Raw genomic sequence first — 56,697 nt, forward strand, 5'->3', positions numbered from 1 at the left:
GCGGTGCAAGAGGAGGAGGCACGCCTGCGCTGCCACCGTGACCCGGATCTCGTCGGTGATCTCCAGGCCGCCGCACCCCTCGAACGGCTTCTCGGCCAGGAAGACCTGGACATGCCCGAGGAGCTCCTCCTGGTCCTCGGCCGGGAGGCGGCCGATGCAGGGCACGTTCCGGCCGAGGATCGCGCGCCACGCAGGCGGAAAAGGCGCGCGGCGGACGGCGGCGCGCCGCCGCCCCCTGAGAAAGGCAAGCAACGACGCCCCCTACCCGCTCGCGGGGCCCTGCCGGAAGACGGCAGCGGGGGGCCGCGTCGCGCGCTGCCATGTCACAGATCGTCCTCCTCGGCCGAGGAGGGGTCATGAGCTCACGCTTCTGGACAGTCGTCGCCGCGGTCCCCCTCCTGGCCTGTAGCTCGCCGGAGCTCGCTCCCCGCGAGCTCCGCGTCGCGCCGGCCCCTGCGCCTGCGTTCGTGCCGACCCCCGTGCCCGCGGCGAAGCCCGCGCCCGGGCGGACCGCCGCGCACGCGCCTGCTCCAGCGCCCCTCGCCGGGCCCGCCCCCGCGGCGGCGTCCTCCAACGCCATCGTCGCCCGCGCGCGCCTCGAGGTCGCCCGCGGCGTCACCTACGACCCCGCCTGGGTCGCCATCGGCTACCCGGGCGGCGATCCGGCCCCCGATCGCGGCGTCTGCACCGATGTCGTCATCCGCGCCGTCCGCGCCACGGGCGTCGATCTCCAGAAGATGATTCACGAAGACGTCCTCGCGCGCCGCGCCGCCTACACGACGGTCGAGCGCCCCGATCGCAACATCGATCATCGCCGCGTCGGACCGATGCTCACCTACCTGCGCGCCCACGCCACGCCGCTCCCGAAGACGTTCGAGGAGGCCGCGCTGAGCACATGGAAGCCTGGCGATATCGTCGTGTGGGCCTTGAAGTCGTGCCCTCCGTGCTCGCCGGATCACGTCGGCATCGTCAGCGACCGCAAGGGCCCGCGCGGCCTCCCGCTCGTCCTCCACAACATCGGCCCGAGGCCGAGCGAGGACGACGCGCTCGACGCCTGGACCGTGCTCGGCCACTTCAGGGTTCAGCCGGAGGGGGCCGAGGAAGCTCGAAGCGGCTCCGGCCCGTGAGGGCCCCCGGCGCCGTCCGGCGTGACCGAGGGCGGGCCGCCGCAACCTCGGTCGGGCCGCCAGTCTTCACATCGCGACCTCTCCCGTCTTCAGATCCAGCTTCAGATCCCGCACAACCTCCGGCTCGGCGCTGTGGGCGACTCGCCGACGCGAGCACGCCCGCGTACTTGACGGTGCATCCGACATGAGCGGCGTCAAACATCACCGGGCTCCTTCCGGAAGAAGTGACCGTGCAGAAACTCCCCGTTCGCCGGATCTCGGTGATGGTTGTACTTGAAGCAGCGGTTGGGGCAACTCACAACAAACTGGCCTGGCAACCAGCAGAGGGCGCCAGAGCGACGGCGGAGCCCGGCGCCACGGCTCGGATCGAGGGTGTCCGTCGTGCTTCGTCACGTCGGCGGCGCGCTCAAGCGCCGCCGTGGGCGACAGGGCGGTGCGGGTCCGCGTACGAGCACCCGCGCTACAGATCGTAAACGTGCACGGACAGTCCGGCAGCGCAGAGCGTTCTCTGGATGATGGCCTCGACCTCTGGCCACTTCCCGCCCGCGAGGCCGCAACCGATCCTCGGCATATGGATGGATGCGCTGACCCCCTGCGCGTGCTCCGCGAGGCTGCCAAGACACTGCGCGAGCGCATCATATCGGATCGGGGGAACGTCGCGCTGCGGACGCACGCCGTGCTGGGCAATCATGTTCGCGACCGAGAGGCCGTCGTCCACATCGACGAGCAGCACGTAACGCAGCAGCGCCTCCCTCGCCGCGGCATGGTGCGCACCGGCGCGCGTCGCTGCGCGCAAGGTGAAGCCATCCGAGCGCGTCGGCGCGCGGCGCGCTCTTCGTAGAACCGCTCCACGCTCTCGTCGAAGAGGCGGGTCAGCACGCCGAACAACGCCCCGCCCTGGGCGAGCCTGCGCCGCCACGGAAACGTCAACACCCACGGACGGTGCGCCACCTCGGGCAGGACGTCCTCGATCAGGTTCGCCGCCGTGGCACACAGGCGTCGGCCCAGACACGACGGGAAGAAACCGCGTCCTACTTGTAGAAGACAACAAAGTGATCTATTACGGAATGGCTGAGCGTGGCGCACGCAAAGCACAATTAACGAATCAAGGCTATGAAAATTTTCAGCGCAGCACCTAATGGCAATCAATCAGCAGACCTGGAGCCCGCACGTTACTTTAATTTAGCAATCGAACAAATCAATAAAATCACAGAGTGGATGAAAACAGCTGACAGGGCAGCTCAGCCGCTGCTGGTGCACCTGGACATATTCCTCTACCTTGCCAAGAAGTACCCAGACATGGCAGAGCTTCGCGTACCCAGCTTAAACATACCCGATATCAAAACTACTTTTTACGATTGGTACGAACGCTGCCACAAGAAAATTCCCAAGCAATTCAGGGAAGAGATCAAACTCTCCGCAGACGATCTTTTCAAGAACCTTGAACGCCTCGCAGCCTAACGATGTGGGGCAACAATCCCTGGGAGAACGACAGAGCATCAGATTGGTTCGCCAATCTGATGCATCTCACGCACTTTCCCGACCAAATAAGAGCAACCCTGCTTCTTTGTGAACAGGAAGACGCCTGCGGCGAAAACACTGCCTTGCCAAGGGCTGCAGTTTACTGCGCCTTGCAGGTTTGCCGCGTCTATATTTGGCCCATTGAACATCTTGATGGCGATCTGGAGTTGGCTATAAAGGCTACTCACAAGTACTATCAGACGAAAACTATTGCTACTTTGAAAAGATCACTGCCCAGATCCAAGCAGAGCTTAGAGAGTTAGATCTTCGAAGAAATATAGCACATTTGTATGGCGAGCCCCTCTTCAATCTGGCCCGGGAGGCGCGTCGCGAGACGCTCTACGGCGTCACCGAGCGCCTTGCGGCGCACAACGGTGCTTTTCCACTACGGTGGTCTCCGGTTGGGAGAGCGTGCTGGAACATCGGTCGGCTCGCCGAGCGCGCAGAGGAAGCGGGCGATGTTCCGGGGTTCAGTGACCATGCCGACGAGCTTCATCCGCCCCTTGCAAGTTGGGCACTCGAGGACATCGATCGCACATGTGCGGCGCAAGAGCGCGGCGCGGTGTCGACCGTTCGATAGCCGCCACGCTTGCGTTCCGGAGCGGCGTCATCGTCCGCCTTCCTGGGCTCTTCTGGCTTCGCAGGGCGCGGTCCGATGCGCTTGCGCGCCAACGTGGGCGACTCGCCGACGCGAGCACGCCCGCGTACTTGACGGTGTGAAAGCGCGGCGGCGGAACGCTGGCCGCGAGGCGGCACAAGAGCGAGAGCGGGAGCGCCGCATCCGAGCGAACCGGCGCCCGAGCGCCGCGGGGGCGAGCGCGGCCGGGTGACCTGCTCGCTACGTCAACGTCAACGCGCCCCCGCCCCGCGTGTCGGGCACCTGCGTCGGCACGTAGATGGCGCTCCCGTCCGGGGCCCACGCGCTGAAGACTGCACCGTATCCCTGCTTCCTGGCGCGGCTCGCTACTGGCCACAGCCGGAGTGCGTCCATGCATGCAGGCAAAAATCTCAGATCATGTCAAGGACTCAATCATGACCACAACGTGAAGAACGTGTTTCCAGCCAACGTACGAAATCTCGAGAATCTGGGCCCTGGACTTCCAGTCCCTGCGGCTCTCCACCCGAACAAGCCCGTTGAACTCGGGTCCCGGATGGCGACCCGCAACCGAGCCACATCGATAGCATTCTGTATGAAAGCTCGAAAATCCGACTGCATTCGATCATTGTCATTATTCGCGATATTAACCATCTGCTGCAGCCGACGACGAACCCCCTGATCGTAGCTCGGATAATCGGAGAACCCATCAAATTGATCGGCGGCGCGAATGATGTCGATCAAATCTCTCGCCCCGCGCGCCCCGAACTGAGAAGAACCGCTCGCCAATCGATTCTCCAGAACCCGTTGCATCCACCCCATACTCTCCAATGTGTCTGCTGCCAGGTAGTCTGCGTGGGAAGGACCGCGGGCCTCCGACATCAACAGTCTGGCGACAGCTCCAGCTTCAGTAGCAGGATCCGGCAACTCTATCGCAGCGTCAACCACGACCCTCAGCGTCGCCTGGGTTCCGGACCGTGTCGCCGCAGTCACCGTTACAGCGCCACCACCTGATGTGGTAGCAAGCGCGCTGAGGTAAAACAAGAAATTGCCAACGGCGCGTATGCGAGGTGTGCCATCGACGCTAACCACATCAGGATCACTGCTCGTTATATTGGGAACGCCATCCGGTCGTGGAACATCGGCGAGCCCGATGCCGGCCGAAGAGTTCCCTTCGGTGCTCGATATGTGAATGGTCACATCCGTAACATCTGTGCCATGTCGCCGAAAACGCATATATCACCTTCATATAGCGCAAGGCCCAAATCAATACCTAGGACAGGCGGGATCCGGGTCGATAAGCAGGTAGGGCATGCAATCAGATCTGTTGCCTCACTTGCGAGCCTATCGTAGGACAGCGGCAGGGGGAAGGCAGGAGCTCCGACAGTCTCGATGCTGGCGGGTCATCGGAAACATGACCGTCCGTAGCGCAAGCGCCCGACCCACGCCAGCGTGATCGTCGGCGCAGCGCCGGTTACCTGTCACCCTTCGCGACGAAGGAGGAAGCGATGGCAACGAGGGTGGAGGGGGTCGAGCGATGGGAGCGCAGCGGCTTCGAGATCGCGCTGTCCAAGGGGCGGGTGGTTCGCGTTCAGCCGGGCTTCGATCGCGCCACGCGCGAGCGCCGCGTCGGAGACGTCGTGCTGACGCTGCCGCCGTCGATGCGCGTCTACATCGCGGCCGAGCCGGCTGACCTGAGGGAGCGCTTCGATGCCGACCCGCGCTGCGCACATCTGTTGGTGTGCAGGAGACGGCGAGGGAACCAGATCCGCGTCTTGTTCTGGGACCGCGCTGGATAGCGCCATCTTCGCCGAGAAACGCGCTCATGGTCGCTTCCAGCTCTCGAGTCGAAGCCGGTCACCTCATGCATTCCGGAGGCAGTGATGCTTATCTCATCTTATGACTTCTCGTCATCTCGTCATCAATGCGGAACAAAGTAGTTTAAATTAAATTTTTGCCCGTTCGAGGTTGATCGCCCCGTTCAAGGCAGGACTCTCCCTGGCGCTGCGCGACCGCCAAGGCGAGCCCCAGTGGGCCGAGGGGCGCATTCGGCGTGCAGCTCAGGACAGGCGGAGTCGCGGCGCGGGCGCTACAGGTTCCGATCCTCGTACGCCACCAGCTCCGCCACCTGGCGCGCCTGCTCGGCGGTGAGCGGCCCCTTCTCCATGGCCCGCGCGTTCTCCACGGCCTGGGCCGCGCTCTTGAAGCCGGGGATGGGGATTGTGTTCGGGCTTTTGGCCCAGATCCACGCCAGCGCGCCCTGCACCAGGGTCCGGCCGTTGCTGGTCAGGATCTCGCGGGCGGCCTCCAGGCGACGGGCGTAGTTGGGGTTCACCTTGCCGTCCTTGAACCAGGTGATCCACGCGAAGTTGCTGGTCCGCACGTCGCCGCGGGGCAAGGTCTCGCCCTTCGTGTACCTGCCCGAGAGCATGCCCATCGCCAGCGGGCTCCGGCACAGCAGCGCCAGCCCCTTGCCCTCGCCGTAGGCGATCAGCCGGTCGTTCCCCTCGAACACGTTGAGGAGGATCTGGGCCGCGCCGCAGCGCGGGCCGCGGGAGAAGGTCTCGACCGACGCCTTCACGTCGGTGCTCCAGCCATAAGTGCGGATCTTTCCCTCCTCCACGAGCTGCTCGAGCACCTCCACCACCTCGCCCGCCTTCTCCGGCGGGTGCTCCCAGATGTGGAGCTGGTAGAGGTCGATCCGATCGGTCCCCAGCCGCCGCAGACTCCCCTCCACGGCGCGCCGGATGTACGCCGGGCTGGCGTCGGTCCTGCCCAGGTTCGCGTGCTTCTCCTCGTCGAAGACGTGACCGAACTTGGTGGCCAGCGTGACGCGATCGCGGATCCCCTGGATGGCCTTCCCGACAAGGACCTCGCTGCGCCCCGACCCGTACACGTCGGCGGTGTCGAGCAGCGTGACGCCCGCGTCGATGCCGGCGCGGACGGCCCGGATGGACTCCGCATCGCTGGTGCCGTGCCATTCCCAGCTCGCGCCCGGGTCGTTCCACTTCCCCGCGATGGCCCAGCACCCCAGGCCCAGCGCGCTCGTCTCGAACCCCGCTCTCTCCCATCGTCGCTTCATGGCGTCCTCCTCGTGGACCGGATGTCCGAGGCCATGTATGAGGCCGCAGGCGCGCGGGAACGAGGACCGCCGCTGCGGCTCCGGCGTGGACCACCGGGACAGCGACGGTCGGAGGCGGCCGCCGCGGGCCGCGCTCCCTGGAGGGGCCCATGAGCCGGCTCGTGGAGGCGCGTGCACAGGCAACCGCGCTCGTCCCCGGCGCCGCGCTCACGGGACGAAGGCGATGTCGTCGACGAACATGTCGAACACTGTCGACTTGGCTGTATGAAACTCCACCGAATAGACGTGCGCGGCGTCGAACGCTGCGGGCGCCGGCACGCCCCAGCCGTCCGTGCTGAGGATGGAGAACATCACCGTGTACTGCGCCCACTCGGTCGTTAGGTCGAGCCCCTCACCGAAGTGATCGCCGCAGCCCGAGCCCTCGCACACGCCGCCCTCGCGATCGGTGTTGCGGTCGGGGAAGTTCACGTAGATGTGCGTCGGCGCCGCCGCCTTGGCCCAGAAGGTCAGGCCCGCGTAGGCGGAAGCGTCGTAGCTCAACTTCGCTCCTCCCGGGGCGAGGTTCAGGTCGAACCCCATCCCAGCCCCCCGGGTGATGAAGCCGCTGCCCGCGACGTGGGCGGCGTGCTTGCTCGAGCCGTGCCCGGGCGAGACAGGTACGAACGGCCGGCCGGGAAGAGGCGTTTGCGTGCCGCTCCGGGTGCCGTCGTTGTACGTGTACCAGCTCCCGACGCGGCCCTCACACAGGAGGATCGCGCCGTCGCCGTCCTCCAGGTCGTCCAGGAGCGCCGTGCAGGGAGGCGGCTCGTCCCCCGCGTCCGGCGCGCCGGCGCCGCCGGCGCCCCCGGCACCGCCGCCGGCGCCCCCGGCACCGCCGCCGAGGCCGAACGGATCGGGGTCGTACTCGCCGGGCGAGATGCCGAAGACGAGGCCACATCCGCTCGCGAGCGCCGACGCGCAGAGTCCGACGACGAGCACCTGGAGACGCATCAGAAGCTGCCTCGCACGAGCGCGCCGCCCACAGCGGGGGCCAGCCCGATCGACGCGCCCTTCGCCGGGCTCTTCGCGGTGAGCCACAGCACGCCGCCGCCGGCGATGGCCGCGAGGCCGACGCCGAAGACCACCGTCGCGACGTTCGCGCGCGCCACGGCGCTGTCGCGGATGTCCATGCCGCGCCTGTCGCAGCGGTCGCCGTTGCAGAACGCGCTCGACTCGTCGAACGTCGACCTCGCCGCGAAGGCGAGCGCCGTCCCGACGCCCACGGCCACGACCCCCGCGCCGCCCGTGACGAGCGCGAGCGTCCGGCGCGGCGCGCCCGCGCCGCCCGCGTCCCCCGACGCGGGGTCGTCCTCCAGCGGGCCGACGACGAGGGTCGAGGTCGCGCCGCCCGGCGCGACCTCGACCCGCGCCGTCCACGTTCGCTTGCCCGGCGCGCTCGCCTCGATGACGTGAATCCCCGCGTCGACAGGCATGGGCACGCCCCACTGGCCGGCGCCGACAGGCGTGCCGTCGCGCTTCACCTCGAGGCCCGGCGCGCTCGCGGCCCCGACGACCACCGTGAGACGGGAGACCTTGGGCAGGACGGCCGCCGCGCGCTCGCGCGCCTTCGCCTCCTTTGCCCGGTCGCCGCTCGCGCGCACCCGGGCGGCGACCTCGAGGAAGTGCGCCCACGCGGAGGCCATCTTGCCGATGCGCTCGTAGCAATCGGCGAGGAAGTAGCGCGTGTTGCTGCTGTCATAGAGGCGAAGGCTCTCTTCGTACCTGGGGCAAGCGCGCGCCGGCTGGCCAGCATCGATGAGCGCCCCCGCCTCCCGGAACAGCGCCACGGCGCCCGCCTTGTCCTCGGCCCTCGCCGCGCTCCCTCCCGCGATCGCCGCCGTCAGGCCGGCGCCGATCGCGCAGAGACGCGCCATCCCCCCGCGTCCGCGCCGGACTCGGCTCCTCTCGTGCAGCGGCGTCATCGTCTCTGCGAGGGTATCAGAAGACATCGCGATCGAAGGGGTCGGCGCTGGCCGGTCGCTTCACCGGCGGCGCGCTGCGTCTGGGGGGAGCCGAGCCGGTCGGCTTCGCGCGCGCCGGCGCCGCGGTGGCCGTGGCGCGCGCCCCCGGCGGCGGCACCCCGGCCGACGCGCTGGCGGCGGCGCTGGACGGCGGCGGCACGGCGCTCGCGGAAGGCTCGACGGCCGCGGGCGGCGCGGCGCTCGGCGGCGCGGCGCTCGGCGGCGCGGCGCGGGGCTCCGCGGCGGCGCCCCGAGGGCCGTCTGCCGGCGCGGCCTCGCGCTCGACCGGGTGCGGTGCTCGGGGCGACAGGCGCCAGAGGAACAGGCCGCCGCTCACGACCACCAGGCCGATCCCGAGCGCGACGGGGAGGGTATGCCTCCGCGCCGCTGGCTTGCGGTGCGTCGTGCCGAGCGGCGCGATCGTGAGCGCTCCCCCGTCGACGGGGTAGGCCGCCGCGGACGTGGCCGCCCCCGCCGCCGAGGCAGCGAGCGGCGCGCCGCCCTGCAGGGCCGGGACCGGGAGCGTCTCGCGCAGGGCGCCGAAGAGGCGCCCGGCGGCCGCTCGCAGGTGCGGCGGAGCGAACGGCACGAGCGCGAGCGCGAGATCCGCGACGGTCGGGAAGCGGCGATCGCGATCGCGCGCGAGCGCCGCGAGGATCACCTGCTCCAGGGGCTCCGGGATGTCGGGGCGCAGCGCGCGCGGCCTCTGCGGCTCACCCTGCGTGACCAGGTAGACGAGCTGCGCGAGCTCCTGCGCGACGAACGGTGTTCGCCCCGTGAGGAGCTGGAAGAGCACGACGCCCAGCGAATAGATGTCGGCGCGGCCGTCAACGTCGCTCGCGGAGCGGAGCTGCTCGGGCGACATGTAGAGAGGCGAGCCGAGCACGCCCCCCGCCCGCGTGAGCGCGTGGTCCTCTGCGTGCGTCATCTTCGAGATACCGAAGTCGAGCACCTTGACGCACGGCGAGCCGTCCGCGTTCCGCGTGAGGAACAGATTGCTCGGCTTCACGTCCCGGTGGACGATGCCTTGCGCGTGCGCCTCGGCGAGCGCCTCGCACACCTGCAGCACGAGCTCGATGGCCAGCGGCACAGCGAGGGGCCCGCTCTCCGCGAGCACGGCGGCGAGGTCCTTCCCCTCGAGGTGATCCATCACCATGTACGGCGCGCCGTTCTCCAGCGTGCCGACGTCGGCGACACGCACGACGTGCTGGCTGCGAATGCGCACCGCGGCGCGCGCCTCCCTCAGAAAGCGCTGGAGAATGTCTGCGTCCTGCACGTATTTCGGCAGGAGCACCTTGATCGCGACGCGATCGTCGAGCGCGAGGTGGCGCGCAGCGACGACGAGCCCCATGGCGCCCCGCCCGAGGACGTTCTCCACGCGGTACTTGCCGAGGAGGATGTCTCCGGGGGCAATCGCGTACTCGATCGCGGACTCGTCGGTGGCGGACGGGATGGACATGGCCCAGGCATCGTTGCGGAGAGCCACCAATATGCCACGGTCAGAAGTTTTTGCAATTGCACCGCATCGGCCTCTCGACCAATGCGGTGGGGGCGTCTCGCGCGCTGCGATCATCACGATATCATGTCGGCGCGACAGCTCCCTTCGCTCGACGCCGTGCGCGTGCGGCTGGACGGGAGCGGCCCTCCCTTCGACGCGGACGCGCCCGCCGGGAGGGCCGATCGCCGTGGCCGGGCCGCGGCGCGTTCGTGCTAGCGTGCGGGCATGACGGTCGAAGTCGCGAAGCCGCGGCCGGAACGGGAAGAGACCGACGAGAGCCTGCGCCTCGAGCGGGACGCGACCGATCGAGCGCTGGCCGAGCGGCGGGCGATCATCGAAGCGCGGTCCGACGCGGCTGTCGTCCAGGCCCGGGAGCGCTCCGACGCGGTGCTGAGCGCCGCGCGCGAGGAGGCGGACCAGCGATCGCAGGAGTCCGATCGCGCCGCCCAGGCGGGCAGGGCCGTCGCCGAAGCACGGACGGTGGAAGACGTCATCGTCCGAGGCGAGCGGGCGGTCGCGGACGACAACCTTCGCCGCGAGCGCGCCGAGCATGCCCGGATACTCTCCAGGCTGTTGCCGCTGGAGAGAGAGAAGACCGACAGGCACCTCTTGACCGAGCGCACCCGCTCCGACGACGCCATCGCGCACCGGGACGACTTCCTGGGCATGGTCAGCCACGACCTGAGAAACCTGCTCAGCGGGATCGTCTTGAGCGCGGAGCTGCTCTCCGAGGATGCCTCCGCCGAGGACAAGGAGAGCCAGCCCGCCGTGGCAGCGAAGCGGATCCGACGCTACGCCGCCCGGATGAGCAGGCTCATCAACGACCTGGTGGACGTCGCGAGCATCGAATCCGGCCAGCTCGCCACCGCCGCGGCTGGAGGCGATGCGTTCGCGCTGATCGTCGATACGGTGGAGATGTTCCGGCCCGCCGCGTTGGAGAGGGGGATCACCATCGAGCCGGTGATCGCCGAGAGCTCCCTGCCGGCGCACTTCGACCAGGAGCGGATGTTCCAGGTGCTCTCCAATCTCGTGATGAACGCGATCAAGTTCACCGCGCCGGGCGGGAGGATCTCCGTTCGCGGCGAGCGCGCTGGAAGCGAGCTCCTCGTCTCGGTGAGCGACACCGGCCCTGGCATACCCAGCGACATGCTGGAGCTCGTCTTCGAGCGGTTCTGGCAGGTCGGCAAGAAGGACCGGAGAGGCCTGGGCCTCGGCCTGTACATCTGCAAGAGCATCGTCGAGGCGCACGGCGGCAGCATCTGGGCCGAGAGCAAGGTCGGCGAGGGCAGCACGTTCTATTTCACGATTCCAGGTGCGCTCGGCGCGTCGGACCGGCGCGAGACGGCGGTCTGAGCGGATCTCCCGGATCCTGCTGAATCCGAGGGCGCTGCCGCCATCAGGCCCAGTTGCAGAACTCGAGGGGGTCGATGTCGGAGGTGACCTGGAGGCGGGGAGATGGGGAGACCGGGAGACGCGAAGAGGAATCCTCAAAGACTCCCTGCCTCTCCGCCTCCCTGTTCAACCTCCCTGCTGAAGAGGGCTGCACCATGAGGGGACTCCCTGGCTCCACGGCATGAGCGCCCTCTCTCACGCTCCGTCGGACAGCGCCGCCGCCATCGTCGCGTCGAGCCCGGCGGCCCGCCCCTCGGCGAGGCGCGCCTCGTGCGCGGCGTCGCCCAGGGCGGAGCGCGCGGCCTCGACGCAGGCGGCGAGCGCCGGCCGCTCGATGGGCGGCACCGGCGTGCCGATGGCCTCGCGCAGCGCCGCCGCGCCGCCGAGCAGGCGGGCGCCGCGCGACGCCCTCCCCGCCCCCACCGCCGCGCGCGCGAGCGCCTCGAGGACGCTCGCGGAGCGCCAGAGATCGCCGAGCTCCCGGTGCAGCCGGAGGCTCGCCCGCAGGCGCCGCCCGGCCAGCGCGAGGTCGCCGCGCTCGATCGCGACGAGGCCCTGGATGTTGCTCGTCCAGGCGATCCCCTCCTTGAACTTCACCTGCTGCGACAGGCCCTCGCTCTCCTCGCAGAGGCGGGCGGCCTCGCCCAGATCCCCCCGGTAGAGCGCCGCGCAGCCGAGGTTGAGCAGCGCCGTCGCGCTGCCCTCGCGATCCCCCGCGCGGCGGAGCTCCGCGAGCGCGAGCCGGCACGCGCTCTCCGCGCGGGCGACGTCGCCCGAGAGCCACGCGGCGAAGCCCGTGTAGCCGAGCGCGTGCGCCGCCTCGAGCGTGTCGCCGCGGCGCGTGGCCAGCGCGAGGCTCTCGCCGTGCAGCGACAGCGCGCGCTCGTAGTCGCCCTGCTCGCGCGCGACGCTGCCGAGGATCTGGATCACCGAGGCGAGCCCGCGCTCGTCGCCGAGCCCGCGGTAGAGCGCCGCGCCCCGCTCGAGCAGCGCGCGCGCCTCGCGGTAGTCGCACTGGAGCAGCGCGAGCTTGCCGGCCCCCCGGAGCGCCGCGGCCACGTGCTCGGGCGCGACGCCGGCCGCCCCCGCGAGCGCCCGGCCGAGCCAGGCGCGTCCCTCCTGGTAGTGGCCGTGGATGTACCAGAACCACGCCAGCGCGGCGGCGAGGCGGACCGCGGCGGCCGCGTCGCCTGCCTCGCCCTCGCCCCGGAGCGCGAGCTCGAGGGCGAGGCGGAGGTTGTCGTGCTCCAGATCGAGCACCGCGAGCCACGCGGCCTGCTCGGGCCCGCGGAGCGCCTCGGCCGCGTGCTCGGCGAGCTCCAGCGAGAGCTCCACGAAGCGGCGGTCGCACGCGGCGGCGGCGCCCTCCTGCTCGAGCCGCTCGAGGCCGTACTCGCGGAGGATCGCGAGCATCTGGAACCGGGGCTCCTCGCCCGCGACAGGGAGCAAGAGGCTCTTGTCGACGAGCGATTCGAGGATCCCGAGCGTGTCGAGCGCCGGATCGCGGAAGGCGCACATCCGGTCCCCGGTGGCCAGCGAGAAGCCGCCCGGGAACACGGCGAGCGTGCGGAACACGAGCTGCTCCTCGGGCTCGAGCAGGCCGTAGCTCCAGTCGATGGCGGCGCGCATCGTCTGCTGGCGCTCGGGCAGGTCGCGCGCGCCGCCCGTGAGCAGGCGGAACGAGCCCGCTGTCGCGCCGCCGCCGCGCCCGGCGGCCCCGCGGTCGCGCAGGCGCGCGAGCAGCGCCGCGGGCGTGAGGACGCGCAGGCGCGACGCGGCGAGCTCGATGGCGAGCGGCAGGCCGTCGAGGCGCGCGCAGATCTCCACGACCTCGGCGACGTTGCCCGGGCCGAGCTGGAAGCCGGGCTTGATCACCGACGCGCGGCGGCAGAACAGGCTCACCGCCGAGCTCGCCAGCGCGACGTCGACCGTGACCTCGCGCGGCTCCGGCAGCTCCATCGGCGGCACCACGAAGCGCCGCTCGCCCGAGAGGTTCAGGGCCGCGCGGCTCGTCACGAGCAGCGAGAGGCGCGGGCAGCTCGCGGCAAGGTGCGCGACGACCGGCGCCGCGGCCGTCAGGTGCTCGAGGTTGTCCAGCAACAGCAGAAAACGACGGTCGCGAAGGAACTGGACCACGCGCTCCAGGTCCGGTCGCGCGCCGCCCTCGCCGAGGCAGAGCGCCTGCACGATCGCGGAGGGCACGAGCGCCGGGTCGCGCAGCGACGCGAGCGGGACGAAGCAGACGCCGCCGGTGAACACGGGGACGAGGTCCTCGGCGACCTGAAGCGCGAGCCGGGTCTTGCCGGTGCCGCCGACGCCGGTGAGCGTGAGCAGGCCGGCGCTCGGATCGAGCACGAGCGACGCGATCTCGGCGCGCTCGCGGGCGCGGCCCACGAACGCCGTGCGCTGGACCGGGAGGTTGTGCCGCGGCCGCTCGGGCTCCGGCGACGCGTCCGCGGCGAGCGGCGGCGACGCGCTCAGGCCGGGCGGCGGCGGCGCGGCGGGCCCCGACGAGCCGCCGGCGGGATCGCGGCCGGCGGCGCCCGCGGCGGCCCGGGAAGCGGCCTGCGCGAGGCGCTGCGAGGGGGCCTCGACCGTGCCGGCGACCTCCATGGTCTCGGTGCTGAGCATGTCCGCCGGCGCGCCGCCCGCTGTCGACCCGGGCCCCTCGGCGTCGGCCAGCTCGGCGGGCGCGCAGTACCCCTCGAGCGCGGCGCGCAGCGCGACGCTCTGCTGGCGGACCGAGGGGAAGCGCAGGGCCGGATCGCGGTCGCACGACCGCAGGAACCACGCGTCGAACGCGGGCGGGAGCCACCGCCAGCGCGTCGACGGCGGGTAGAGCCGCATGACAAGGAGCGCCGCCATCAGCTCGGCCATGCTGTTCGCGGTCCAGTAGATGTCGCCGGTCAGCAGGCGTACGGCGATGAGCCCGATCGCCCACACGTCCGCCGCGGGGCCGATCTGGCCCGCGCGCCCGCGCGCCTGCTCGGGCGCCATGTAGATGGGCGTGCCGACGGCCGTGCCGGTGGCGGTGATGCCGCCCGAGGCGCCGAGCGCGCCGGGGTCGAGCTCCTTGACCAGCCCGAGGTCGAGGATCTTCACGCGCTCCCGCCCGTCGTCGCCGGTCGCGAGGAAGAGGTTCGCGGGCTTGAGATCGCGGTGGAAGAGGCTCCGCGCGTGGGCGACCTCGAGCGCCTCGGCGACCTCGCCGAGCCAGCGCAGCACCTCGCCGGGCGGGCGCTTGCCCTCGGTGGCGACGAGGTGCTCGAGGTCGTGGCCCCGGAGCAGCTCCATCACCAGGAACGGCGCGTCGTCGAGCTCGGGCGCGACGCCGGCGTCGAGCATGCGCACGAACCCGGGCGCCTCGAGGAGCCTCATCGCCCGGATCTCGCGCTCGAAGCGGGCCTGCGTCGGGCCCCCCCGGTGCACCCGGAGCAGGACCTTCACGGCGACCTGGACGCCGCCCTCGAGGTCGTCGGCCCTGTAGACCACGCCCGCCCCGCCGCGGCCGATCTCGCTCAGGAGACGGTAACGGCCGCCGAGGACGATCGGGCGCTCTTGGTGCAGCATGGGACGATCGCGGTAGGGACCACCTCGTGAAGGCCGCGGCGGCGCAGCTTACCACAGGGCGCCCGCGCGCCGGCCTCGGCAGCGCCGTCCAGGGCGAGGTGTCCGCGGGAGGCGGGAGCGCGTCCGTTCGATCGCGTCACTCCCTGCGTTCGAGGACGTCCCCGGTGCGCCCCGCGAGGCTGCGGATGGTGGCCGCCAGCTCTCGCGGCTCGATCGGCTTGGCGAGGTGCACCTGGTAGCCCGCGAGCATCGCCTTGGTCCGATCCTCGGAGCGCGCGAACGCCGTGAGGGCGATCGCCGGGACCCGCCCGCCCTCGGACGGCGGCAGGCTGCGGACCTCCCGCATGAACTGATAGCCGTCCTTCTGCGGCATCCCGATGTCGCTGACCACCACGTCGGGGCGCTCGGTCCTCAGGAGCTCGAAGCCCTCCATCGCCGACGACGCCGTGATGACCTCTGCCTTGCTCCGGGCGAGCACGTGCCTCATCAGCTCTCGCGCGTCCGCCTCGTCCTCGACAACGAGGACCTTGATCCCCGCGAGGGCGATCTCGCCCCGCGGCGCCGGGGCGGCCTTCGCGCTGGTCGGGTGCTCGCGATCGGGCGCCTCGCGGACGACCTGCAGCGGCAGGCACACGACGAACGTGGAGCCCTGCCCCGCCCCCGGGCTCTCGGCGTGGATGGTGCCGCCGTGGAGCTCGACGAGCTGCTTCACGATCGAGAGCCCGAGGCCGAGGCCGCCGAACCTGCGCGTCGTCGAGGAGTCGGCCTGCCGGAAGCGCTGGAACATCTGCGGCAGGAACTCGGGGGAGATGCCTACCCCGGAGTCGTTGACCGTGATCTCGATATGAGAGCTCACCCGCTCGAGCAGCACGTCGATCGTGCCGCCCCTCGGCGTGAACTTCACCGCGTTCGACAGGAGGTTCCACACCACCTGCTGCAGCCGGTTCGGATCGCCGGCGACCGGCCCCGCGAGCGGGTCGATGATCTTGCGGAGGCGGATCTCCTTGGCCTCCACGGACGGGCGCACCGAGTCCACCGCCGCGTCCACGACCGCGGTGAGGTCGGTGCGCTGTACGTCGAGCCGGACCTTGCCGGAGATGATCCGGTTCATGTCGAGCAGGTCGTCGATGAGCTTCGCCTGCGCCCTGGCGTTGCGGGCGATCGTCTCGAGGCCTTGCCGCAGCTCCGCGTCCTGGCCCCCCTCGAGCAAGAGCTCGGACCAGCCGAGGATGGAGTTGAGCGGGGTCCTCAGCTCGTGGGACAGGGTCGCGAGGAACTCGTCCTTCATGAGGCTGACGCGCTCCAGCTCGGCGCGGGACGCTCGCTCGCCATCGAGCAGCCGCGCTCGCTCGTCGGCGGCGCGCTTCACGTGCTCGTAGAGCCGCGCGTTGTCGATCGCCACGGAGGCCTGCGCCGCGACCCCCAGGATCAGGCGCTCGGTCCGCTCGGTGAAGACGGCGCGCTGGCTGTGACCGAAGAACAGCCCGCCGATCGCCTCGCCGGCGCGGGACGTGACCGGGACCGCGAGGTAGCTCCGCACCGGCAGGTGCCCGGCGGGCATGCCGTTGTGCGGCGCCATCCTCCCGTAGCGGGGGTCGAGCAGGACGTCGTCGCTGCGGATCGGCGCTTCGCCGCGGAACGTCGGGCCGAACAGATCGGTGGCGCGCGGGTGCCCGAGGGGCTCGAAGGCCTCCCGCGGCGCCCCCGACAGGATACAGAGCTGGAAGGCGTCGCCGGCCTCGCCTTGCATGTTGTAGAAGAACGCGCCGAACTCCGCGCCGCTGAGCTGCGTGGCCGCGTCGGTGATCGACTGCAGCAGCGTCTGCACGTCCAGCGTCGAGGCGATGGCGCTCCCGGTCCGGTTCAGCAGCTCGAGGACCCGCGTCTCGTCCTGCAGCGCCACCTCGGCGCGCCGTCGCTCGGTGATGTCGCGCAACGTCCAGACGCGGCCGACGTCGCGGTCGTCGACGGTCTGGACCTTCGAGAACCGCTCGAACGCCCGCCCGTCCGCGAGCTCCAGCAGGTCGTAGCTCTCGCGGGGCGCGGTCCGCTGGATCTCCTGCACGCGCTCGAGGAAGCGCCCGGGGTCCTCGAAGCGCTGCGCGATCCGATCGAGGACGACCTGGTGCTGCATCGGCGCGAGCGCCTCCCGCGGCAGCTGCCAGAGCAGCAAGAGCTTCTCGTTGAAGTCGGTCACGTGGCCGTCCCGATCGACGACGAGGATCCCGTCCGTCGTGGACTCCAGGGTGGCGCGCATCATCGCCAGGGACCGGGCGAGCTCCGCGGTCCTCGCCTCGAGCGCCTCCTTGGTGCGAAGGAGCTCCTGCTCGGCGCGCTGGCGCGCGACGAGGATGCTCTGCGCGTTCTGCAAGGCGACGGAGCGCAGGAGCAGCTCTTCTTCTTCCGGGTCAGCCATCGTCGACTCCGAGCATCCTGGCCGCGAGGCGTGTGCCGAGGACGCGCGCTCGGATCTTCGCGAAGGCCGTGTCCCGGCTCGTGGACGTGTCGTCGCAGAAGGGCGAGAAGCCGCAGTCGTCGGTGGTGCCGAGCTGATCGATCGGGATGTACGCGGCGGCCTGCAGGACGCGGTCCCGCACCTCCTCGGGCGCCTCGACGCGCGGATCGATCGGAGAGACGACCCCGACGAACACCCGGCAATCCGGCCTGAGGTGCTCGCGGATGATCTTCAGGACCCGGACCGGATCCCGCTCGCCCGCGAGCGCGACGTAGAAGCTCCCGACCTTCAGGTGAAACAGGCTGGGCAGGAGCTCGGCGTAGTCGACGTCGGCGCTGTGCGTGGAGTCGCGATCCCCGCCGGGGCAGGTGTGGACGCCGAGGCGCGCTCGCTCTGCGGCGGAGAAGCGCGACAGGGCGAGGTTGTTGAGATCGATGAAGCTGGTCAGGAGGGCGCCTGTCGGATCGATCTTGATCGCCAGCCGCCCCTCGGTGAAGTCGATCTGGACCTTGTGGGCGCCCATCTCGAGGCAGCCGCGGACCTCGGTCTCGTGCTCGGTGAGCAGGTCGTCGATGAACCTGTCGCGCGAGTAGCCCGGGATCCCCTCGGCGGGGTAGAGCAGGCTCAGCGCCGAGGGCGAGATGACCGCCTGCTTGATGGGCGCGCGCGCGTACCGCCGGGCGACCTCCAGGTGCTGGCTCGCGCGCACCCGGTACCTGAAGGGCCCCTGGAGGAGCCGGGGCATCCTGCGCACGTGGCCCGCCGTGAAGGGGATCTTGAACCCATCCGGCGCCATGTTCGGCAGCCCGTGAACACTGTACGTCCAGAAATTATGAACCTTGCGCTGCTCGCCGTCGGTGATCACCGGCGAGCCCGTGGCCTCGAAGCGGTCGACAGTGTCCCTGACCGCCTCGTCGTAGAGCGCGCCGAGGACGGGATCCATGTGATCCCGGGTGGACACGGCCTCGATCAGGGCTGCGGGTCTGGGGATGCTGCCGATGGGCTCGGTCGGAATGCTCATCAAGGTGGCCCTTCTCGTGCCATACGCTCGTCCGGGGAAGCCACGGCCGCGCGGGGCTGAGCTGCGCTCGTCGGTCCGTCGTGTGAGCTCATGGCTGATAGCACGGGCGTAGAGCCCTCGTTACCCGCGTGTGCGGCGGGCCTCTCTGCCCGGCAGATTACCACAGGGCGCCCGCTCACCGCGCTCGGCCGCCGCCGGTCTATGCTGTCGTGTCGATGGGAGGAGAGAACATGTCCATGGCGTTGGATGGCAAGGTCGCGCTGGTGGTGGGCGGCAGCTCGGGGATCGGGCGAGGCGCGGCGCTCGCGCTCGCGGCGGCGGGCGCGAGGGTGGTCGTCGCCGCCCGTCGCGAGCCGGAGTGCCGCGAGGTGGTGGGCGAGATCGAGGCCCGCGGCGGCGCGGCCGTCTTCGCGCGCGTCGACGTCACGGTCCCCGCCGAGGTGGAGGCGCTCGTCGCGACGGTCGTGGAGCGATGGGGCCGGCTCGACTGCGCGGTCAACTCGGCGGGCATCAACGAGGACGTGGTGCCCATCACCGAGGCGGACGACGCGGTGTTCGACCGGATGATGGCCGTGAACTGCAAGGGCACGTTCCTGTGCATGAAGCACGAGCTCCGGCAGATGGTGCGGCAGGGCGGCGGCGGGAGCGTGGTCAACCTGTCGTCGATCATGGGCCACGTCGCCGCGCCGACGGGATCGATCTACGTGGCGACGAAGCACGCGATCGAGGGGCTCACGAAGTCGGCGGCCCTCAGCTACGCGAAGCAAGGGATCCGCGTGAACGCTGTCGCGCCCACGGTGGTCGCGGGCACGCCGCTCATCGACAGCACGATGAAGAACTACCCGGGGCTGATCGATCCGTACATCGCCGACATCCCGGCGGGCCGCCCGGCCCGGGTCGACGAGGTCGCGCGGGTGATCGTCTGGCTCTGCTCCGACGACGCGTCGTTCGTGAACGGGCACTCGCTGGCCGTCGACGGCGGGCAGCTCTCGAAGTAGGCCGGAGGGGGCGCGGAGGGTCGTGAGCGTCGTCCTCGCGGCTGCACATCCGGAGCTGGACGAGGTCCCCTTGCGCGGGCGTCGCCCGCGAGCGTGGGCCCGCGGCGGCGGGGCCGCCTGCCGCGCTCGGATCGCCGGTTCGGTGCCACAAGGGCATGACTGCCTTCAAGGCCACCTCGTGACGCCGCCTTTCTGCTGAAAGAACGGTGACCGAGCCGGCCGCGGGGGGCCTCCGCGCTGCGCCAGTGGCGACCACCGAGCAAGCGGGACTGATCCTTTGGGGCTCGTGGTGAGGCGGAGGCGCGGAGGGCAGCTCATGGGTGGTGGTCTTCGTGGTCGATATCGCGGGATAGCTCGTTGCCTCACACTCCTTATCGAGTCGACGGGCGGCTACGGCGGACTCGACGTCGGCGGCGATGGCGCCCCGGGAAAGCCGGCGCCCGTGGAGGTTTCGGAGCGCGATGGCCGCGGAGGGGTCGGCGCGGACGCCACGAGATGCAAGGACGGGAACGATGGCGCAGACGGCGCAGACGGCGGTCGCGCGGGTGGCGCCTTCGGTCCCGGCTTCCTCAGCGACGATGGATGGATCGGTGTCCGTGGTGAGGACGGGAAGAAGGGCGGCGTCGGCCACGGCGGCGGGGGCGGCAGCAGCCGGGGGTGAACGACCCTGATGGCGCGCCGGAGCATCAACGGCTTATCGTGCGTCTGAAAACAGGCAATCGTATAACCTGGCCGCTCCCAGACGTCGTAGATTGGTCGCCACGTCCGGCACGACCACGGCGCCGATCTCCGGCGGCATGCGCTCGTATCCCCATGTCGCTTCGATCTCTTCGGCGATCCCCGCAGCGTACGGCTGCTCATCGGGCGATGGATCGAAGCAGATGACCTGCCGCGTGGGTTCGTCCTCCACGGAAGGCGGCTCAACGAGCTCGGGCTTGATCCGCCTGATCAGCTTGCCAACCCAGGCGGGTAGGACGTAGGCCGTATCATGCACGAAGATCGTGACGGCGCGAGGTGGCGTCGCGCGGAGCGTCTTCTCCCTCTCGATCTCCTCGCGATCCTCAACGAGGCGCGAACTGTAGACGATGTAATAAGGAACCAAAAAGCTCACTCTTAATTCAATTGTATGCCGGTGTTCGCCGGCGACCTTCGGAAGATAGAGCGAGCCGGAGTAACATGCGTCGTGACTTCCCGCCGCGAGATGGGCTGACAGATTGTCGATCTTGTTCTCGGGAAACTGTTCACGTAGGCGCCGCAACATGCCGAGCCACCGCTCGCAATCGGCGCCGGCTCGACGACGGGCGTCCACCAGCCGTCGATCCTCTTCTGTTTGCACGCGACCAGGATCCTCGTACGGAACCCGCCGAGGGTAGTAGCGGTATACGACGCTGAACAATTCCTCGACCGCGTGCTTCATGGCTGTGTGACTCTGGATCCAGCTACACGCTTGCGGAGGCCGACGTCCATCTCATCCTTCAACCTGACGCAGTAGATCCCTTGCGGGATAGCGAGGTTTGCCCTCATCACTTTACGCGAAGCTTTGCTCGCCACGTCGGCGCTGATGCGCGCGGCCTCATCCGCTGGGATATGCCCCTGGGCCGCGTTCCGCACTGGCATCCCAAACGTCATCTGCGGACACTCCCAGAACTCCGGATACACCTCGACCCACCGCTTGACCTTCAGGCGAACGGAGGCCTGTTGCCAGCCGCCCGATTCACCTGTTCCATCGTCGGGGATCGTCGTGACGAATTTGAAGATAGTTGGCGAGAAGCCGTTGACCCCGGCCGGCGGGCACTTCGAACTACAGGCATCGCTACAGAACACATAAGTCTGGCCGTCTCCGGTGGTATCACCGGAACCTGAACATGTGCTACTTGTCGTACTCTCCGAGCTGTCTCTCGGGCGCTCTTCTCTATCCTCTTCTTCTCATCGGTTACTTCCCCCCTTTGGCACAGCCGGAAAAACGTGGCGACGCAACCAATTCTTCTGATGACAGGATTGGGCATCTAACGCAACCTAGAGGAGAGCGTCACAATGAACATGAGTGGTACCGTCCAGAGCATGGCCCACTGCGCAGATGTCGGCGGCGCCAGTGTTCGTCAAGCTGCTGGCGCCGGCGGCCTGTCCACATAGCCGTGGGAGCGCCCGGACGGCCGTGTCCCCTGGCTGCACGACGTAGCCCGTGTGCCAGCGCCACGAGCGAGCACGACCCGCCGCGACGCCCTGGGCGGGCCGCCGCCGCGGTCGACAGCGCGCCGGCGGTCGCGCTCTGAGCTGGACGACGTCGGCCGTGCGCCTGAGTGTGCTGTGGCGCCGCCGCCCCCTTCGTTTCCCCCATTTTTGGCCCCTCTGCGGCGCCTCCCAGAACACTTAGCTCCGCGCGACGGCATCGTTTTTTCGCACGCCTCCACAAAGGCATCTCGTGCAGAGTCACCTTTTCGGGCTCCTTCCGGCGGCGCCGGTCACGGTTGCTCGCGAACCCAACGAATAGGCGTTTGCGGGACTGCGCCTGAGCAGCAGCGGCGGCGAGGTTCCGGCGCAGTCCCGCAAACGCCTATTCGTTGGGCCCGCGTTGGGCCACACCGGAAGCCAGCGCGGTCGAGCATCGATCCGAACCAATTGAAAACATTGACCTTCATGCCGATCGCTCCGCGGCACCAGGGAAGTCTTGGAGGCACGTCCACCGCGGAGATGGGCACCACCCATCTTTTCGTGGAGGCACGTCCACCGGGAGATGGGTGCCACCCATCTTTTCGTGGAGGCACGTCCACCGGGAGATGGGTGCCACCCATCTTTTCGTGGAGGCACGTCCACCGGGAGATGGGTGCCACCCATCTTTTCGTGGAGGCACGTCCACCGGGAGATGGGTGCCACCCATCTTTTTCGTGGAGGCGCGTCCCCCGAGAGACGGGCGCCAGCGTCTCGGCGTGGACGCGCCACCTCGCCCGGATGGGTTGACGGCGTCCCGCCCGCCCCGAACGAGGGCGCGGGGACGGCTTCGGGCTGTCTGGCGGGGGCTCTCCGACGGGACCTCGCGAGCTCGCCGACCCGATCGACGCGGGCCGCTCGACCTGCGCCGCCCAGCGCTCCCGCGCGCCGCGCGCCGCGCGATGCGCTCCCGCGCGCCGCGCGATGCGGGTATGCTCGAGGCAGCGTGGAGGGACAGCGCCGAGCATCAGCCAGAGCCCGCACCCCGGCGCGGCGCGCGGCCGTGGAGCCGGCGCGGCGCTCCGCCGCCCAGCGGCCGTCCCCCGCTGCCCGCCAGGAAAGAGTCCATGACCAGCACCGTTGACGAGAGCGACGTGTTCCTCATCCCGATGCCCGGCAGGCGCGTGGCGCGCGTCCCCGTCGCGGTCCTCGAGCGCTACGTCGACGAGGCCGCGCGCCTCGTGCACGACGGCGTCGAGCCGGAGATCGACGTGACCGCCCACTCCATGTCCGTCGACCCCACGACCGGCGCGAGCGCCTGGCACACCGAGTGGGAGCTCGGCCCGTGCGACTACACGGACGAGAGCGGATTCCCGCAGACCGCCTACGCGTGGCACCGCCACCCGCTCGGCACCGAGTACACCGAGATCTACCAGAGGTGAGCGCGCCTCGACGGGCCATGCCCCCCGCCGCGCGCTGGCCCCGCGCCTCGGGCGAGCTCCACGCCTCTCGCGCGCTCCACGCCTCTCGCGCGCTCCACGCCTCTCGCGCGCTCCACGCCTCTCGCGCGCTCCGCGCGCCGCATCGCCCCCCCGCCCCGCTCCTCGCGGCGGCTGCCGGCGGCGCGCTCCTCCTGGCCGGCGCCTGCATCGAGCGCGGCTACCCGCTCGCCGGGAGCGGGCAGGTCGACCTCCGCGCCGACGTCGCGGGGCCGCTGTTCGCGGCCGACACGCTCGACGCGGCGGGCAAGCCGGTGCTCCCCCGCCAGAGCCCGTGGCGCACCGAGGTCTCGCTCAAGCTCACCGAGGCGAACGAGCCGGCCTACGGCGCCTACGTCGAGGTCCGCGTGGTCCCGAGCGAGGCGCTCTCGCTCCACCCGGCGGACGACACGCAGGGCGACGGGGCCTCGTGCGGGGTGAAGGACGGCGCGTTCCGCTGCACGGCCGGCACGCAGGGCTACGCCCGGCTCGCCGCCGCCTCCGAGGGCGACTGGTCCGGCGAGGCGCGGCTCGTCGTGGCCTGGGCCGACCGCACCGAGGAGCTGCCGATCACCGTGCTCCCCGCCGGCTTGCCCGAGGACGCCACGAACTTCGCGCTCATCGCGGGCGGCCTCGGCGAGAGCGACCGGGTGCTCGCGACGTACCTGCCCCTCACGTGCACGCTCGGCCCGCTCCCGGACGACCTCGGCGCCACCTGGCGGCCGGGCGCGATCCGGGCGCGCGAGGCGCGCGTCCGCGCGTCGCCCCCCCAGAACGCGCCGGGCGTGGTGGAGCACGCCCCCGTGATCATCGAGTCGCTGCACAGCGAGGCCGCCCTCTCGCTCACCCCCGACTGCCGCGAGCGGGCCACGCGCCTGCGCGCGCTGCTCGGCCCGACAGGGGAGAGCCCGCCGTTCACCGTGTGCTTCAGCGATCTCGGCGGCGAGGTGAGGCTCGCCGTGAGCTCGGGGCAGAAGGTGATCGAGCCGAGCCCGTCGTTCACCGTCGACCCCGAGCCGCGCCTGCTCCGCGTGCGCGCCCTCCGGAGCGTCGTGACCGCGGGGACGCCGGGCGATCTGTTCGAGGTGAGCGCCTACAATGCCGAGCGCGTGCGCATCGCCGTCCCCGTCGACCTCGCCGTCGGCGACGATCAGGTGATCGCGCTCGGCGAGGCGTCCGTGACCCTGCGCGGCGAGGAGAGCGAGGCGACGATCATCCAGGGCATCGCCGTCGCGCCGGGGACGACGGAGCTCCGGGTGACGCCCCGCCTGCTCGCGAGCCCGGAGTGCACCTCGGAGCCCATCACCGTGGTCGAGGCGAAGCCGGAGCCGGAAGTGGAAGAAGAGGAACCCGAGCCGGAACCGGAGCCGGAACCCGAGCCAGGGCCGGAGCCCCGCGAGGAGGGCTCGCCGTGAGCGCGCGCAGATCCGCGATGCTCCTGGCGGCCGCCGCGCTCGCGGCCGCGCTCGTGACGCCCGCGGCCGCGCCGGCGCAGGACGAGCCCGACGCCGGGGGGGCGGAGGGCGACGCGCCCGCGGCGGCGCAGGCCGCCGCGCGGAGCGCGGCCGGCGCGGCGCCGATGGCCGTCCCCGCCGACTTCGGCGGCAGCCTGCAGGTCGTGCGCGCCCCGGCGGGCACGGCCGCGGCGGCGGCGGCGGGCGGCGGGCCGGAGATCTTCCCGGACGCGCGCCGCGTCTGGATGAGCGTGCGCGACACCGATCCGGTCCCGATCGAGGCGGCGCGCCGGGGCGGCCGCTGGCTGTGCAGCGGCGGCGGCTGCGCGGCGCAGACAGGCGATCCCGGGCAGAGCGCGATCGGGGACCAGATCCTCCGCTCGATCAAGCTCCAGACCCCGACGCTGCCCCTCCCGCTCACGGTCTGGGGGCGCATCACCGAGGACGGCCAGCGCCTGCTCGACTTCGATCCGGTGCTCCTCGGCCGCCGGTCGTACCGGCACGTCTGCGCGTACCGCCCCGTGGCGGACGTCGCGCGGTCGCCCGCGGGTACGCCGGGCGCGCCGCCTCCCCCGGGCGCGCCGGCCGCGCCATCGCCCGAGCGCGTGGACGTCTGCCGCGACGGCCGGCCGGAGCCGCCGCCGCCCGACGCGGGCGAGCTCACGCTGGGCATGCAGTGGCCGAAGCAGTCCGAGATGGCCGACTTCCACTACCTCGCCATCGTCGATAGCTGCGGCAACGCCCGGGTGCAGCCGTTCCAGCGCACGTTCACCGTGCCGGTCCTCGAGGTCGCCTCGGGCGGCTGCGGGCGCCCCGATGGCAAGGTGCTGCGCGTCTTCCCTGGCGGCGGCTGGCTGCGCCTCACCGCCTTCAACCTCCACGCGCCCGCGGCGGGCAACGTGGTCAACGCGACCTACAGGGTCACGATCCCGCCGCTCGAGAACCTTGTCGAGTCGAACCCCGCGCGGCTCCTCTTCCCCGATCCGCTCGCCGACGACCTGAAGGTCGACTGCGGCCCCACGCCGATCGCGCCCCGCGCGGCGCTCGGGATCCTCCCGCCGCCGGCGAGCGCGCCGCCGCCCGGGCCCCCGGGGTCGCCCTCGGCCCCGCCGGGCGGCCCTGCGCCGCCGCGCGCCGCGGCCGGGCCCCCCCGGGGCGGCCCCGGCGCGCTGCCCGCGGGCGCCGGCCAGCGGCCCGCAGCGCCGGCGCACGCAGCCCCGCCGCGGGGCGCCCCGCCGGCGCTGGCCGGCCTCCCCCCGCGCCGGGCGCCCGACGCGGATCCCTCGCGCCCCGGCCCGCAGCCGCTCGCGCACGGCGCCGTCGTCATCTCGCCGGCGCCGCTCCGGCTCGGCAACTGCCGCATCCGGCTGACAGGCCAGACGAAGCACCGCCTTGTCGCGCCGCTCGCGCTCCACGTCTCGCTGACGCGCACCGACCAGATGCGGGGCGGCGCGCCGATCGAGCTCCTGCAGGACGGCACGTGGATCGTCACGCCCAGCAGCGCGGAGTTCCCGCTCCCGCCGCTCGCGGAGGACTTCGACGGCGACGCGCGGCTCCGGCTGGCCGTCTACAGCGACCCGCTGAGCCCCCAGGGCAAGGTGGTGCTCCTGTCCGACGCGGGCCGCGTCGCGAGCTCGCTGCGCTCGAACGAGCCCGGCGATCCGGAGCGCGCCCGGCGCCTCGTGGGCTCGGTGGCGATCCACTCGGTCCCGCTCTGCGGGGAGGACAATTTCGAGACGCTCGAGGGCGCCGGGAGCTGCTTCCGCGCCTACCTGACCGTCCCGGCGATGCTCGCGACGCTGCAGATCACGCGCGCGCCGTGGGTGGAGAAGCCCCTCGTCACGCGCAGCGTGCTCAGCGCCGTCGGCGTGGCGCTCGCGATCGACCGCTACGACCCGGTGGAGCGCCGGGCCTTCCCTGTCGCGGCGCAGCTCGGGGGCTTCGTGCAGACGCTCGGCGAGGGGCGCGTCGGCCTGCTCGGCTACCTGGGCGTCGCGCCGACGGTCCCGATCCTCGGATCCGGCGGCAACACAACGTCGTTCGGCTTCCTGGCGGGCCTCGGGCTGGAGTACATCACCAACGAGGCGGGCCCCGACGAGGGGCTCAAGCCGGCCGCGTTCCTGTCCGCCGTCGTGCAGGTGGGCCAGGCCGCGCCGCAGATCTCCTCGAGCCGCAGCGCGAGCTTCGGCACGTATGCGGGCGATTGAGCCCAGCGCGCCCCGCGAGCCCCGCGCCGCTCACGGCACGATCAGGCTGTCCTCGAGCTCGTCGAGGAGCCGCTGGCTGATCGCCGGATCGAGCCGGGCCTGCTCGAGCAGGGCGCGCGCCTCGCCGAGGCGCCCCGCGAGCCGCAGCGCCCGGATCCAGAGCACCGTCCGCTCCGACCCGAAGGCGCTCTTCGGCATCTCGCGCTCGTACCGCTCCAGCGCCGCGATCGCCCGGAGCGGCTCGCGCCGCTGCACCGCCTCGCTGCACGCCTCGAACAGGGCGATGTCCCTGTCGCCTCCGGGCGTGGTGACCTCCCGCGCCGGCGCCACGGGCTCCGGCGCGGGCTCGACCGGCTCCGGGGGGCGCGGGCGTCGCGCCGCCGCGGTGCTCCTCGGCGGCGGCTCGACAGGCTCCGCGGCGACAGGGGGCGGCTCCGGCTCGACGACCGCCGGCTCCGGCTCCACCGCCGGCGGCTCCGGCGCCACGGGCGGCGGCGGCACCGCCGCCGTGATGGCGGGCCCGACGTGCATCACCTCCGGCGCGGGCGGCTGGTCCGGGGCGCGGCGCGCGAGCCAGAGCGCCCCCGCGACAGCCGTCACGGCGACGGGCGCGGCGATGACCGGCCCCACGCCCGCGGTCGACACGAGCTTCCAGAGCCCCTTGAGCCACGCCGAGGCGTCGCTCAGCGCCTTGCCGGCGCCGCTGGCCGCCTTGCCGGCGCCGCTGGCCGCCTTGCCGGCGGCGCCGTCCTCGAGCGCCCGCGCCGCCTCCTGCACGCCGCGGAGGATCGAGAGCCGCACGTCGTCGGGCACGCGCGGCGCGACCCGCGCCGACGCGACGAGCGCGGCCAGATCCACGGGCACGACGAAGCGCGGGCCCTCCTTCTTGCGGTCCTCGCGCCGGCGCTTCGCGACGATGTCGTGGAACAGCGCGAGCGCGCGCGCGCGCCACTTGTACGCCGTGGACAGCGGGATGCCGCGCTGCTGCGCGATGTCGGCCATCGGGACGCCGTCGAGGTCGTGCGCGACCAGGATCGAGTGCGCGTCGACGTCGAGGTGGTGCAGGAGCTCGAGCACCATGAGCCGCTCCTGGTCCGAGATCATCAGCTCGTCCGGGGTCTTGGACTGGTCGACGAGGACCGGGAACTCCTCCTCCGACACGAGCTCTTCGTAGCGGTGCTGGGCCCGCTCGCGGTAGTGCGCGGCCGTGTGGACCGCGATACGGTTCAGCCACCTCTCGGGCCGGGAGATCTCAGGTTTGTAGTTGTCGAAGCTCAGGTACGCAGAGAGCAAGACGTCCTGCGCGAGATCTCCACGGTCGCGCAGCGGGACTCCCAGGCGCGTCAACCAGCGCCATACGAGCGCGAACGTCTTCTCACGAAAGAGCAGCTCGAAAGCTCGCTCCTTCTCGGGTGGACCACCTTGGCCCGGGCGGCGAGGTCGTGTCATACATATGCCAAATTCCGGGGCCAGACGGGGGTTTATCGCGCGCGGCAGGCGCCTCGCGGCCCGCGCTGGCCCCGGGCGGCCGCCCGCCGCCCCCCGTGGGCCCCAAACACAGCGGAAACTGCGCGAAGACGCGGCGCTGGCGCCCCGGACGACACATCCAACGATTCAATGTCCGACAGATGGACAATTCGCGGTGCGAATTGCTCTTTCAGGCCCTTTTTCGCGGCCCAGGGAGGGCTCCTGGAACGCAAGAAACGCAAGAGCCGACCGGCGGAGCGGACGAGATCGTCGCCCTGGCCGTGAGCCGGAGCGGGCGAGGCGGACGGCCGCTGCATTCCAGGTGCGCGCGCGGGCGACTTGAGGCACGCTGCCGCCTCCGCAACGCGGATCCAGCGCATGAACCTCTCCGATCTCTCCCTCGCTTCGCTCACGGCGACCTCGCGCCGCAACGTCCTCCGCGACCTCTGGGACAGGCTGCGCCACATGCCCGGGGGCAAGCGTCTGTTCAGCACGCTCCTCGGCAGGATGGCGCCCTACACGGGGACGATCGGCGCTCGGATCGAGGTCCTCGAGCGCGGCCGCGCGGAGGTGACGATGCGCGACCGTCCCGGGCTGCGCAACCACCTCCGCTCGGTGCACGCCGTCGCCCTGGTCAACCTCGCCGAGCTCACCGCCAACACCGCGCTGGCTTACTCGCTGCCCGACGACGCCCGGTTCATCGTCGCGGGCCTCTCGATCGAGTACCTGAAGAAGTCTCGCGGCACGATCCGCGCCGTCTGCGAGTGCCCTGTCCCGGACACCAGCGAGCGCCGGGAGTACCAGATCCCCGTGAGCATGCGAGACGCCACGGGCGCCGAGGTCGCCCGCGCCGTCCTCCGCAGCCTCGTCGGGCCCAAGAAGCAATCCTAATCTCCGGAGCCCCTGCGCTCCGGAGCCGCCCGCGCCGCAAAGCCCCCTGCGCCCCCGAGGCGCCCTGTGCGTCAAGGCACACGACGCCCCGATACCCCATGTCCTCCAGGGCCCGCGACGCCTCGGATCGGCCCGCGGTCCGGGGCGCTCGGCGGCGCGGAGCGCCCGTGCGCCCGCATGCTGCCTGCTCTCCAAGACACCCCTGAATCCGGATGTCCCCCGCACCCCTGATAGAGCGTCTCACCCGACACCACATCTGACCATCTTCTGGGTGGGGCTCGATTCAGCGCACACTCGACAAAGGTCTTCCGGGGTGTTTCGATACTTTCATGGAGAACCGGTCAACGAGGGTGGCGCTCGCGGCGACAGGGATCAGCGTGATCCTCGCGGCGTGCGGTGGGTCCAATGGCTCGGTCTTCGGCGGGGGGACCGGCGGAGACGCGTCCGGCTCGGGGTCGGGCGGGGGCGCTGGCACCGGCACGGGGACGGGCGCGGGCGCGGGGGTGAGCTCCAGCGCGGGCTACGGCCCGGGTGGTGAGCCCGGAGGAACCCAGGCGGGGCCGAGCAGCGGCTCGGGCGAGGGCGCGGGGGGCGACATGTCGTGCGCGGGTGAGACGAGCACGGCGGAGCTCGTGCCGCTCGATCTCTACATCATGCTCGACGCATCGGGGTCGATGGACGAGCGGCTCTCGACCCGCGTCACCAAGTGGGACGCCGTGACCGAGGCGCTCGAGGCGTTCTTCATCGACCCGCAGTCGGCGGGGCTCGGCGTCGGGCTCCAGTACTTCCCGCTGCGCGACCCCGGCGTGCCCGAGACCTGCACGGAGAGCTCGCAGTGCGGCGCCAACGGGCCGTGCCAGCTGCGGATCTGCCGCAACGCGACGCCCCTCAAGGTCTGCGACACGAACGACGATTGCGGGTCCCGCGACACCTGTATCCCCCTCGGCAAGTGCTCCGTCAGCGGCGACCTGTGCGCGCCCGCGGGCGGGAGCTGCCGAAACCGCGGGGGGACGTGCGAGCAGCTCACCGAGAGCGAGTGCGCGCACCCGGACTCGTGCAACCCCGACGTCTACGCGGCGCCCGCCGTCCCGATCACGCCGCTCGACGACGCCAGCGCCGCGGCGCTCGTCGCCTCGATCGCGCAGAAGGATCCGCTCGGCGCGACGCCCACCTCCGGCGCCCTCGCCGGCGCGCTCCAGCAGGCCCGCGCCCACGCCGAGGCGAACCCGACGCACCGGGTTGTCACCGTGCTCGCCACCGACGGGATGCCCACCGAGTGCGATCCCCTGAGCGCCGGCGGCATCGCGGAGATCGCGAGCGAGGCGCTGAGCGGCACGCCGAGCATCTCCACCTTCGTGATCGGCGTCTTCGACGGCAACGACGACGGCGCGCAGACGACGATGGACCGGATCGCCGAGGGCGGCGGGACGACGTCGGCCTTCTTCATCGACACGAACACCGACGTGACGCAGGCGTTCCTCGACGCGCTCACCGAGATCCGCGGCAAGAGCCTCGCGTGCGAGTACCAGGTCCCGGCGCCGTCCGCCGGGCAGACGCTCGACTACGGGACGCTCAACGTCCAGCACGCGCGGCCGGACGGCAACGACCCGTCGACGATCTTCTACGTGGCCGACGAGGCGAGCTGCGACGCGGCCGCCGGCGGCTGGTACTACGACGTCGACCCCGCGACCGGCGGCACGCCGACGAAGATCGTGATGTGCCCCGCGACATGCACCCAGTTCCGCGATGGCGGTCAGGTCGAGCTGCGCGTCGGCTGCAAGACCGAGGTCCCGCCGGTCAACTGAGCCCCTCCCCCACGCGCTCCCGCGAGAGGCGAGGTCGGTCGGCGCGCCGCGCCGGCGCCCTCGCCCCCTTTCGCGCCCTCCCCGCCTCTCCCGCGCCTCTCCCGCGCTCACCGCCCTCACGCTCGCCGCCGCGCCTGCTCCGGGCTCGTGGGCGACGCATCGCGCTGCGACGCGACGGCGATCGAGGCTCGTCGCGCTGCTCCGCGTGGCCCGCGAGGCGAGCCTTGACATCCTCGAACCGCTTTGTTCTTACTCAATAGTATCGCCCTTCTGCGCCGGGCGGGACGTTCACGACCCCGCATGATCCAGGAGCTCCCTCTGTCCATCCGTATCCCGCGTCGGAGCGGCGTCCCTCGATACGGAGGCGACCTTGAATCACGGGGTTGAGCTGGATCGTTCGCGCTATCCGCTTGTCGTCATGCGAGCCGGCGCGCGCTACACCCAGGAGGATTGGGACGCGCTGATGAGCGACATGATCGAGCTCATCGCCAGCGGGCCATTCGGGCTGATCAACGACACGCGCGGCAGCAGGATGCCGAACGCCGTGCAGCGGAGGGCCGTTGCGCAGATGTACGTCGATCACGAACGGCAGGTGCGCGCGCACCTGCTCGCCTCCGGCATCGTGGGCGAATCCAGCCTGGTGAACGGCATCCTCACCGCGCTCAACTGGCTGAAGCCACCTCCGCATCCCGTCAGGGTCTTCTCGTCCGTCAACGACGCGGAGCGCTGGGTGCTCCAGCATTTCAGCCTCGATCTCCGTCGACGGGCCCTGGCGCAGACCGCCCTACGCAGCGCCGGCTGACCTGCGGACAGGCGACGTCGGGCTCGACGGGCGCGACTATCATCACCAGCAACTGGTTCCGCGCGTGAGAAATCCCGCCAGGATTCCGGTGCGGTGTCGAACCGTCGCGCTCCGTCACTTCTTGCGGGGTTTCGGGGGGGAGCGACGACCGATCGCAGCCCCTCGGACGGCATGGCCCCAACCCCGGCCCAACCGAGGGGACTCGGGTCCGGAGAGCTCGCGATGGTCGAGCCGTCGCCTCGGGCCGCCGTGGTTGCGTCGCTCGCCGGCACCCTGAGCCGTGCCGTCGCCCTCGGCGATGAGGAGGCAGCCCGGGTCGTGCACGAGGCGATCGGTCAGCTGCTCGGGCTGCCGGTGGCACCGGAGCGGTGAGCAAGCTTGGGCCGAACGTCGAGCCCGCCGCTCGCGTCGACTCGCTGCCGGAGCCTTGCCGCTCGCCAGTGCCCGCAGGCTCACCTGGGATCGCCCGCACGTGGCGGTTGCGTGCCGAAGCGCCCCGGAGGCATCCGGACTCGGTGATCGGGATCATCGGCGTAGACAGCTCCGCTAGCCGGCTCTGCTGCACCCGGATGATCTCCTCCTGCAACGCTGCGCGCTCGCGGTCTCGCGTTCTCGCGCGCCGACATATCGAGCGCGAGCCGGGTGCTCGGCGAGCGCCTCCGCCGCCGCGGCAGCGAGCGTCGCGGCCCGCCGCCCCCCGGCCCGCCGCTCCGCCATGGCGCCGCCATGGGCGATAGCCCGGCGGGTTGTCGAAATTCGCGGCGAAAACGCGCCCTCACCGCGTGGCGTGCGGCGTGCGGTGTCGGCGCCGTGTGGCCAGCGCGGCTCGCACCACGGGCGTCGTCTACGAGCGCCGTCGCCCCGAGAAGACGACGCTCTACGAGATCGTGCGCGACAACGTGGAGACGCTGTACGGGGCCATCGACGACGGCGCCATCGCGGTCCGGATACCCAAGCACGCGAAGAAGGAGATCGAAGCCTACCTCGACTGCGGGCTGCTCTGCCGCGGGTTCGCGCGGCTCCGGTGCGAGCGCTGCGAAGAGAGTCGGCTGGTGGCCTTCAGCTGTAAAGGACGCGGTTTCTGCCCGTCGTGTCTGGGCCGACGCATGTGTTCCACGGCGGCGAACCTGATCGAGGACATCCTGCCCGAGGTGGCGCACCGTCCGTGGGTGTTGACGTTTCCGTTTCCGTGGCGGCGCAGGCTCGCCCAGGACGGGGCGTTGTTCGGCGTGCTGACCCGCCTCTTCGTCGAGAGCGTGGAGCGGTTCTACGAAAAACGCGCCGCGCGCCGAGGCGCGTGCGGCGCGGTCAAGAGCGGCGCGGTGACCGCCGTGCAACGCACGTCCGGCGACATGCGGCTCAATCCGCATCTGCACGTGGTCTTCCTCGACGGGGCTTATCACGAAGACGGCACCGAGCTCGTGTGGAACGAACTCGGTCATCTTCCAACTCGCGCGGTCGGTCAGGTCCTAGAGCACGCCGTCGGGCGGATGCTCCGTTACCTTCGGCGGCACGGGCATCTCGAAATCGAGCACGACGTCGAGGAGGACGGCGAGCCCGAGGCAGCGCTCTGTGCCTCCGCCGTCTCGGGACGAGAGTCGCGCCACACGTCGTCGCCCCGCAATGGCTCCGCGGGCTCTCGCCGTCTTCGCCGAGCGCGCTCGCGTACGACAAGCCCCTGTGCGCTGCGCTCGATGGCTTCACCTTGCACGCAGCGACGCGCGCCGGTGCGCACCATGCCGCGGCGAGGGAGGCGCTGCTGCGTTACGTGCTGCGACCCCCGATCGCAAAGGAGCGCGTCGAGCCGCAGCAGGACGGCCTGGTGCGGCTGTCGCTCAAGCGCGCCTTCGCTGACGGGACTGTCGCGGTGGACATGGAGCCGCTCTCGCTCCTGTGCCGCCTCGCGGCCAGCGTCCCGCCGCCGCGCTTTCACACCGTCAAGTACGCTGGCGTGCTCGCCTCGGCAAGTCGCCCACGTTGGCGCGCAAGCGCATCGGACCGCGCCCTGCGAAGCCAGAAGAGCCTACGAAGGCGGACGAAGACGCCGCTTCGAAACGCAAGCGTGGCGGCTATCGGGCGGTCGACAAACCGCGCCGAGCTCTTGCGCCGCACATTTGCGATCGACGTCCTCGAGTGCCCAACTTGCAAGGGGCGGATGAAGCGCGTCGCCATGGTGACCGAGCCAAGGAACATCGCCCGCTTCCTCTCCGCGCTCGGCGAGCCGACCGACGTCCCAGCACGCTCTCCCAACCGAGGGCCGCCGTACTGGAAGAGCACCGTTCTGCGCCGCAAGGCGCCCGGTGACGCCGCATAGCGTCTCGCGACGCGCCTCCCGGGCCAGACCAACGCCTGGACGGACACGTGTGCCCACCGCACGCCGATGCGCCCCGTAGCGCGCTCGGCGCCGCCCCGGACCACGCTCTTTCGGCCCAGGACCGAGCCATCACGACGCTCGCGGCCCCACCCTTCCGGTTTGCTGCGCTACACTTCTTCGCGCTGCGATCCGGCTTCTTTTACCTACGCGCCGGGCGATTCGGCTCCCCGAACCGCCGCCCCCACCGGCCGAGGCGACCCGGCGCCGGGACGTCATCGTGCGCTCGCTCGAGCGATACGCGCGGCTCCTCCAGCGCGGCCACGAGGTGCGGCCGGTCGTCGTCGCGCTCCGCGGGATCGCCCGGCAGATCCGGCGGCTGGTGCTCGCGGGGGAGGTGCCGCCCGCGCCGGTGCCCCCTTCTGCGAAGCCCCCGAGCGCAGCACCGTCCTCGGGGCGCCCCGACGGCCGGTACGCCTTCCTCGACGCGGAGACGGCCATCGAGGAGCCGGGGAGCCGGCGGAGGAGGGGCGGGTGAGGCCGGGCGCCCTGGACTGCCTGGGGGCGGCGTGCGCTGGCGGCGCAGGCCCGGCGGCCCACCGTGGGCGCGACCTGGTGGACCGCGCACTCGCGCGGAACCTGCGGCTCTTCCGACAGGTCAGCCCGGAAGCGGCCGCCGGCCTTCTCCGCCGGGTGAACGAGCGCTGGCCGGAGCTGCTGCGCGGGCTGCGACGGGATGTGACGCGGGCGCGCGGGAGCTGCTGGCGAGGAGTCGGTGCGCGGTCACCGGAGGCGCGGCCGCGACTTCCATGAGCCGTACAGGGCGATCGCGCCGTGGATCACGACGACGAGGGCCCAGAGGAGCGCGAGCCAAGAGACGGCGCCGCCGGAGAGGGCCGCGGCGATGATGAGCGCGAGGTTGTGCATGTCGCAGGCGAGGAAAACGGCATCGATGAAGGCTCCGATGAGCCAGGTGGCGAACTTCATGCCCCTATGCCGCAGGGGAGGGGGTGCGCTGTGATTCTCGGGGCGGCAGGCGTCAAGGCAGGGAGGCGCGCGTGAACGACCGGCGTCGGACCATCGAGGACGCGCTGGCCGAGCGGCAGGCGAAGCTCATGGCGGTGCCGCGGCCTGTCGCTGGCGGGAAGGTCGAGCGCCTCGACCAGCTCAAGGCGACGGTGGACGGGCGCCTCGGCATGAAGATCGGGCCGATCTCGGGTGTGGTTCTCGCGGTGGTAGACGACCGCCGCGCCGCCGGGGGTTGGGTCGCCATGATCCGATGGTGGAACCCGTCGACTCAGCGGTGGAAGTGGGACACGCACGACGCGGGCGACTTCGCCGACGAGCGCGACACGTTCCGGATCAAGGTGAAGCCGCAGCAGCGCCTCCGCGGCGCGGGGTTGCCCCGTGGCTGACGCCGATCGCTCCTGGTCCGGCCCCACGCGCCCCGCCGCGGCGCGGCGGCGCGCTGCCCGCGCAGACCGGGGCGGTTCGGCAGCTCCCCCGCGGCAAGGGATGGCCGCGGCTCGTCGCGGGCGGATCCGCGGTCTCAGCGCCCGCTGCTCCGCAGCCACCACCCGCGCGGTCAGCCCACGAGAGCCTCAGCCAGAGCCGCCGCTAATGCCACAGCCGTCCGACGCGCCCCGCCAGCCTCACGGCCAGCTCGACCTGGTTTTGCGGCCGAAGCCGAGGGCGTCGGTGCAACTCAGCTTGCTCGAGGATCTGCCCGACGACCCGACCAAAGGATAGTGACTGCCCATCGCCTGAACTCCGGGTGCCTTGACGCGCGGACGACGCAGCAAGAGCCTCCGCGTCATGAGGGGCAGAAGACAGGCGGTGACGGCGAGAGCGTGGCTCTACGCCGCTGTTGTGGCTGCATGCGGCGGCTGCGCGCAGATCCTCGGCGTGGATTGGGGGGACTATGGGCAGGGGGTGGGCGGTGTAGCGGACGCAGGCGGCAGTAGCGGCGCAAGCAGCGGAGGCGAAGCGGGCGGCGCCTGCACATCAAGCGAGAACCCTGGCGAGGCGGACGATTCGTGCTCCATATTCGCGAATGCGACCGCGGCTCCTGGAGGAAACGGGACCAAGGCGAGGCCGTACGCGTCGCTCGCGGAGGCGATCCTGATCGCGAACGCGACCGGCAAGCGGGTGCTGGCGTGCGCGCGCGGAGCGTTCCAGGAGAGCGTCACGGTCAATGGGGCCGTTGAGGTTATTGGTGGTTTCGACTGCGGCACAGGCTGGACATGGAATGAGGAGGCTCGGAGCACGATCGAAGGGCCCGCCGATCAGGTCGCACTTACGCTGTCCGAAAGTGCGAGCGGGGCGAAGGTGAGGAACTTCGTGATTCGTGCGGCCAGCGCGACCGTGCCCGGCGGGTCGTCGGTTGGCATAGCGGTGGCGGACATCGACGCAGAACTCGCGCAAGTGGATGTGGCCACGGGCGATGGGATGGACGGTGCGACGGGCGAGACGCCGGAGGACGCGGAGGACGGGGAGAGCGCGCGGGCGCGCGACGCCTCGAACGCGTGCGTCGGCCCGGCCGCGGTCTTCGGCGGCGAGCCGGGCACCACGGAGTGCGAGGACGGCGCGGTGTCGAGCGGCGGCGTTGGCGGCCTCGGCGGCAACCTCGACATGGACGAAGGCAACGGGCAGAAGGGCCAGGACGGCACGCCGCTTCCGGCAGAGAACCCCGACGGGGCCGGTCTCGGCGGCGCCGGACAGGCGGCCGCGCAGGCCAACTGCGCGCGCGGTGAGGAAGGCGCGCCGGGCGCACAGGGCGAGCCCGGCTTGCCCGGCACCGACACCGAGCTGACGCTGGCGGGCCCGATCGGCGGCGACGGTAAGCGCGGCACGAGCGGGACGCGAGGTCAGGGCGGCGGTGGCGGCGGCGGCGGGAAGGCAGGGCTCTTCTGCCCGGCCGGCCCCAACACCGTCGAGGGTGTGGGCGCCAGCGGTGGCGGCGGCGGGGCCGGCGGCTGCGGCGGGAAAGCAGGGACCGGCGGCAAGGCCGGCGGGTCGAGCATCGGGATCGTCAGCCTCGGGACCAGGCTGGTGCTGACCGATGTGACGGTCACCGTGGGCAAGGCGGGCATCGGGGGCATGGGCGGTGACGGCAAGCCAGGTGGCAACGGGGGCATGGGCGCCGCCGGCGGCACGGCCTCTGGCAAGGTGGGCTCCAAGCCGGGCTGCGACGGCGGCATGGGCGGGGTGGGCGGCGACGGCGGCCCCGGCGGCGGAGGGCGAGGCGGCCACGCGGTGGGAGTCGCCTACGCGGTCACGCCGACCCAGGCTCCGGCGCTGAGCGTGCAGGAAGGCACGGCCGGCGCGGGCGGAGCCGTGGGCCGCGAAGGCCCCTCCACGAGCAACGGCGCGCCGGGCGTGAGCGGCGCGTGCTGGGACTTCGGCGCGAAGCAGGCCTGCCCGCAGCCGTGATCGGCGCGGCTGCGCGGGAACAGCGCGGCGGCGCCCGTGAGCGACGCGCAGCCGGGACGCACCCGTGGACGGGCTCACGCCGCGCTGCCGGGCGTACGCGGCGAGGCTCTCCGGTGCGTCGACGGCCAGGAGGATCTCGCGGTGGCGCGGCTCCAGGCGTTCGATCGCCCTGAGCAGGTCGCGCGCCTCGACCGCGGCGTGGAGGTCCGGTTCGCCGCGCCCCGCTGCGCCCGGGTGGCGCGCCGCCCGCGCCGAGCCGGAGGCGTGACGCGGATCCGGGTGGTGAGCGCCGGGTGAGGCGAGCTTCCCGGCCGCCGGTTACCTCTTGTCGTCCCACCCGGTCACGATGCCGTCGTCGAGCGTGACCCGGAGGGCGTACCGGTTTGTGCCTGTCTGGAAGTACTTGTAGACGTGCTTCGTCTTGGTCTTGAGAACCTTCTCGTCGATGTCCTCCGGCGGGCCTTTCGAATGCATCAGCATCTCCGCGGTCATGCCGACCCACAACTCGCCACGGTAGATGCGTGCAGCCAAGTCAGGGCCAAAGCGTCCACAGAGCTGGTTCCACCGCTGCTGCTCAAAAGCGGCGTGTTCTGCTGCGCGACGGGCTGCTTCTGCCGCCGCAGCTTCTTGCGCAGCCCGCAGTGCACCGCGCTGCTTCACCCGGCTGTGGACTATGAGAACAGTTGCGAAGAGCACGGCGCCGATGACGGCGATCAGGAAGTCCATCGGCCCATGACGATATCGTTGGGCGCCCCGACGAGCAATCCGGAGCCCGTCCACCTACGGAACGTCGACGATCTCCCACACCACCCATGTACGCTGGTCGGCTCCCATCGGCGCGAACACGAGGTCGCCTATGTTGCACCGCGAGAGCCACGTCAGCGGTGCCGCCCACCGCTCGATCTGCGGGTCAGCCGAGAGGACGACCTCATCCTCGGTCTGCTTGAGCACGTAGACCTGGCCGATCGCTGGGTCGAAGCCCTCGCGCACCTTGGCGCAGCGCAGGTCGTCGACGGTGATCGCCGCTGCTCCTAGCTGCATGTGCGCGACCACGAGCTGCGGCTCCCCAAGGAGTGGGCGCGCTTGCTCCGCCAAGCCCGGCGCGATGACCGGCAGCGTCTTCCGCAGCCGTCGCGCGATGACGGCCGCGGCCTTGCGGCTACCGCGCTGGAGATCGAGCTCGAACGCGACCCGAATGCCATCCTTGGGCTGCTCGGCCATGGGCTTCTGGTCCGAGACCATGGCAGCGAGCCCGAGCTCCGGCATGAGCCGCATCAGCGCCATGTGCGTTGGGTCGCTCGTTGACCTGTAATCGACGCGACGTCGCTCCCAGTAGTCCGCATGCCAGTCTCCCACGCGGGCCATCGCCTCGACCGCTGCCCGCTGCACCTCCAGGCGCGCGCTCTCGTTGTTTCCAGCGAGCCGCATTAGCTCGCGGACTAGCGCCACCGCGTCCTCGATCCCCATCCCGCGCACCTCCCAGGGATGTCGTATCACAGTCAGCGCGCGGGTCGGGGTGTCAACCGCACGGACACACACACCGCCATGCCGCGAACAGCAGCCGCGCTTCACCGTCGTGCAGGTCGGCGAGACGCTCCCGTCGCAGCAGCAGACCCGCCCGACGTCGCGCTCCATCGACGACGGCACCTCGCGCGCCCGCGCCGCGGACCGCTTCTGGGCCAGGCGAGCCGCATCCAGTTCCTGCTGCCGGCGCTGCTTCGCGCGATCCGCAGCCATGGCCTCCAGGACGGGGAGTTGCCGGCTGAGCTTTGCCGCCTCGCCTGGCGTTGAGGCCGCCTGCTGGATAAGCCGCGTCGTTTCGCCGTCACATGCCTCGCCCGCGCACGCGTCGCGCAGGGCTTGCTCGCGCTCCGAGGCGCGCATCGCTCGGTAGTACCGCAGTCGTGCCGCGGCAGGTCCTTGCTCGGCCTGCGCGCCCTGGCGCCGTTCCGTCGCCGGTGCCTGCGGGCCGGTGACGGACCGGTCGGTCCTCGCCTCCACGAGGCCCCGCTGTTCCCGTGGCGCCTCGCGCTCAGCGCTTCCGCGCCGGATGCCGTTGAAGACGAGGTAGGCTCCGCAGGAGCCCAGGAACGCCGTCGCCATCATCGCCAGCGCGGCGCATCCGACCCCGCAGGAGCTCCCCCGCTTCCCCATCGGCCGATGGTACGCGCGGGAACGGCGCACCGTCTGCGCAAATGGCCGCGGAATAGGCGGAAGCGGCGCCGGGCGGCTGCGCCGGCGAGGAGGATGGCGGATGGGTGAGGTGAGAGAGGCGAGGCTGTGCGACGCCCGCGTGCAGCCGGTGAGCGTGGGCGGCCTGCTACGGCACGTGGCGGCACTGGTGCACGCCAGCCGGCCCGTCCAGGCTCAGCCGCTTCACGTAGCGCCCGGGGTATCCGGTGGCGGTGAACTCGATCTCGATCTCGCGACCATCCTCTCGAACCGCGTCGATCCGGTCGAGGTGGACTGCGATGTGCTCCGGCTCCGCCGTCAAGCCGAAGGCGGACGAAGACGCCGCTTCGAAACGCAAGCGTGGCGGCTATCGGCCGTGGGCCGAGCTCTTGCGCCGCACATTTGCGATCGACGTCCTCGAGTGCCCAGCTTGCAAGGGGCGGATGAAGCGCGTCGCCCTGGTGACCGAGCCAAGGAACATCGCCCGCTTCCTCTCCGCGCTCGACGAGCCGACCGATGTTCCAGCACGCTCTCCCAGCGTCCACGCGGCGGCCGCCGTACTGGAAGAGCACCGTTCTGCGCCGCAAGGCGCCCGGTGACGCCGCATAGCGTCTCGCGACGCGCCTCCCGGGCCAGACCAACGCCTGGACGGACGCGTGTGCCCACGGCACGCCGATGCGCCCCGTAGCGCGCTCGGCGCCGCCCGGACCACGCTCTTTCGACCCAGGACCGAGCCATCACGACGCTCGCGGTCCCACCCTTTCTGTTTGCTGCGCCACACTTCTTCGCGCTGCGATCCGGCTTCTTTTACCTACGCGCCGGTCTGTTCGCCGAGCCGCTGGAGTGCCGCGCGCGGTACCCGGCGGACCCCGCGTGACGAAACTGAAAGGGGAGGGACGCTGCTCGACGACGTGGCCGGGGGGAGGTCTGCCCTGAGGTGCGTGCGCCGGCCATCACGACGCGCCGCGAACCGCGACGGCGGCCGTTTGGACGAGCTCAGTAGTGTACAGCTATACGGTAGGATGCCTTCCGCTTGGTGCCAGTAGTGTACAGCTATACGGTAGGATGCCTTCCGCTTGGTGCGACGTCGCGGTAATCGCAGGCGTTTCACGAGTGGAAGGCCTGTCTGATCGCATAAGGCCCGTTCTGTCGATAAGCTCGTACAGTCGGACTGCACGAGCCAGGAACGGCTCCGAGAATCTTGACTTTGCGGAACGCGTTTGCTTGTCCTATCCGCCAAAGCGCTTGACGACGCTGAGCGGCTGGGCGAGGACAGAGTCACCATGAGGCGTTGGCTACTGGCTTTGGGCGTGTGCGTTTCCACCGCGGCGTGTGGTAACGGATCGAATGGGGACGCTGCCGCGAGCGGGGGCGCGGTTGGCACGGACAGCGGTGGGACGGGCAGCGGGGGCACGGCCTCCGGTGGTGCGACGGGCTCTGGGGGAACGGCCGAAAGCGGCGGCGCATCCAGCGGCGGCGCATCCAGTGGTGGGGCAGGCGGCTCGAGTGGGGCCACGGGTGGCGCGGCTTCGGGCGGGCAAACGGGCAGCGGCGGCCAAGGAAATGCCGGAAGCGGCGGCACGACCGGTAGCGGCGGCTCGGTCAGTGGCTGCGTCGGCGACCCGTTCCCCACGGCCGATCCTACCAAGACGGGCCCCTTCTCGGTCACCGCAGACAAGAACGTCGGCCCCCTCGCCGGCGTCGTTCCCGATCCGATCTATGGGGACGAGCAACAGCGCTTCCACGTGTACCGCCCGAGCAATATCGCAACCAGCGGCCACTGCCATCCGATCCTGATCTGGGCCAATGGCTACCGGGACAATCCGGAGCAGAACCCGCCGAAATGCGTCGTCAACGCCGGCAGCAATCAGTGGTGCGGACAATACGGACCGATCGTCAACCATCTCGCGTCCCACGGTTTCGTCGTGGTGGCTTCTCTCAGCACCGCGACCGCCGAAGGCGATCCTCTTCCCACGACCGCGGGCCTCGATTGGATCTTGGAACAAGCCGAGGATGCGAGCAGCCCGTACTATCACGCCCTCGACACCACGAAGATCGGCCAGCTTGGCCATTCCTATGGGGGCATGTCGACTTGCAAGACGGCCTCCGATCCCCGCTTCTCGGCCCTCGGCACGATTTGCGGCACCAGTGCCCTGGAGGGAGTGCACACCCCCATGTTGTTCTTCTGCGGGGGGAAGGACTCCACGGTGCAATGCAGCAGGGTCCACGATGTCTTCAAGACGGTCACCGGTCAGCCCGCGTTTTTCCTCAACGAGCTCAACGCGGATCACGGTAGCTGGGTCTATCAGGGCGCAAATGGCGTGTCCCTGTCGTCGGCCGCGGCCTGGTTCCGCGTTCATCTGATGGATGACACAGCGAACAGGAACTTCTTCTACGGCGACAACTGCAAGTTCTGCACCGATGGCCGCGTGCAAGCAGAGCAGAACGCCCTGATGAAGGTCCCCTGAGCGACGGGGCCGGCCTGGCTAGGCTTCACTGACTCACGAACGTCGTCACGCTCATGGCTTCGAGGGCCATCGGGAGCGTGGCGTCCGTTACGGTGACGGGAGTTCCTTCGGCCCAGTTCTTCGAAGCGGCGGTCACGAAGGGGACCATCGCGCTTGGCGCGGTGCCGCCTGCGAAGGCGAGGGAAACGGTCGTACGCGTTCGGTAGAGCCCATCCTGACGTCGAGCCGGCCGGGGACATAGGCTTGCCGTGCGATGCGAGAGCGACGGCGGGGGGCTGGCAACGGCAGCGAGACCGGGCCGAGGAGCCCCGAGGCGACGACCGAGGAGCGCGCGGCCAGAGACGCCAGCGTGCGGAAGCGGCGCACGGGCAGGTCGAGCGCGGCTGCCGCCGAGCCTGACGCGCAGAAGAGCGGCCGCTCGCGGCGCACCGCGAGAAATGGCGCAGAAGCCTCGCCACCGCGACCACGCCGGCGAGCGGTGGCCGCGACCAGCGCAACGTCGCTGGAGCCTACCGACGGCGCCAAGCCGGCGCCGAAGCGCTCAGGCAGCCAGCGTGGCCGGTGCTCGCGTCCATGGGCTGGCAGCGAGCCGCTGCCGAGCGTCGGTGTTCTCGAGGGTTTGCTTCCCGAGAGCCTCTCTGCGGAGCTCGAGCCCGCTCCGATTGTTGTCCAGGCGAAGCCGCCCATCCTCGAGGAAGCGGGTGAGCGCGGTCCACTGGTTGCGCGCATATCCGATGGCGCCGGCGATGGGGCTCTTCGGCAGGACGAGCAGCGCCTCTGTCTCGAGCCAGGCGTAAAGAGTATCGAGCACAGGCTGGGCCCGCTTTCGACGCTCCTCGGTGCGACGGCTCGGAGGCAGCTCCTTGGTGGCCTTGTCGATGGCAAAGAGCTGGTGAATGAAGCCGAGCGCTGTCATCGCGCGCTCCTTGTCCGAGGACATCGCTTCAAAGAAGCGCCGGCGGCAGTGGGCCCAGCAGCCCACCTCCGTGACCTTCTCGGTCCGGAACAGCTCCTCGTAGACGCTCGACGCGTCCGCCTGGACGTAGCCCTTGTAGCCCCGGAGAAACGTCTTTGGGCCATCCTGGTTGTGGCGTGGCGTGAAGCGGAAGAGCACGTGGTCCCGGTCCGCCACGAGCACCCAGAAGTGTCCACGCCGGCACTTGTCCTTGGCCTGCACGAGCACCCCGGTGGCTTCGATAGCGATGCTCCCTCTCCGAACGCTGCCGCAACTCGCTCCGCTTCATGCCCAGTCGTCGGCTCCAGGAGTACAGCGTGCCGGCGTTGACCCCCTCCTGCTCGGCGAACACCCGGGCGGAGTGCCCGCTCTTGTGCCAGCGCGCCACCCGGTCGCGCCAGACGCGTTTGCTCTCGTCCATCCAGACCTCCGGCGCCGGTTTCTACGCAGCGAAGGAGCTCCACGACAGCATGCAGGTCACCGGACGCGTACGAATGATCCGGGCCGCCATGTCATCCCCGAGAACGACGGCGTGGCTCAAGGTGCTGGCGAGCGACGCCACCACGACGGCCCGAGGCGATGAATCGGTCCCGGCGAGCTCCCCAGGCCCGGGGCTTGGCCCTTGGGCCCGGGTTGGGCCCATGCCTCCCGAGGCGGTGCGATCCGTCGTCACGCCCTTCCCAAAACCCGGGGGATGCGACGGATCGCGACGGATCGCCCCCGCGGAAGAGTCCCGCCAGAAAGACCGGTCGATGACGAGCGGTCGCCGGAAACAGCAGCGATTTTCGTAGTTTCCGCCTGTTTCGCCGCCGAGGGCGGCTCCGGTGTGGCCCAACGGGGCGCCCTCCGCCGTCGCGTCGTCGCGTCGCCCACGGTGAAGGTCCCGCAGCATCACGTGCACCGCCCAGGCCTCGCGGCATGCCTCGATCGCCCCCCGGACCGGCGAGGATGACGATGACGAGCGGGACCGTGCGCGATGGCCAGCGCATGGACGCCGATTCTACCACGACGTGCTAAGCGCTCGGAGATGGCTTCGGGAATGGGGTTATTGCGCTGCACACCGCTCGCCTTGGTCATCGCCTGCGCGGCCGAATCCTCGCGCGCGCCCGTCGACGCGGGCACCGACGCGCCGCCCACGGGCACCGTCACCGCGCCCCCACCGCTCCCGCGTGAGGCCGCCCTCGACGCACGCTTCGTGAAGATCACGCTGCACCGCGAGTTCTACTGCGAGGGGGCGAGCTTTGCGGACTTCAATCACGACGGGGTGACGGATGTCATCGCGGGCCCGGATTGGTACGAGGGGCCGGGGTATGGCACGAGCCATCCCGTGTGGCCGAAGCAAGCCTTCGATCCGCACGGCTACTCGGATTGCTTTTTCGAGTTCCCCTACGACTTCGACCACGACGGGTTCACCGACGTCCTCGTCGTCGGCTTTCCGGGTGTGCCCGCGGCTTGGTACCAGAACCCGCGCGACGGCGACGCGCTCTGGGCTCGTCACGACACGCTGCCGTGGCCGATTGACAACGAGTCGCCGCTGTTCGCCGACATCACCGGCGACGGCGTGCCCGAGCTCGTGCACATGTCGGGGGGCGTGCTCGGAACGTCGTCGCCCGGCGTGGACCCGACCGAGCCGTGGGTCTTCCGGGCGCTCACCGAGAATCGGGGGTACGGCGCGTTCACGCACGGCCTCGGCGCAGGCGACGTCAACGGGGACGGCGCAAGCGACTTGGTCGAGGCGAGCGGCTACTTCACGCGGAGCCCAGAGTCGCCCGACGGCTTACCGTTCACGCGCATCGAGCAGCCGTTCGGTGCCGGGGGAGCGCAGATGCCGGTGGTCGACGTGGACGGCGACGGGGACGCGGACATAGCGACCACGCTCGCCGCTCACGGCTACGGGCTCTCCTGGTTCGAGCAGGTTCCGAACGCGGCCGGCACTGCGTTCGTGGAGCACGTCGTCGTTCCGGGGACCACACCCGATGCCACGTCGAGCGTGTTCATGCACGAGCCGCACGCGCTCGCTCACGCCGACATCGACGGTGACCGGCTCCAGGACCTCGTGAGCGGCGAGCGCTTCTGGGGTCATGTGCCTGCCGGCATGCCGGACTTCGACGCGCCGGCCCGGCTCTACTGGTTCGAGCAGGCGCGAGCGGCGGAACGCATCGACTTCCAGCCCGTCCTCATCGATGACGATTCGGGGGTAGGCACCCAGCTCACGGTCGCGGACGGCAACGGAGACGGCCGGCCGGACATCGTCATCTCGAACAAGAAGGGCGCTTTCGTCTTCCTGCAACGCTAGGGCGAGGATCCTCGCAGGGCGCCTCCCTCTTCGGTCTCGAGGAGCACGACGGCCCCGGCGGCCGCGGCGTGACCCGCCTCCATGGCTTCAGCGCCGGCCGCTTCGAGCTGCTCCCAGGCGCCGCGCAGGCCCGCGTGCGCGTCTTTCCCCGGCGCATGTTCACGAGCGCCGCCGGGCGGAAGATCGACCGTGACGTCTCCGCCTACCACCTCGATGAGCGCGGCTCGTTCGGCTACGAGGTCCCGACCGCCCGCCGCACATGACGCCTCGCCCGCGCCACGCTCCCCCTCCGGCAACGCGATCTGTCGCGGGCGCCCAAGTCGAAAGGAGCCCCGAGGTGGGGAGAATACATCATCCAAACGTTTCGGAGACGTCAAGCCCTACCGTTGGGGCATGCGCTGGGTTGACAGAACATTCTTCTATGCGCTCCGGCCCTCCTGAGCAGTCCAAGTCGTTGATCGAGATCCGGCGGACCCCGATCGCTTTCGGATCCTTCACGCCGGCTGAGAAAGCACGGAGGTCCGACTGTCGGAAGCGCCGCTTGAAGCCAACATGGCCCCGCAACCCAGCGGCGTCCGTGCCAACATGCAGGAGCTCCTTCGCCGCTCCTTTTCTCGTCGCTCCCTGTGGCGTCCGCAGGTCCACCATGGCGTCGCCAGGCATCATCCTGGCGAGAGGGTGATCGCCGCGTACGCCCTCGCGCTTGCTTCCCCGCACAGGCCTGCAGCTTGCCGCTAGCACTTTGCCGGAGGCCTCCTAGGAACCACTACGTGCGGGCGATCTCAGCAACGCCCGCGGGCGCTGGCGAGCGGCAAGGCTCCGGCAGCGAGTCGACGCGAGCAGCAAGCTCGACGTTCGGTCCAAGCGTGCTCACCGCTCCGGTGCCACCGGCAGCCCGAGCAGGCGACCGATCGTCTCATGAACGACCCGGGCCGCCACCTCATCCCCGAGGGCGACGGCGCGGCTCAGGGAGCTGACGAGCGAGGCGACCACGGCTGCCCGAGGCGACGGCTCGGTCACGTCGAGCTCCCGGGGCCCGGGGCTTGACCGCTGGGCCCGGGTTGGGTCCATGGCTTCCGAGGGGATGCGATCCGTCATCACGCTTCCCAAAATCCCGGAGGATCCGACGGATCGCGACGGTTCGCCACCGCAAATTCGTCCCGCCAGGAAAGCTGTCCGATAACGAGCGGTCGCCGGAAACAGCAGCGATATATCCTCGGAAAACGCAACGGCGCGACGGCGCAAAGACGCAAGGTCAGCTCCTCGGCTCGCTCCCGCGCCGCCGGACCGGCAGCCTTCCACTACCCACGCGAATCATGTACCCGCGCGGAAAAATGTCGGCCGTGCGCGCCCGCGCCGCGCCGAGTGACCGAGAAAGTCGGGAGATCCGGCTCGTCCACCGCGGGGCGCCGGAGGTGATCTGGTAATGTTTCGAGCATGCGGATCACGGCGTGGATCGGTTGTGCCTGGTGGGCGCTCGGGTGCGTGGCGTGCGGCGGCTCGTCGAGCGACGGCGGCCCCCCGGGCGCTGGCGGCGGAGCAGCCACGGGCACCGCGACTACCGGGACCGGCGGCGCCGCCGCGACCTCCGGAGTCGGTGGCTCTGCGGGCGGCGCGAACGGCGCGGGCGGCGCGAACGGCGCGAACGGCGCGGGCGGCGCGAACGGCGCGGGCGGCGCGGACGGCGCGGGCGGCGCGCCGCGCGAGCTGCATGTGGACACGAGCTCACCCGAGCTCAGCGAGATCCGGTTCAAGCCCAGCGAGCTCGATCCAGAGGTCTCCGACCGCGACCTGGAGCAGGTGGCCCTGCTCGACACTCGGGTCGCGCGGTTCGCGGGCAAGCTCGTCGTCACGCTGTCGGGGAGCAGCCAGCCTCCTGGCCCGCTCGACCTCACCCGCTTCGTCGCCGCGCGCGGCTTTCACGCGTTCGCGGTCGCCTACAAGAACGACTACAACATCGTTCAAAATGATCCGGACACGTTCGGCGACGCGCGGCTTGAGGCGTTCGACGGTCAGGACCACACCGCGCTCATCGAGGTGACAAGGGCCGACAGCATCGAAGCGCGGCTGGCGAAGGCGCTCGCGCACCTGAAAGAGGTCCACCCGCGAGGCGACTGGGGCTACTTCCTCGAAGACGACGGGAGCCCGCGCTGGTCGGTCATCATCTTCAGCGGCCACTCGCACGGCGCGAGCTCGGCCGCCCGCATCGGCAAGGTCGTCTGGCTCGACCGGGTGGTGTCGCTGGCCGGGCCGCGCGACACGAACCCGGTGAGCGCCACCTGGCTCTCGGAGCCGTCGGCGACGCCCGTGGATCGCATGTTCGGATTGACCGGCGAGCGCGATGAGCAGCACCCTGATCACCTCAAAGCATTCGACCTCATCGGCCTGCCCGGCGAGCTCGTCGAGGTCGACGTCCCGGGCGCGGCGCCGCCGTACGGCGGGTCGCACCGGCTCGCGCTCAAGGACGGTGACCACGGAGCCGCCGGCAATTGCGGCGCGCACGTCGCCGTCTGCGAGGCGATGTTCGGCTTGCCGCTGCCGTGATGTCGCGCTCCCCTCGCGGCGGCCGATGTTCCGGGGCTCGGTGACCATGGCGACGAGCGTCATCCGCCCCTTGCAAGCTGGGCACTCGAGGACATCGAGCGCAAATGTGCGGCGCAAGAGCTCGGCTCGACCGCGCACTCGCAGCGCACGGACGCCGACCGCGCGAGCGAATCAGACAGCGTGGTGAACGTGCAGCATTTGCTCGGCGGCTCCGGTGACGACACCTTGAGTGGTCACGCGGGCGACGAGACCATCGAAGGTGGGGGCGGTAATGACATCATCTCCGGCGGCGCCGGCAACGACCGATTGTTCGGCGATGGCGGGGACGACCAGCTCTCCGGCGATGGCGGAGACGACTACCTCGACGGCGTCGCGGGGACCGCCTCCCCATCGTCGTTGCGCCCGACGCAGTCCTCGACTCGAAGTCAGAATTGCGTAATGAATTTCCACGCCTCGGGGGCGTTCCAGCTCGTCGATTGCCCGGGGTCCTTCGGCTCCCAGCCGTGCGGGCCGTCGAACACGCAGTACTTGGTGGGGTGACCTGCGGAGCAGCCCTTGTACTCGGTACACGTGTGGGGCTGGCCAGCCGCCGGGAAGGTGGTCGCCGACGGCTCCTCCATGCAGCCGTTGACCTTCGCGAATTCGGCTTGTTTGACGCGACCGCTGGTCGGCAGGGGGGGGCCGCTGCTGTCGCCGCTGGCTTGCGACGCGTAGTAGGCGATCGGCTTGGTCAACGTCGCCGTGCAGGAGCCCGTGAGATCTGCCCCCGAAAAGAAGGCGACGCCTCGGAACACGTCCGCGCGGGTGCAGGCGAGAGCCAACGACATCGCTCCCCCGAAGCTGAAGCCGGTGGCGAAGATCCGAGTTTTGTCGATGCAGAGATCTCCCTCGATCTCCTCCAGGATCGCGTCCGTCAGCTCCACGTCCGACTTGCTCCAGGAACCAGCGCCGTTCGCGGCGTCCGGCGCGACGAAGATGGTGGTAGCTCCAGCGTCGAGCGTCGCCATCGTGAAGTAGTTCCGGTTCGCCACCGACATGGCGGAGGAGCCGGACTCCGCGAAGGCGAACACGAGCCGATACGGCTTGTCCTTGTCGTAATCGCTCGGCACGCGAAGGATGTACTTGCGAGAGGCGCCGCCGAACGAGATGTCGATCGTGCCGTTTTGCAGAGTCTTCGCTTTGCCGCAGCCAGCGCTCTTGACCGCGTCCGTCTCGGTCGCGCCGCCTGCGCTGCCGCCGCTGCCGCCCGCGCCGCCGCTGGCACCGCCGGAATCGGAGCCACCCGACGCGGCGCCGCCGCCGCCTGCGGCCGCTCCGCCCGCGCCCGCGGAGCCGGGCTGGTCACCGCCCGAGGTGCTGCCCGCGCTCGCGGCGTTACCACCGGCGCCCGCCTGCGCTTGGCCGCCCGCGCCTGCGACCCCCGCTTCTTCCGACGGAGGGGTGCTGCTCGACGAACAAGCAACACCCAAGAGTGAGAGCAGGGCGAGGACCAGGGAGGAGCAACGGGCGCTTGTCATCGGTAACTCCGCGCGCGCGAAGGGCGCGACTGGGACTCGACCCTAGCTCATGGCCTCCCGATCAGCAATGGATTGAGGCGCTCCGGTTCAGTTGTGAAGCAACAGCTCAAAATTGACGCCTCACCATACCGGCCGCGACCGTATCGTTCGGCGCGTAGGTAAAAGAAGCCGGAGCGCAGCGCGAAGAAGTGTAACGCAGCAAGCCGAAAGGGTGGACCGCGAGCGTCGTGATGGCTCGGTCCTGGGTCGAAAGAGCGTGGTCCGGGCGGCGCCGAGCGCGCTACGGGGCGCATCGGCGTGCCGTGGGCACACGTGTCCGTCCGGGCGTTGGTCTGGCCCGGGAGGCGCGTCGCGAGACGCTATGCGGCGTCACCGGGCGCCTTGCGGCGCACAACGGTGCTCTTCCAGTACGGCGGCCGCCGCGTGGACGCTGGGAGAGCGTGCTGGAACATCGGTCGGCTCGCCGAGCGCGGAGAGAAAGCGGGCGATGTTCCTTGGCTCGGTCACCAGGGCGACGAGCCTCATCCGCCCCTTGCAAGTTGGGCACTGGAGGACATCGAGCCTGCACATGCGGCGCCGGGCGTCAGGCTCCGCGCGCCTCGCTTGAGCGACCGCGCCGTCAGAGCAGAGGCTGCAACGCCGCGTACCACTGCTCGCCCAGCAGCACGTAGCCCTGGAGGTTGGGGTGCCACTGATCTTCGAGTAACGTGGTTTTGTTCGGATTGAAGGGCGTGTACATGTCGACGGAGATGATGTGTCGGCCTGCGTCCGCGCGGGCCTTCACCACCGCCGGAATGGCGTCGTCGTAGGTCTTGATGCGGGCGCTGAGCGCGGTGTCGTCGCCCTTGCTCGCGTCGCCGCGCGACGGGACGGGCGCGGCCACCACGATGAGAACATTGGGGAGCTGCGCGTAGATGCTGTCAATCAAGGCGCCCAGACGTTTGGGGGCGTTGGGCATGTCGTAATTGTCGATCGCGTCGTTGGTCCCAATCATCAAGAGCACGATGTCGGGCTTGTATTGCGGCATGACGGTCGACACCAGCGTCGAGATGCCGCTCCTTCCGCCGGCGGGGGCGATCGTCCAGCCGCTGTGGCCCTCGTGGTTGTGCGGGAACGCCACGCCGCCAACGGTGTTCGGTCCGTTCGATCCCGAACCGACGAACGTGATGTTCTTGCCCGCCGCGTGCGCGAGCCGGAACAGCTCGACGCGATAGCCGCCCGGCGTGTCCCCGTTGTATCCGTCGGTGATAGAGTCGCCGAACGGCATGATCTTGCACGCCGTACCGTCGGTCGGGCAGGGCCGATAGGTCGAGCCCGCGCTGCCGCCGGCGCCACCCTGCGCGCCCGAGTCGCCGCCGCTACCGCCGGCCGCCGCGCCGCCGCCATCCCCGCCACCGCCCGTTCCCGCGAGCGATCCACCGGTGCCGGCCGCAGAGGTCGTTCCGCCGGTGCCCACGACAGCGCCGTCCGTGCCGCCGCCGTCGCTCGTTCCGCCTGCGCCGCCGCCGGCGTCCGCTTCGCCCGCTCCGCCGGCGCCCGCGCTGCCGGCGCCCGCGCTGCCGCCGCTGCAGCCGAGAGCGATGACGACGAGCCCGGCCACGACCGGCCAAGATGTGATCGGCCTCATGCCGGAGGATGGTAACGCCGAAGGCTACGGCGTTGTCAAGTGAAACGACGGCAGTCGGAATCGACGATCGGGCAGCCTATGGCAATCTCACGGCGCGACGACGGTCGCCCATCCGGTGCCCGGCATCGAGAACTGCAGCTTCTGCTCTCCCAACGGACGCATTAGAGCGGTTTTCAGCCGGAATTGGTACACCGTCCTTCGTCTTGACGACGGAGGACGAAAGACGTCTGCATCAAACCCAAGCGAAGAAGGAGCTCGAAACCTACCTCGGCTGCGGGCTAGCGTCGCGCGCTACGCCGTCACGAGCGCCCCCGCGAAGCACGCCGACGCCATCGCCATGGTCGCGATCGGCGGCCGCGGGAACACGCGCACCGCGATGACGCAGGCCGGCCGGCTGTGGGGTAGGCGGATCGACAGCCGGGCGGACCGCAGGTCCCCGCCATGACAGGAGGGGCGTTGCGCGCTGGCCGCTGGGCTGCCCGGGAGCGATCGCCTTCGGGCTCCCGGGGCAGCCAGGTTATCCGCCAGACGCGATCCTGTCAGGGGGACAGGTGGGCGAGGAAGGTATCGAGAGCGAAGGTGTCGTCGCCCTGGTTCGGCAGCCATCCTCCGCCGAAGTCCACAGAGCCATCGAACGCTCCCAGGAGCACCGTGTTGTCCGAGCTGTCCACCGCGACGGCGGTCCCCCCCTGCCATCCCCAGGTGCCGTAGCTTGCGCTGTCGACGTACCCTCCGGTCGTATCCCACTGCGCGAAGAAGGCGTCATCGCCGCCGGTAGGGGTAAACATCCCCCCGCCGAAATTGACGCTGTTCGAGAAGCTCCCGGTGAGCAGCACGTCGTCGGCGCTGTTGAGCGCGAGGCCGTGATACCACGTCTTGGCATTGCCGAAGTGCATGCTCCAGAGGTCGGTACCACCGTCGTCGAATTTGGCGACGTAGGTAGAGATGGTTCCCAGGTTGGTTAGCGTGGATGTGTTGCTACCGAAATCGACGGATCCTTTGAAGTAGCCGCTCACGATGATGTCCCCGGAGGAGTCGATGGCGACGTGATTGCCCCACGTCTCGCCGGCTCCAAAGGAGCTGCTCCAGAGCTCGTTTCCGCTGCTGTCGTACTTGGCGACCAGCGCATCGTACTGAGCGCCGCTGGTGTTGCTGGTCAGCGGGCCGCCACCGAAGTCCACGGTGGATTTGAACGCGCCCGTGATCGCGATGCTGTCATCGCTGGGATCCACGGCGATGCCGTTGCCGTAGACGCCGTTGCTGGGGTTCGAGCTCTCGAAGAACCTGGCGAAGAGGGGGACCCCCGAGCTGTTGAACTTCGCGAGGACCCCGCCGCACCCTCCTGAGATCGAGTTGGAATCGCTGCCAATCGTGAGGTCGTCGTAATATCGGCCGATGACGAGCACGTTGTCCGAGGAGTCCACCGCGATCTCCTGGCCCGCCGCATAGGCCCCATCACCGAAGCTGCTGCTCCAGAGATGGGTGCCTGAAGAGTCGAATTTCGCGACGAACATGCTGCTGCCCAGGCTGCTGCTGTTCGTCACCGTCCCGCCGCCGAAGTCGGTGTCATCGTACATCAACCCCGTGATGATCACGTTGTCCGAGCTGTCCACGGCGACACCGAAGATGTCCAGGGAGTCGATGCTCTTGCTCCAGAGGTGGATGCCCGCGCTGCTGAACGCCGCCACGAAGCCGGCGGTGAAGGCGCTCGTGGTGAGCGTGCTGCCGCCGAAGTTCACCGAGACGCCGTAATACCCAGCGATGATGACGTTGCCGGATCCGTCGACCGCGACCTGCTGGGGCTCCTGATAGCTGAAGGGCTCGCGGAACGACGCGCTCCAGTTATGGGAGAGGGCTTGCGCGGAGGACGCGACGGGCTCCAGAGATGCGTCGACGTCGCCTCCGGAGGGCGCGTCGCACGCGGTGATCGCGGAGAGCAGAGATAACAGGAGGGTGCCGACGGGGAGCTTGATCTTGTGCATGCGGATAACTTCCTTCTCTCGCGGCGCAAAGGCGCTGGTATTCTCTTCTATGAATCAACGTGTCGAGATGGCGGGCCAAGGCAAGGCAAGCGAGCGATGCGGCATGCTCGCGCGCGAAGGCCGGGACGGCGCCGTTGCCAGGCGGCCACCGCTGCCGGCCACGCCTCGATGGGCGGCGCGCGGGCACCGTAGGCCAGCGCGTCGCCGTCGCCGTGTTGCAGACGGCATGCCACCGTGTCAGCACGATGCCAGGGGAGTTCCAAGGGGGGCCGCGCGGAGCGCGGAGCGGCGTTCCTCCCTTCGGCCGCGCGGCTCCAGCGAGGCCGGCGTCAGGGGGCACAAACGCGTGGACGCTGGTGTGTCACTCGCCTGCCGGGGCCCGCGTGCCAGCGTGCCAGGTGCCAGGTGCCAGGTGCCAGGTGCCAGGTGCCAGCGTGGGCTGCGCGCAGGGGGCGCCGAAGGGCGGTCGAACTGCCCCCGCCGCGCCGAGCGAGGGCGTCGAAGGATTTCCCCGTCGCTGGTACGAGCGGCGCGGAGCGACCCGACCCAGGTCGAGGGAGCCGCCGCCCAGGAAGGTCTTGCCGATCGACGCGTGGGTGCGCTACGCGCACCCCACGCACAGCGGAAGCCCAGGTCATCGGGCGCCGCCAGGACGGGAGCCCCCGATGTCTGAGCCGATGAAGAATGTCACGACTGTTCGGTGCTCATGTGGACGCGTCGAGCTCGAAGCCACAGGGGCTCCTATCCTCAGCGCCGCCTGCTACTGCGACGATTGCCAGGAAGGCGCCCGTCAGATCGAAGCGCTCCCGAACGCGCCCCCCGTTCGAGATCCCGACGGCGGGACCGCCTACGTCCTTTACCGGAAGGATCGCTTCAACTGCTCGAAGGGAGCCCAGCTCTTGCAGGGCTACAAGATCAGGGAGAAATCGCCCACGAACCGAGTCGTCGCCACCTGCTGCAGCTCAGCCCTGTTTCTCCGCTTCGACAGCGGGCCGCACTGGGTTACGGTGTACCGAGGGCGCGTCGAGGGAGATGCCCCGCCCTTGCAGATGCGTATCTACACGAAGTTCAAGCCGGAGAACAGCGACATCCCGGACGACGTGCCCAGTTACTCGACCTTCCCCCTCAGGTTCGTGGCGAAGCTCGTCGCTGCCAAGATCGCGATGCTGCTCCGTCGATGAGCTGCGGCGCGGTGCCGACCGGTCGATCGACAGGGAGCTGCTCCGCGGCTTCGATCAACTCAAATGCTTGGCAGTTGAGCGGATAGGACAAGCAAACGCGTTCCGCAAAGTCAAGATTCTCGGAGCCGTTCCTGACTCGTGCAGTCCGACGGTACGAGCTCATTGACAGAACGGGCCTTATGTGACCAGGCAGGTCTTCCACGCCTGAGACGCCTGGGATTACCGCGACGTAGCACCAAGCGGAAGGCATCTTACCGTATAGCTGTACCCTACTGGCTGCGGCCGTGTGGCGCGAAGGGATAGGGCCTGCGGGACGGACCTGTGCTGGCACGGGGGGGTCTGCTAAGTCTCACTGTGAATGAAGCGACGGACAGCCGAGCTCAGCGCCGAGGATTTGCAAGCGCTCGCGCGCTCCCCCAGCGAAGGTCCGCGCGTCAAGGCGGCGCTGCACCCGCACACGCCGCTCGCGACGCTCCTCTCACTCGCCACCGACCAGGCCATTGGCGTTCGTCGCGCCCTCGCCCGCCGCATGGGCGCTCCTCGCGAGGTCCTCGCGCAACTCGCGCATGACCCCACGCGCGCCGTGCGGTGCGCTGTCGCCGCCCATCCAGGCTGTGACGAGTCGCTCCGCCGCCTGCTCTGGACCGACAGCGACGGGAACGTGCGCGCGGTCGCACAACACGCCGCAGCGATTCCGCATCACTTTGCCGAAGACCTCGCGAGAATCGTACGCAACGAGTCGGTGCCCGCTTCAGTGCTCGCCGAGTTCGCCGAGCTCGGAGGCCAGGCACGCCGTGCCGTCGCTTCGCATCGCGAGTGTCCGCGCGGCTGGCTCGAGCGCTTCCGTCACGACGCCGACGCAGCCGTGCGGCTCGTCGCCGAGACGCGCATGGGTCTATCACTCGACACACTGCGTGCCTTCGCGCGACACCGATCGTCTTCTTATCGCGCCACCGCCGCCGCGTCGCTGCCGTGGGACGACGCGAGGATGCCCGAGCTGCTCGCTGATCGGAATGAACGCGTCTTGCTCGCGCTCTTGCGACGGCCGGACTTCCCCGCCGCGTTTTACGCCCAGATCACAGACAATCCGCCACCCGCCGTGCGTCTCGTGCTCGCGACCCACGACGCGCTCGATTCCGCGCATTTGCAGCGCTTGCTGCGCGACCCGCGCGGCCCCACCCTCTAGGTTTGCTGCGCTACACTTCCTCGCGCTGCGATCCGGCTTCTTTTACCTACGCGCCGTGCCCGGGTGGAACCCGAAGCCGTGGGTCTACGTCACGAGCGGGCCGGACACCACGACCAACACGGCGTACACGTATAGAGTCCGACAACAAGAGCGTGCTGGGCATGCGCATCTGCACCACCGGCGCCTTCTACGGTCGCAGCGACTGCGGGCGCGTCACCCAGCTCGGGGTCACGGCCACGTACGGCGGCGTGACCGTGCGCAACCTGGGCCGGGGTCGTTCTGCGGGACCGGCGGCGACAGCGGCGCTCCGATGTACGCGAAGCACGTCGCCTGCGGGCTCCAGGTGGCCGGATACAGCGAGTGCGACAGCCTCTACCAGGGCATCCGGGCCGCCGAGACGGTGCTGAACGTCAACGTCCTGCACGCGCCGTAGCCGCGAGCGCGCCGCCGCCGCGCCGGATGTTCAAGCGCGATCCGGCGCCGCGAGGTGCCGCTGGACCGTGCGAAGGCTGATCCCGAGCCGGCTCGCCGCCCTCGATCGGTTTCCTCCCTCCAGCGCCAGCGCCGCGTCGAGGATCCTCCGGATGGACTCGTCCAGCGTGGCGTCGAGGGAGATCTCGACCGTGCGAGCGCCGGAGCCGTTCGCGGCGGGGGCTCCTCGCGCCGGGGCCAGCGCGCGGATCGGCGCCGGGAGGTCGCGCACCCGGACCTGCTTCCCCGCGCGGAGCAGCGTGAGCAGCTCGATGACGCTCCGCAGCTCGCGGACGTTGCCCGGCCAGTCGTACCGGCGCAGGGCGGCCATCGCCGCCCTCGTCATCCGGGCCGGCGGCGTCCCGTGCTTGGCGGCGAGCTGCTGGAGGAACAGGCGCACGAGCGGCACGAGATCGGCCTGCCGCTCGCGGAGCGGCGGCACATCGAGCGTGACGCCCTGGATGCGATAATAGAGATCGGCCCGGAAGCGCCCTGCCTTCACCTCCTCTTCCAGCGGTCGCAGCGTCGCGCAGACGATACGGGCGTTGACCGAGAGCTTCTCGGTCCCGCCCACGCGCATGAACCGCCGGTTCTCCAGGAAGCGCAGCAGCTTTGCCTGCATCGATATCGGCATCTCCCCGATCTCGTCGAGGAAGAGCGTGCCGCCGTCCGACGCCTCGATCTTCCCGCGGGTCCTCTCGACCGCTCCGGTGAACGCGCCCCGCTCGTGACCGAACAGCTCGCTCTCGAAGAGCGCCTCCGGCACGGCGGCGCAGTTGATCGGGATGAAGGGACCCGACCGCCGCAGCGAGAGATCATGGACCCGGCGGGCGAGCACCTCCTTGCCGGTCCCGCTCTCCCCGACGAGCGAGATCCCCACCTCCCTCGGGGCGACCACCCGGAGAACGCGACCCAGCTCTCGCATCGCCTTCGAGCGCATCACCGGTTCGATTACCACGTCGATATGTCGCAATCTGCGAGGCATACCGTTATATTGTACGACATTTTGTCGTAAAGCCATCATCGACCCGATATTCGTCGCGG

At 70.4% G+C, this 56,697-nt stretch carries 50 protein-coding genes and 3 pseudogenes (1 of these 53 only partly in view); 28 read left to right on the top strand and 25 right to left on the bottom strand.

Translation table 11 applies throughout. The annotated features are described in order from the left end of the window. A protein-coding gene (locus WMF42_RS27280; RefSeq protein WP_437685723.1) for a zinc-dependent peptidase crosses the window boundary here: on the bottom strand, positions 1–252 show its 5' portion. It extends 75 nt beyond the left edge of the window; 252 of the gene's 327 nt are visible here — the first part of the coding sequence; its start codon is at positions 250–252; its stop codon lies off the left edge, out of view. 104 nt (positions 253–356) lie between these two features. Here WMF42_RS27280 and WMF42_RS27285 point away from each other — a divergent pair, with 104 nt between their 5' ends. Continuing rightward, positions 357–1,127: a DUF1287 domain-containing protein gene (locus WMF42_RS27285; protein ID WP_437685725.1), complete on the top strand. Its 771-nt coding sequence runs from the start codon at positions 357–359 to the stop codon at positions 1,125–1,127. 460 nt (positions 1,128–1,587) lie between these two features. On the opposite strand, the gene WMF42_RS27290 is transcribed toward WMF42_RS27285, so the two are convergent. Beyond that, positions 1,588–1,923, bottom strand: a complete 336-nt coding sequence (locus WMF42_RS27290) for a hypothetical protein (protein ID WP_437685727.1) — start codon at positions 1,921–1,923, stop codon at positions 1,588–1,590. 317 nt (positions 1,924–2,240) lie between these two features. Here WMF42_RS27290 and WMF42_RS27295 point away from each other — a divergent pair, with 317 nt between their 5' ends. Beyond that, positions 2,241–2,588, top strand: coding sequence for a hypothetical protein (locus WMF42_RS27295; RefSeq protein ID WP_437685728.1), 348 nt, complete (start codon positions 2,241–2,243; stop codon positions 2,586–2,588). 898 nt (positions 2,589–3,486) lie between these two features. Here the strand turns inward: WMF42_RS27295 and WMF42_RS27300 are convergent. Both WMF42_RS27300 and WMF42_RS27305 read right to left on the bottom strand, forming a co-directional pair. Next, complete coding sequence (locus tag WMF42_RS27300) at positions 3,487–3,639, bottom strand: hypothetical protein (protein WP_437685730.1); 153 nt, start codon at positions 3,637–3,639, stop codon at positions 3,487–3,489. A 39-nt stretch (positions 3,640–3,678) separates the two neighbouring features. Continuing rightward, the gene (locus WMF42_RS27305; RefSeq protein WP_437685732.1) at positions 3,679–4,443 is read right to left on the bottom strand and encodes a hypothetical protein; all 765 of its coding nucleotides are present in this window, start codon (positions 4,441–4,443) and stop codon (positions 3,679–3,681) included. Positions 4,444–4,763: 320 nt separating this feature from the next. Between WMF42_RS27305 and WMF42_RS27310 the strand changes: the two genes are divergently transcribed. Beyond that, positions 4,764–5,042, top strand: a complete 279-nt coding sequence (locus WMF42_RS27310; protein ID WP_437685734.1) for a hypothetical protein — start codon at positions 4,764–4,766, stop codon at positions 5,040–5,042. A 290-nt stretch (positions 5,043–5,332) separates the two neighbouring features. Here WMF42_RS27310 and WMF42_RS27315 read toward each other — a convergent pair whose 3' ends face one another. The 4 genes from WMF42_RS27315 to WMF42_RS27330 form a co-directional block, all read right to left on the bottom strand. Further along, positions 5,333–6,325, bottom strand: a complete 993-nt coding sequence (locus WMF42_RS27315) for an aldo/keto reductase (protein ID WP_437685736.1) — start codon at positions 6,323–6,325, stop codon at positions 5,333–5,335. A 207-nt stretch (positions 6,326–6,532) separates the two neighbouring features. Next, on the bottom strand, positions 6,533–7,315 hold the full coding sequence (locus WMF42_RS27320) for a hypothetical protein (protein ID WP_437685738.1): 783 nt from the start codon (positions 7,313–7,315) through the stop codon (positions 6,533–6,535). After that, complete coding sequence (locus WMF42_RS27325) at positions 7,315–8,238, bottom strand: hypothetical protein (RefSeq protein ID WP_437685740.1); 924 nt, start codon at positions 8,236–8,238, stop codon at positions 7,315–7,317. The genes WMF42_RS27320 and WMF42_RS27325 overlap by 1 nt, the downstream gene beginning before the upstream one ends. 64 nt (positions 8,239–8,302) lie before the next feature. Beyond that, positions 8,303–9,784: a serine/threonine-protein kinase gene (locus tag WMF42_RS27330; protein WP_437685742.1), complete on the bottom strand. Its 1,482-nt coding sequence runs from the start codon at positions 9,782–9,784 to the stop codon at positions 8,303–8,305. Positions 9,785–10,048: 264 nt separating this feature from the next. On the opposite strand from WMF42_RS27330, the gene WMF42_RS27335 reads away from it, so the two are divergent. After that, entirely contained in the window at positions 10,049–11,176 is a 1,128-nt protein-coding gene (locus tag WMF42_RS27335; protein WP_437685744.1) for a sensor histidine kinase, read from the top strand. Between the two features lie 234 nt (positions 11,177–11,410). Here the strand turns inward: WMF42_RS27335 and WMF42_RS27340 are convergent, their stop codons facing one another. The 3 genes from WMF42_RS27340 to WMF42_RS27350 form a co-directional block, all read right to left on the bottom strand. After that, the gene (locus tag WMF42_RS27340) at positions 11,411–14,785 is read right to left on the bottom strand and encodes a protein kinase domain-containing protein (protein WP_437685746.1); all 3,375 of its coding nucleotides are present in this window, start codon (positions 14,783–14,785) and stop codon (positions 11,411–11,413) included. A 136-nt stretch (positions 14,786–14,921) separates the two neighbouring features. Next, the gene (locus tag WMF42_RS27345) at positions 14,922–17,201 is read right to left on the bottom strand and encodes an ATP-binding protein (RefSeq protein WP_437685748.1); all 2,280 of its coding nucleotides are present in this window, start codon (positions 17,199–17,201) and stop codon (positions 14,922–14,924) included. Continuing rightward, positions 17,194–18,261 (bottom strand): 5-methyltetrahydropteroyltriglutamate--homocysteine methyltransferase, encoded by a 1,068-nt coding sequence (locus WMF42_RS27350; protein WP_437685750.1) that lies wholly within the window; start codon positions 18,259–18,261, stop codon positions 17,194–17,196. The genes WMF42_RS27345 and WMF42_RS27350 overlap by 8 nt, the downstream gene beginning before the upstream one ends. Positions 18,262–18,491: 230 nt before the next feature. On the opposite strand from WMF42_RS27350, the gene WMF42_RS27355 reads away from it, so the two are divergent. After that, positions 18,492–19,259: a glucose 1-dehydrogenase gene (locus tag WMF42_RS27355; RefSeq protein ID WP_063815911.1), complete on the top strand. Its 768-nt coding sequence runs from the start codon at positions 18,492–18,494 to the stop codon at positions 19,257–19,259. 694 nt (positions 19,260–19,953) lie between these two features. On the opposite strand, the gene WMF42_RS27360 is transcribed toward WMF42_RS27355, so the two are convergent. Beyond that, on the bottom strand, positions 19,954–20,676 hold the full coding sequence (locus tag WMF42_RS27360; protein ID WP_437685752.1) for a hypothetical protein: 723 nt from the start codon (positions 20,674–20,676) through the stop codon (positions 19,954–19,956). Continuing rightward, entirely contained in the window at positions 20,673–21,083 is a 411-nt protein-coding gene (locus WMF42_RS27365; protein ID WP_437685754.1) for a hypothetical protein, read from the bottom strand. Before WMF42_RS27365 ends, WMF42_RS27360 begins: the two co-directional genes overlap by 4 nt. A gap of 1,451 nt (positions 21,084–22,534) precedes the next feature. Here WMF42_RS27365 and WMF42_RS27370 point away from each other — a divergent pair. Genes WMF42_RS27370 through WMF42_RS27380 form a run of 3 tightly spaced genes read left to right on the top strand, consistent with a single transcriptional unit; the run spans position 22,535 to position 26,546 of the window. Then, positions 22,535–22,849: a hypothetical protein gene (locus WMF42_RS27370; RefSeq protein WP_061610810.1), complete on the top strand. Its 315-nt coding sequence runs from the start codon at positions 22,535–22,537 to the stop codon at positions 22,847–22,849. After that, the gene (locus tag WMF42_RS27375; protein WP_437685756.1) at positions 22,846–24,300 is read left to right on the top strand and encodes a hypothetical protein; all 1,455 of its coding nucleotides are present in this window, start codon (positions 22,846–22,848) and stop codon (positions 24,298–24,300) included. The genes WMF42_RS27370 and WMF42_RS27375 overlap by 4 nt, the downstream gene beginning before the upstream one ends. Next, entirely contained in the window at positions 24,297–26,546 is a 2,250-nt protein-coding gene (locus WMF42_RS27380; protein WP_437685758.1) for a hypothetical protein, read from the top strand. Before WMF42_RS27375 ends, WMF42_RS27380 begins: the two co-directional genes overlap by 4 nt. A gap of 30 nt (positions 26,547–26,576) precedes the next feature. Here WMF42_RS27380 and WMF42_RS27385 read toward each other — a convergent pair whose 3' ends face one another. Beyond that, positions 26,577–27,995: an RNA polymerase sigma factor gene (locus WMF42_RS27385; RefSeq protein ID WP_437685760.1), complete on the bottom strand. Its 1,419-nt coding sequence runs from the start codon at positions 27,993–27,995 to the stop codon at positions 26,577–26,579. A gap of 396 nt (positions 27,996–28,391) precedes the next feature. Here WMF42_RS27385 and WMF42_RS27390 point away from each other — a divergent pair, with 396 nt between their 5' ends. The 8 genes and pseudogenes from WMF42_RS27390 to WMF42_RS27425 all read left to right on the top strand — a co-directional run bounded on the left by WMF42_RS27390 (position 28,392) and on the right by WMF42_RS27425 (position 34,360). Next, positions 28,392–28,904: a hotdog fold domain-containing protein gene (locus WMF42_RS27390; protein WP_437685761.1), complete on the top strand. Its 513-nt coding sequence runs from the start codon at positions 28,392–28,394 to the stop codon at positions 28,902–28,904. A gap of 329 nt (positions 28,905–29,233) precedes the next feature. Further along, on the top strand, positions 29,234–30,709 hold the full coding sequence (locus WMF42_RS27395) for a VWA domain-containing protein (protein WP_061610961.1): 1,476 nt from the start codon (positions 29,234–29,236) through the stop codon (positions 30,707–30,709). A gap of 370 nt (positions 30,710–31,079) precedes the next feature. Continuing rightward, entirely contained in the window at positions 31,080–31,511 is a 432-nt protein-coding gene (locus WMF42_RS27400; protein WP_437685763.1) for a hypothetical protein, read from the top strand. Positions 31,512–31,733: 222 nt separating this feature from the next. Next, a complete protein-coding gene (locus tag WMF42_RS27405) occupies positions 31,734–31,883 on the top strand; it encodes a hypothetical protein (RefSeq protein ID WP_437685764.1) in 150 nt (49 codons plus the stop codon). Between the two features lie 527 nt (positions 31,884–32,410). Then, positions 32,411–32,977 (top strand): annotated as a pseudogene (locus WMF42_RS27410) (transposase zinc-binding domain-containing protein); the annotation flags it as partial. After that, a pseudogene (locus WMF42_RS27415) lies at positions 32,935–33,417 on the top strand (transposase); the annotation flags it as partial. The pseudogenes WMF42_RS27410 and WMF42_RS27415, both read left to right, overlap by 43 nt. A 249-nt stretch (positions 33,418–33,666) precedes the next feature. After that, positions 33,667–33,825: a hypothetical protein gene (locus WMF42_RS27420; RefSeq protein WP_437694464.1), complete on the top strand. Its 159-nt coding sequence runs from the start codon at positions 33,667–33,669 to the stop codon at positions 33,823–33,825. Between the two features lie 277 nt (positions 33,826–34,102). Next, complete coding sequence (locus WMF42_RS27425) at positions 34,103–34,360, top strand: hypothetical protein (protein WP_437685766.1); 258 nt, start codon at positions 34,103–34,105, stop codon at positions 34,358–34,360. A 245-nt stretch (positions 34,361–34,605) separates the two neighbouring features. Here WMF42_RS27425 and WMF42_RS27430 read toward each other — a convergent pair whose 3' ends face one another. Beyond that, positions 34,606–34,809, bottom strand: coding sequence for a hypothetical protein (locus WMF42_RS27430; protein ID WP_437685768.1), 204 nt, complete (start codon positions 34,807–34,809; stop codon positions 34,606–34,608). A gap of 71 nt (positions 34,810–34,880) precedes the next feature. Here WMF42_RS27430 and WMF42_RS27435 point away from each other — a divergent pair, with 71 nt between their 5' ends. From WMF42_RS27435 to WMF42_RS27445, 3 genes are all read left to right on the top strand, one after another. Then, a complete protein-coding gene (locus WMF42_RS27435) occupies positions 34,881–35,237 on the top strand; it encodes a hypothetical protein (protein ID WP_437685770.1) in 357 nt (118 codons plus the stop codon). Between the two features lie 421 nt (positions 35,238–35,658). After that, a complete protein-coding gene (locus WMF42_RS27440; protein WP_437685772.1) occupies positions 35,659–37,254 on the top strand; it encodes a hypothetical protein in 1,596 nt (531 codons plus the stop codon). Positions 37,255–37,395: 141 nt separating this feature from the next. Next, positions 37,396–37,551, top strand: coding sequence for a hypothetical protein (locus WMF42_RS27445; RefSeq protein WP_437685774.1), 156 nt, complete (start codon positions 37,396–37,398; stop codon positions 37,549–37,551). 21 nt (positions 37,552–37,572) lie between these two features. On the opposite strand, the gene WMF42_RS27450 is transcribed toward WMF42_RS27445, so the two are convergent. From WMF42_RS27450 to WMF42_RS27460, 3 genes are all read right to left on the bottom strand, one after another. Beyond that, positions 37,573–37,980 (bottom strand): hypothetical protein, encoded by a 408-nt coding sequence (locus WMF42_RS27450; RefSeq protein ID WP_437685776.1) that lies wholly within the window; start codon positions 37,978–37,980, stop codon positions 37,573–37,575. Positions 37,981–38,034: 54 nt separating this feature from the next. After that, positions 38,035–39,360 (bottom strand): hypothetical protein, encoded by a 1,326-nt coding sequence (locus WMF42_RS27455; protein ID WP_437685778.1) that lies wholly within the window; start codon positions 39,358–39,360, stop codon positions 38,035–38,037. Between the two features lie 214 nt (positions 39,361–39,574). Continuing rightward, positions 39,575–39,784 (bottom strand): hypothetical protein, encoded by a 210-nt coding sequence (locus WMF42_RS27460; RefSeq protein ID WP_437685780.1) that lies wholly within the window; start codon positions 39,782–39,784, stop codon positions 39,575–39,577. Positions 39,785–39,869: 85 nt separating this feature from the next. Between WMF42_RS27460 and WMF42_RS27465 the strand changes: the two genes are divergently transcribed. Together WMF42_RS27465 and WMF42_RS27470 are read left to right on the top strand one after the other, a co-directional pair. Then, complete coding sequence (locus WMF42_RS27465) at positions 39,870–40,025, top strand: hypothetical protein (protein ID WP_437685782.1); 156 nt, start codon at positions 39,870–39,872, stop codon at positions 40,023–40,025. Between the two features lie 684 nt (positions 40,026–40,709). Continuing rightward, positions 40,710–41,894, top strand: a complete 1,185-nt coding sequence (locus WMF42_RS27470; RefSeq protein ID WP_437685783.1) for a poly(ethylene terephthalate) hydrolase family protein — start codon at positions 40,710–40,712, stop codon at positions 41,892–41,894. Between the two features lie 541 nt (positions 41,895–42,435). Here the strand turns inward: WMF42_RS27470 and WMF42_RS27475 are convergent. Together WMF42_RS27475 and tnpA are read right to left on the bottom strand one after the other, a co-directional pair. Beyond that, complete coding sequence (locus tag WMF42_RS27475) at positions 42,436–43,077, bottom strand: IS66 family transposase (RefSeq protein WP_437685785.1); 642 nt, start codon at positions 43,075–43,077, stop codon at positions 42,436–42,438. A 49-nt stretch (positions 43,078–43,126) separates the two neighbouring features. After that, positions 43,127–43,270: pseudogene (gene tnpA / locus WMF42_RS27480) on the bottom strand (IS66 family insertion sequence element accessory protein TnpA); the annotation flags it as partial. Positions 43,271–43,876: 606 nt separating this feature from the next. On the opposite strand from tnpA, the gene WMF42_RS27485 reads away from it, so the two are divergent. Both WMF42_RS27485 and WMF42_RS27490 read left to right on the top strand, forming a co-directional pair. Next, entirely contained in the window at positions 43,877–45,145 is a 1,269-nt protein-coding gene (locus tag WMF42_RS27485; protein ID WP_233561561.1) for an FG-GAP repeat domain-containing protein, read from the top strand. Between the two features lie 68 nt (positions 45,146–45,213). Next, on the top strand, positions 45,214–45,408 hold the full coding sequence (locus WMF42_RS27490) for a hypothetical protein (RefSeq protein ID WP_437685787.1): 195 nt from the start codon (positions 45,214–45,216) through the stop codon (positions 45,406–45,408). A 607-nt stretch (positions 45,409–46,015) separates the two neighbouring features. Here WMF42_RS27490 and WMF42_RS27495 read toward each other — a convergent pair. Next, positions 46,016–46,216 (bottom strand): hypothetical protein, encoded by a 201-nt coding sequence (locus WMF42_RS27495; protein WP_155798674.1) that lies wholly within the window; start codon positions 46,214–46,216, stop codon positions 46,016–46,018. A gap of 366 nt (positions 46,217–46,582) precedes the next feature. Here WMF42_RS27495 and WMF42_RS27500 point away from each other — a divergent pair, with 366 nt between their 5' ends. Continuing rightward, a complete protein-coding gene (locus WMF42_RS27500; protein ID WP_437685789.1) occupies positions 46,583–47,689 on the top strand; it encodes a BPSS1187 family protein in 1,107 nt (368 codons plus the stop codon). Positions 47,690–47,878: 189 nt separating this feature from the next. Then, the gene (locus WMF42_RS27505) at positions 47,879–48,229 is read left to right on the top strand and encodes a hypothetical protein (RefSeq protein ID WP_437694359.1); all 351 of its coding nucleotides are present in this window, start codon (positions 47,879–47,881) and stop codon (positions 48,227–48,229) included. Here the strand turns inward: WMF42_RS27505 and WMF42_RS27510 are convergent. The 3 genes from WMF42_RS27510 to WMF42_RS27520 all read right to left on the bottom strand — a co-directional run bounded on the left by WMF42_RS27510 (position 48,115) and on the right by WMF42_RS27520 (position 52,815). Continuing rightward, positions 48,115–49,206 carry an alpha/beta hydrolase family esterase gene (locus WMF42_RS27510; RefSeq protein WP_437685791.1) on the bottom strand — a complete coding sequence of 364 codons (1,092 nt, stop codon included), beginning with the start codon at positions 49,204–49,206 and terminating at the stop codon, positions 48,115–48,117. The two genes, WMF42_RS27505 and WMF42_RS27510, sit on opposite strands and share 115 nt — an antisense overlap. A gap of 619 nt (positions 49,207–49,825) precedes the next feature. Next, positions 49,826–50,833: an SGNH/GDSL hydrolase family protein gene (locus WMF42_RS27515; RefSeq protein WP_437685793.1), complete on the bottom strand. Its 1,008-nt coding sequence runs from the start codon at positions 50,831–50,833 to the stop codon at positions 49,826–49,828. Between the two features lie 539 nt (positions 50,834–51,372). Further along, on the bottom strand, positions 51,373–52,815 hold the full coding sequence (locus tag WMF42_RS27520) for a hypothetical protein (RefSeq protein ID WP_437685795.1): 1,443 nt from the start codon (positions 52,813–52,815) through the stop codon (positions 51,373–51,375). A 665-nt stretch (positions 52,816–53,480) separates the two neighbouring features. Here WMF42_RS27520 and WMF42_RS27525 point away from each other — a divergent pair. From WMF42_RS27525 to WMF42_RS27535, 3 genes are all read left to right on the top strand, one after another. Continuing rightward, positions 53,481–53,996 (top strand): GFA family protein, encoded by a 516-nt coding sequence (locus tag WMF42_RS27525; RefSeq protein WP_061606890.1) that lies wholly within the window; start codon positions 53,481–53,483, stop codon positions 53,994–53,996. A gap of 358 nt (positions 53,997–54,354) precedes the next feature. Then, positions 54,355–55,182 carry a hypothetical protein gene (locus WMF42_RS27530; protein WP_437685797.1) on the top strand — a complete coding sequence of 276 codons (828 nt, stop codon included), beginning with the start codon at positions 54,355–54,357 and terminating at the stop codon, positions 55,180–55,182. Between the two features lie 310 nt (positions 55,183–55,492). Further along, positions 55,493–55,615 carry a hypothetical protein gene (locus WMF42_RS27535; protein ID WP_267888063.1) on the top strand — a complete coding sequence of 41 codons (123 nt, stop codon included), beginning with the start codon at positions 55,493–55,495 and terminating at the stop codon, positions 55,613–55,615. A gap of 30 nt (positions 55,616–55,645) precedes the next feature. Here WMF42_RS27535 and WMF42_RS27540 read toward each other — a convergent pair whose 3' ends face one another. Next, on the bottom strand, positions 55,646–56,677 hold the full coding sequence (locus tag WMF42_RS27540; protein ID WP_437694360.1) for a sigma-54 interaction domain-containing protein: 1,032 nt from the start codon (positions 56,675–56,677) through the stop codon (positions 55,646–55,648). Positions 56,678–56,697: the final 20 nt, after the last annotated feature.

Source organism: Sorangium sp. So ce176 (genome assembly GCF_051519835.1).
GTDB lineage: Bacteria > Myxococcota_A > Polyangia > Polyangiales > Polyangiaceae > Sorangium > Sorangium cellulosum_G.

Excerpts from the sequence above, each read along its gene's own strand:
- WMF42_RS27335 (WP_437685744.1), top strand. The coding sequence starts at position 10,049 with ATGACGGTCGAAGTCGCGAAGCCGCGGCCGGAACGGGAAGAGACCGAC.
- WMF42_RS27370 (WP_061610810.1), top strand. The coding sequence starts at position 22,535 with ATGACCAGCACCGTTGACGAGAGCGACGTGTTCCTCATCCCGATGCCC.
- WMF42_RS27450 (WP_437685776.1), bottom strand. The coding sequence starts at position 37,980 with ATGGACTTCCTGATCGCCGTCATCGGCGCCGTGCTCTTCGCAACTGTT.
- WMF42_RS27430 (WP_437685768.1), bottom strand. The coding sequence starts at position 34,809 with ATGAAGTTCGCCACCTGGCTCATCGGAGCCTTCATCGATGCCGTTTTC.
- WMF42_RS27510 (WP_437685791.1), bottom strand. The coding sequence starts at position 49,206 with ATGACAAGCGCCCGTTGCTCCTCCCTGGTCCTCGCCCTGCTCTCACTC.
- WMF42_RS27390 (WP_437685761.1), top strand. The coding sequence starts at position 28,392 with ATGAACCTCTCCGATCTCTCCCTCGCTTCGCTCACGGCGACCTCGCGC.
- WMF42_RS27500 (WP_437685789.1), top strand. The coding sequence starts at position 46,583 with ATGCGGATCACGGCGTGGATCGGTTGTGCCTGGTGGGCGCTCGGGTGC.
- WMF42_RS27465 (WP_437685782.1), top strand. The coding sequence starts at position 39,870 with ATGAAGCGCGTCGCCCTGGTGACCGAGCCAAGGAACATCGCCCGCTTC.
- WMF42_RS27295 (WP_437685728.1), top strand. The coding sequence starts at position 2,241 with ATGAAAATTTTCAGCGCAGCACCTAATGGCAATCAATCAGCAGACCTG.
- WMF42_RS27420 (WP_437694464.1), top strand. The coding sequence starts at position 33,667 with ATGAAGCGCGTCGCCATGGTGACCGAGCCAAGGAACATCGCCCGCTTC.
- WMF42_RS27535 (WP_267888063.1), top strand. The coding sequence starts at position 55,493 with ATGTACGCGAAGCACGTCGCCTGCGGGCTCCAGGTGGCCGGATACAGC.
- WMF42_RS27395 (WP_061610961.1), top strand. The coding sequence starts at position 29,234 with ATGGAGAACCGGTCAACGAGGGTGGCGCTCGCGGCGACAGGGATCAGC.
- WMF42_RS27330 (WP_437685742.1), bottom strand. The coding sequence starts at position 9,784 with ATGTCCATCCCGTCCGCCACCGACGAGTCCGCGATCGAGTACGCGATT.
- WMF42_RS27320 (WP_437685738.1), bottom strand. The coding sequence starts at position 7,315 with ATGCGTCTCCAGGTGCTCGTCGTCGGACTCTGCGCGTCGGCGCTCGCG.
- WMF42_RS27385 (WP_437685760.1), bottom strand. The coding sequence starts at position 27,995 with ATGACACGACCTCGCCGCCCGGGCCAAGGTGGTCCACCCGAGAAGGAG.
- WMF42_RS27355 (WP_063815911.1), top strand. The coding sequence starts at position 18,492 with ATGTCCATGGCGTTGGATGGCAAGGTCGCGCTGGTGGTGGGCGGCAGC.
- WMF42_RS27300 (WP_437685730.1), bottom strand. The coding sequence starts at position 3,639 with ATGGACGCACTCCGGCTGTGGCCAGTAGCGAGCCGCGCCAGGAAGCAG.
- WMF42_RS27405 (WP_437685764.1), top strand. The coding sequence starts at position 31,734 with ATGGTCGAGCCGTCGCCTCGGGCCGCCGTGGTTGCGTCGCTCGCCGGC.
- WMF42_RS27360 (WP_437685752.1), bottom strand. The coding sequence starts at position 20,676 with ATGAAGCACGCGGTCGAGGAATTGTTCAGCGTCGTATACCGCTACTAC.
- WMF42_RS27540 (WP_437694360.1), bottom strand. The coding sequence starts at position 56,677 with ATGATGGCTTTACGACAAAATGTCGTACAATATAACGGTATGCCTCGC.
- WMF42_RS27470 (WP_437685783.1), top strand. The coding sequence starts at position 40,710 with ATGAGGCGTTGGCTACTGGCTTTGGGCGTGTGCGTTTCCACCGCGGCG.
- WMF42_RS27325 (WP_437685740.1), bottom strand. The coding sequence starts at position 8,238 with ATGGCGCGTCTCTGCGCGATCGGCGCCGGCCTGACGGCGGCGATCGCG.
- WMF42_RS27350 (WP_437685750.1), bottom strand. The coding sequence starts at position 18,261 with ATGAGCATTCCGACCGAGCCCATCGGCAGCATCCCCAGACCCGCAGCC.
- WMF42_RS27525 (WP_061606890.1), top strand. The coding sequence starts at position 53,481 with ATGTCTGAGCCGATGAAGAATGTCACGACTGTTCGGTGCTCATGTGGA.
- WMF42_RS27345 (WP_437685748.1), bottom strand. The coding sequence starts at position 17,201 with ATGGCTGACCCGGAAGAAGAAGAGCTGCTCCTGCGCTCCGTCGCCTTG.
- WMF42_RS27485 (WP_233561561.1), top strand. The coding sequence starts at position 43,877 with ATGGCTTCGGGAATGGGGTTATTGCGCTGCACACCGCTCGCCTTGGTC.
- WMF42_RS27285 (WP_437685725.1), top strand. The coding sequence starts at position 357 with ATGAGCTCACGCTTCTGGACAGTCGTCGCCGCGGTCCCCCTCCTGGCC.
- WMF42_RS27520 (WP_437685795.1), bottom strand. The coding sequence starts at position 52,815 with ATGCACAAGATCAAGCTCCCCGTCGGCACCCTCCTGTTATCTCTGCTC.
- WMF42_RS27340 (WP_437685746.1), bottom strand. The coding sequence starts at position 14,785 with ATGCTGCACCAAGAGCGCCCGATCGTCCTCGGCGGCCGTTACCGTCTC.
- WMF42_RS27530 (WP_437685797.1), top strand. The coding sequence starts at position 54,355 with ATGAAGCGACGGACAGCCGAGCTCAGCGCCGAGGATTTGCAAGCGCTC.
- WMF42_RS27455 (WP_437685778.1), bottom strand. The coding sequence starts at position 39,360 with ATGATGGCGACGGCGTTCCTGGGCTCCTGCGGAGCCTACCTCGTCTTC.
- WMF42_RS27315 (WP_437685736.1), bottom strand. The coding sequence starts at position 6,325 with ATGAAGCGACGATGGGAGAGAGCGGGGTTCGAGACGAGCGCGCTGGGC.
- WMF42_RS27495 (WP_155798674.1), bottom strand. The coding sequence starts at position 46,216 with ATGGACCCAACCCGGGCCCAGCGGTCAAGCCCCGGGCCCCGGGAGCTC.
- WMF42_RS27515 (WP_437685793.1), bottom strand. The coding sequence starts at position 50,833 with ATGAGGCCGATCACATCTTGGCCGGTCGTGGCCGGGCTCGTCGTCATC.